A 56,682-nucleotide genomic window follows, 5' to 3' on the forward strand; every position below is an offset into this window, starting at 1 on the left:
GTCGGCGGTGTCGCCGTGCTGGCCAGCGTCGACCTGCCCGCCCCTACGCAGCCGGTGGAACGGGTGATCCCGAATGACCGCTTCAAGTAACCGCCACCGCCTGGGCGGGCTGACGGCACTGGCCCTGGTCCTGCTGGCACCGGCCGTTCTGGCCCAGCAGAGCCCCGCGCCCACCGGCGCGCCCCTGTCGCTGTTCCCGCCGCCGCAGGCCACGCAGCCCATGGCGGAACCGGCCCCCGATCAGCCGGTCGGGGAAGAGCTGGCGGCTCCGCCCGCCACCGGTGATGCCCGTTCCCCGCGCGGCGTGATGGTGGAGGAACTGAAGGCGCAGGACCCGGAACTGGCCGGCACGCTGGGCCCCGACAATGGCGGCCTGCCGGCCGACCTGTGGCACGGCCTGCCCCGCGCCGATGTGGAGGCGCTGGTCGCCGGCATTCCCGCCGGTCTGACCAGCCCCGCCCTGCGCGCGGCCGCCAGCAGCCTGCTGCTGACCTCCGCCGACGGATTGGGCAGCGGGGAAAAGACCCGCAATTTCGCCGCCCTGCGGGCAGAGGCGCTGCTGCGCATCGGCAATGCCGATGGGGCCGACGCCCTGCGCAATGTGGCGCCCGCCGTGCTGGAGGATGAGGGGGCGGCCCTGGCCTGGCTGGAGATGCAGTTCTTCGCCGGCAACCGCCAGGCGGCCTGTGATCAGGCGCCGGGCCTGCTGTCGCGGTTCCAGCATCCGGTCTGGCAGAAATGGCAGATCGTCTGCCAGGTCGCCAATGGCCAGACCGATGCCGTCTATCTCTCTCTCGACCTGATGCGCGAACAGGGCGACAAGGACGACCTGTTCGCCCGGCTGGCCGAAGGGGTGGTGGCCGGCAACAAGACGCCGGTCAAGGGCGTGCTGGAACCGACCGCCACGCAACTGGCCCTGATCCTGGTCTCCGGCCGGCCCTTCCCGCCGGAAACCAAGCTGGCAGGTCCGGGCCCGCTGGCCGCGCTGGCGCGGCTGACCAGCCTGCCGCTGCCGCAGCGTCTGGCCGCTGCCGAGCGTGCCCTGGCGCTGGGTGGGCTGGACGGGGCCGGGCTGCTGTCCATCTATGAAAGCGTGCCTGACGCGGATGCCAAGCTGCTGACCGTGGCGACCGCCAAGAAGCCGACAGCGCTGCTGCGCGCCCAGGTGTTGAAGGCGCTGCGGGCGGAGCCGACGCCAGCGGCCAAGGCCGGCCTGTTCAAGGTCGCCATGCTGGCCAGTTCCACCGAACAGCAGGCAGGCGCCTATGGCGCCCTGCTGCTGGAGGAGGCGCGGCAATTCCGCCTGACAGTGGGCTTTGCCTCCATCGCCCCGCTGGTCGCCCGCCTGCATCTGCTGCAGGGGGAAAAGACAGCGGCCCTGCCCTGGATCAATTTGGCCCGCGACGATTTCAACGCTTCCAAGGATGAGGGTGCTTTTGCCCGGCTGTGGCCCCTGGCAGCCGCCCATGATCTGGTTCGGGAAACGGATTTCGACCGCGCCCGCTGGATCAGGGATCTGGGGGGCGAGAGCGCCCGCGACACGGCCGATGGGGTGCTGATCCTGCTGACCGCCCTGCATGGCGGCAAGGATGCGCCCCTGCCGCCGCTGGCTGACGGGTCGGCCCCGGCGGGGCAGGTGAAGGGGGCGGTGCTGCTGGATGCCGTCAATGCCATGGGCAAGGATGGACCCATCGGCACGCCGGCCCTGGATCTGTCTGAAATCCTGATCAATCTCAGCCGTGCCGGCCTGCCCGAGCAGGCCCGCCGCATCGGCGCGGAGGCGATTGCCGGCCTGTTGCGGCCGGGGGCGTAAACCATGGCGGATGCGGGCACAAAACCGGCAAAGGCGCGGCCCGGGCGGCCGCGCAAGGCCGCGGCCCCACCGCCGCCCTGGGTCGATGCCTTCCTGGACATGATGGTGGCGGAACGGGCCGCCTCGCCCAATACGCGCGATGCCTATCGCCGAGATCTGGTGGATGCGGCCCATTTCCTGGCCCAGGCCGGGCTGTCCCCGCTGGACCGGGCGTCCAGCGATGATCTGCGCGCCTACCTGGCGCATCTGTCGGCCGACCGGATCAAGGAGAAATCGGCCGTCAAGACGGTGGCCCGCCGCCTGTCCTCCCTGCGCCAATATTACAAGTTCCTGGTATCGGAAGGACAAAGGGCGGAGGACCCGGCCAGCGTGCTGGACACGCCCAAGCAGGGCCGGTCGCTGCCCAAGATCCTGACGGAGGCGGATGTGGCCGCCCTGCTGGCAGCGGCGGCCCGGCTGGGCGCGCCGGAAGGGCGGCGGCTGAACGCCCTGCTGGAGGTGCTGTACGCCACGGGTCTGCGCGTATCGGAACTGGTGGGCCTGCCCATGAACGCGCTGGGCCGCGACGGACGCGCCCTGATCGTGCGCGGCAAGGGCGGCAAGGAACGGCTGGTGCCGCTCTCCGCCCCCGCCCGCGACGCCATCGCCGCCTATCTGCCCGACCGGCCGTTCTTCATGACCAAGGGGCGGGAGGCCAAACAGCAGGTCTTCCTGTTCCCGTCCCGCGCCACCTCCGGCGCGCTCACACGGCAACGGTTCGGGCAGTTGCTGAAGGATCTGGCCATCATGGCGGGCCTGGACCCGGCCAAGGTCAGCCCGCACGTCCTGCGCCACTGCTTCGCCACCCATCTACTGGACCATGGCGCCGATCTGCGGTCGGTGCAGAAGATGCTGGGCCATGCCGATATCGGCACCACCCAGATCTATACCCATGTGGTCAGCGAACGCCTGCGCCAGACCGTGGAACAGCATCATCCGCTGTCCGCGGCCAAGCGGCGCTGATCCGTCCTATCCCCGCCCCTCGCGCCGCCAGGCCAGGACCAGCATGCCCAGGGCCAGCAGCAGCACGGGCAAGCCGGGCAGCAGCGGGGTCTGCGTCACGCCCGTGACCACATGGTCGCCATTGCCGCGCAGGCCCAGCCAGCCGGAACCGGCGGCATCGCGGTCGGGACGCACGCGGCGGATGCCGGGCACCTGTGATCCGTCACCTCCCAGCCAGTAGAAGCCGCCACCCGTGGCCTTCAGCGCCGGGGTCAGCGGTTCGGGGGTGGAGCGCACATCGGCCAGTTCCGGCGGGTTCACGGCCCCCACAACAGCAACGGCCGATTTCTCCCCATCCGTGACGCGCCAGATGCCGGGTTCGGACGCGATCAGCGTGCCCACGGCCTGACCATTGCCCCCGTCGCGCATCTCCACCTGCTGGGCCAGATCGGCGGGAGAGGTGACGGTGAGGGGCCTTGTATCGGGTTCCAGCGACCGGCGGGTGATGGTGATGCGGCTGCCATCCACGGCGGTGCGCAGGTCGTTTTCCTCCAGCTCCGGTTCCTTCATCAGCCAGTGGGCCAGACGGCGCAGCAGTTCCGCCTGCGGTCCCCCGCCCTCAAACCCACGCGACCAGAGCCAGAAATGGTCCGACGCCAGTTGCGCCACCCGCCCCTGGCCCACCCGGTCCAGGATCAGCAGCGGGCGGCCTTCGGCACCGGACATGACCACGCTGCCCTTGTCCGCCGTCACGTCGATCTGCCGCATCCAGCGGCCCCAGGGGCCCACCCCGTCGGCGGCATCGGTCAGGCCCGCCGTCACGGGATGGCGTTTGCCCAGATCGGTCACGGTGGGCTTGAACGGTTCCTCCATCACCCGCCCCGTGGGCTCGGCCGGCAGGACAGTGCCGATGGGGGAACGGTAGAGCGACATCGGCGTGGCGAAGGTGGGGCCGCTGGCCTCCAGAAAGGCGCCGCCCTTCTCCACATACTCGGCGATATTGGCCAGGTACATGTTGTTGATGACGCCGCGTTTTTTATAGCGGTCGAAGATGATCAGGTCGAATTCCGACAGCTTCATCTCGAACAGTTCGCGGATCGGGAAGGCGATCAGCGACAGCTCACGGATGGGGGTGCCATCATTCTTTTCCGGCGGTCGCAGGATGGTGAAATGCACCAGATCGACGGCGGGATCGGCCTTCAGCAGGTTGCGCCAGGTGCGCTCACCCGCATGCGGCTCGCCCGAGACCAGCAGCACGCGCAGCCGGTCGCGCACGCCATTGACCACCACGGCAGCCCGGTTGTTGGCCAGCGTCAGCTCGCGCCGTCCCGCCTCGGCCGTCAGTTCCACGATGTTCAGACCGCCATGGGACAGCGGCAGGGTGATCGGCACCTCCTGCCCCACAGGCACCGACATCATCATCGGGTCCTGCCCGTCCTGGCGCAGGGTGACACCGGCCAGATCATCACCTCCGCCGCCGGGCAGATCATCGACGCGGATGGTGAAGGTGATGTCCTTGCCCACGATGCCGAAGCTGGGCGCCTGCACGATGGTCAGGCGGCGGTCACCCTCATCCTTCTCCCCCGTCAGCAGGGCGTGGACGGGGCCGAAATCAGCCAGTGACGGCAGGGACGCCGCCACATCATGCACCTGCCCGTCGGTGATCAGGATGGCCCCGGCCAGGCGCCCGCGCGGCACGTCGGAAACGGCGCGGGTCATGGCCTCCATCAGGCGGGTTTCCTCCACCTCCGTGCCATCCGCGCCGCCACCGGCACGCACCACCCGCACATCCAGGTCGGAAAAGCGGGACAGTTTTTCGCGCACAGCGGATGCTGCCTTTTCGGTGCGGGCGGTACGGTCGCCGATCTTCTGACTGGGTGACTGGTCGATGACGACGACCGCCACATCCTTGATCGGCTCCCGCTTCTCCGTCACCAGCGACGGATTGGACAGGGCCAGCAGCAGGACCGTCAGCCCGGCCAGCCGCCACCAGCCGCCCCGCGCCCGGCGGTACAGCCCGTATCCCGCGATCAGCGCCGCCAGCACCGCCAGCGGCAGCAGCGCCGAAAGCGGGATCAGCGGAGCAAAGGCGATATCCTGGCCGATCATTGGCCCAGCCTTTCCAGGATGGCGGGCACATGCACCTGATCGGCCTTGTAGTTACCCGTCAGGGCATACATGACAATATTGATACCGACACGATAGGCAATTTCCCTCTGCCGTTCCGGACCCGGAACGACGGGATAGAGGGGGCGGCCGCGTTCATCCATGGCCCAGGCGGCGGCCCAGTCGTTCGATCCGATCAGGACGGAGGACACACCGTCATTGGACGCATTATCCTCCCGCGCCTCGGCCCACAATTCCCCCCCGCTGTAGCGGCCGGGAAAGTCGCCCAGCAGGTAGAAGGCCTTGGTCAGCACATGTTCGGCCCCGACCGGGGCCAGCGGCGGGATGTCCAGCCCGCGCAGCAGCGCCTCCAGCGCCGGGCCGCCCGGCCCGTCGCCGGCGGACGGGGTGCGCGTGTCGATCAGCACCATGCCGCCCTGGCGCATATAGGCGTTCAGGTGGGTACGCGCCGCCTCCGACAGGCTGGTCTGCCCCTCCGTCACCGGCCAGTAGATCAGGGGGAAGAAGGACAGGTCGTCATTCTCCAGATCCACGGGCATGGCGCCCGCCATGTCCACGGCCGTGCGGTCGGCCAGCACCCGGCCCAGCCCTTCCAACCCCGCCTTGCTGACATTGTCCACCGCCCCGTCGCCGGTGCGCACATAGGCCAGCCAGTTCTGGGCCGTCGCCTCGATCGCGCGGGCATCGTCGGCGTGCGCATCGCCAAAGCAGAGGCCCGCCGCCAGCAGCAGCGCCAGACCGGCAGCCGTCCCCCGGCCCAGGCCTGGCAGGCGCGGCAGCAGCCCGCGCAGCGACAGCGCGATCAGCAGATCGATCAGGCCCAGGATCAGCGCCATGGTCAGCAAGGTCGGCTTCAACTCGGTTTCGGTGCCGCCAGCGTACAACCCCTTGGGCACGCCCGCCAGCAGCGCATCGGGCGTGGTCATGGCGGGAACCGAAGGGGACAAGTTCAGGGCGCGGGGCGATTCGGCCGGCCCGTAATAGCCCGGCGGGTGGCGCGGCCCCACGGCCCCGCCCAGATCGCCTGCGGCCAGCGGAAAGGCGGTGCCCGGCGGGTCGGTCAGGTGGCCATAGCCGTCCAGGATGGCGCGCGGGGCCAGCACGCCCGCGGCCTCCCCCCCCTCCACCCCGGCGGAAAGGGCGACGACCCGGCGCAGCATGTCGACATAAAGGCCCGACAGGGCCAGATTGGACCAGTCTGGCCCGGCACTGGTATGGACCAGCACCAGGGCGCCGCGCCCCCGCCGTTCGGCGGTGACCAGCGGCGTGCCATCGGCCAGCCTTGCCCAGGTGCGGGGCGCAAGGTCGATGCCGGGTTCGGCCAGCACCTGCCGCTTCACCGTCACATCGGCAGGAACCGTCAGGCCGTGGAAGGGGCTGTCATCGGCAAAGGGTGCCAGTCCGGCCGGATTGTCCCAGGACAGCGCCCCGCCCAGTGCCCGCCCGCCAGCCCGCAGGGGCACGGGGATCAGGGCATCGGCATTCTGGGCCAGACGCGGCCCGGCAAAGCGCAGCAGCACCCCGCCGCCATCAATCCAGGTCTGAAGCCGCGCGATTTCCACATCGGCCAGCGACCCGACATCGGCCAGGATCAGGACCGACAGGCTGCGGTCCAGCAACTCCCCGATCTCCCCCTTGCGCAGTTCGGCATAGGGGGCGAGCGCGCGTTCCAGGTAATAAAGGTCGGACAGAAGCGGCTGTTCACCATTGGCCCGGCCCGACACCAGGCCCACGGGCCGGCGGCGCCAGCGTTCATCGGTCAGCAGGACGCTGCCCGCGGTATCCTGGCCTTCCAGCCGCAGGGTCGCCAACTCGTTGCGCAATTCGGTGGGAAGGTCCAGCGCCACCTCAACCCGCCCCTCTCCCGCCGCCAGCGTGGCGGTGGCGGCCCCCAGCAGGCGGCCGTCGGCCCCCTGGGCCCGCAAGGTCACGGGCAGCGGCAGACCGGTATCGGACCGTTCGACCGGCACACGCAGGCCGGTGCCTTCCAGCACGGGTTGCCGGATCAGCAGGGCCGGACGCTCCGCCCCGTCGCCCCGCACCTCCATGGCGCCCAGGCGGCGCAGAAGGGTGACCATCTCCGCCGCCGCCGGATCGGCGATGCCGGTCGGACCGGCCGTCACGACCCCATCGGTCAGCCAGACGATGTAGGGAGAGCCTTCCGGTTTGAAACTTTGCAGCGCCCTGACGGCCCCGGCCCGGTCCACGGCCCAGGGCAGCGGCGCCAGGGTCTGGGCCACCCGTTTGGCGGCACTGGCCGGCATCGGCCCCGTCAGGGCGGGCGCGTCGCCATTGGCCGATGGCGCGGTGGCCAGCAGGCTGACATGGCGCCCCTGCCGGTCGGCCTGATCAATCAGATTGTCCATGGCGGCCAGCCGCGCCGGCCAGTCCCGCGCCGCCGCCCAGCCATTATCGACGACCAGCAGCAGCGGCCCGCCACCGGGCAAGGTGGCCGCCGGGTTCAGCAACGGGCGCGACAAGGCCAGGATGACCAGCGCCGCCAGCAGGATACGCAGGATCAATATCCAGAGCGGCGTTCGGTTGGGCGTCTCCTCCCGCTGCACCAGATCGGCCAGCAGGCGGATGGCGGGGAAACTGACGGTGCGCGGATTGGGTGGCGTGACCTTCAGCAGCCAGTAGAGCAGCGGCAGCGCCACCAGCCCCAGCAGCAGCCAGGGGGCGGCAAAGGCGATGGGACCCAGGTTCAGCATGGCCTCACCCCTCACCCGACAGGGTGGCCCACAGCGACAGCAGCGCTGTCTGCGGCGGCTTGTCGGTGCGGTGCAGGGTCAGGGTCCAGCCGGCGGCGCGCGCAATGGCGGCCAGCCCGTCACGCTGAGCGGCCAGCCGGTCCAGATAGGCATCGCGCACGCCATCCACACGCGGGACCAGCAGCGATCCCTCCCCCTCCAGCCCCTTGAAGCGCACGCGCCCCGCATAGGGCAAGGTCTCCTCACCCGGGTCCAGCACCTGCACCAGATGGCCGCGCGCACCGCGTGCCGACAGGGCCGCCACCGAGGCCTGGATATCGTCCAGCGGCGACAGCAGATCACCGATCAGCACGGCCTGCGCATGGCGGGGCAGTTGCACAGTGGTGGGCGGCAGGCCCGGCCCGTCATGATTGTATATCTGCCCCGTCAGCCAGTCGGCCAGACGCGGCAGGATGGAGCGGGCCGAGGACGGGGGCACATCGCTGCCCGCCAGATGCACCCGCTCCCCCCCGCGCAGCAGCAGCGCGGACAGGGCCAGGGCCAGCAGATCGGCGCGGTCACGCTTGGTGGCCAGATCGCGGCCCGACCGCCAGTTCATGGACGGGCTGTCATCACGCCAGATCCAGACGGTCTGCGCCGCCTCCCACTCATTCTCCCGCACAAAGACATGGGAAGACTTGCCCGTCTGACGCCAGTCGATGCGGTTATGGGCGTCGCCCTGCTGATAGCGGCGGAACTGCCAGAAGGTCTCACCCGTGCCCACGCGGCGCCGTCCATGCGCACCCTGCGCCACCGTCGCGGCGATACGCTCCGCCGCCACCAGCAGCGGCGGCAGCCGGCGGGCCAGATCCTCCGCCCGGTGCTGGGCGCGAAGGGCGGCGGGCGCGTGACGTGTGTCCATCGCGATCAGGCCAGCGGGGCGCAAAGCTGGTCGATCAGAACGTCCAGCGTAATGCCATCGGCCCGCGCCGCAAAATTCAGGGCCATGCGGTGGCGCAGCACGGGCTTGGCCAGAGCCACGACATCATCCAGCGACGGGGTCAGGCGGCCATCCAGCAAGGCCCGGGCGCGGGCGGCCAGCATCAAAGCCTGGGACGCGCGGGGGCCGGGACCCCAGGCGACGTGACGGCGCACAATGTCCAGCGGGCTGCTGTCCGGCCGCGCGTTGCGTACAAGGTCCAGAATACCATCGACGACAAGGTCGCCCACCGGCACGCGGCGGACCAGGGCCTGGGCCGCCATCAGGTCCTGCGGCGTCAGCACCGCCGTCACGGTCCCGGCATCGGCCCCGGTGGTGGCGATCATCATGCGGCGTTCGCTGTCGCGGTCGGGATAATCCACATCCACCTGCAGCAGGAACCGGTCCAGCTGCGCCTCGGGCAGCGGATAGGTGCCTTCCTGTTCCAGCGGGTTCTGGGTGGCCAGCACATGGAAGGGCCGGGGCAGCGGGTGGTAATGGCCGGCCACCGACACCCGGCCTTCCTGCATGGCCTGTAAAAGCGCCGACTGGGTGCGGGGGCTGGCGCGGTTGATCTCGTCCGCCATCAGAAGCTGGGCGAAGACGGGGCCAGGGATGAAGCGGAAGGCGCGGCGGCCATCCTCACGCTCCTCCAGCACCTCCGACCCCAGGATATCGGCAGGCATCAGGTCGGGCGTACACTGGACCCGGCGGTCATCCAGGCCCATGACGGTGCCCAGCGTTTCCACCAGCCGCGTCTTGGCCAGACCGGGCACCCCGATCAGCAGCAGATGCCCGCCCGCCAGCAGGGTGACCAGCGACAGGTCGATCACCTCCTGCTGGCCAAAGATGACGCGGCCGATGGCCTGACGCGCGGCGGTCAGCTTGGTCCCCAGCGCCTCCACCTCGCGCAGCAGGGCCTGCGGGTCGCCGCCACGAACGGCATCCGATGAATTCAGCACCATCATCTTCCCTTCAACTGGGTGTCATCCGCTCAACGGTGACACGCCCTGGGTACCAGAAGCTAAGCACGACGACTATGTTATCAATGCGGCATCCCGACCGCGACCGACAGAGCTGGATGGTTCCTGCCACGATGATGGAAAGCAAGCAGAATGGGCATACCAATGCGCCGCAGGCCGATGGGGCCACCGGCGCCGATGCCGCATTGAAGGCCCTGGCCGGCAGCGGCCCCCGCGCGCCCAGTGCCGAGGACGAGGCCTATCCGATCACCATCCGCACCGATGGCACCTGGACCTATCACGGCAGCCCCATCGGCCGGCTGCCGATGGTGAAGCTGTTTTCCACGGTGCTGCGCCGGGATGAGGGCGGCGATTACTGGCTGATCACCCCGGCGGAACGCGGCCGCATCCATGTGGAGGACGCGCCCTTCGTGGCCGTCGGCCTGTCGGTGACGGGGGAAGGGCGCGACCAGGCCCTGAGCTTCACCACCAATCTGGAGGCCGAGGTGACGGCCGGACCGGATCACCCGATCCGTGTGGTCACCGATCCCGCCACGGGCGAGCCACGCCCCTATATCCGCGTCAAAGGGCCCGCCGAGACACCATTGGAAGCGCGGATAAACCGTGCGATCTTTTATGATCTTGTCGAACGGGCGGAACCGGGGGATGCCGGGGAGATCGGCGTCTGGAGCCGGGGGGTGTTCTTCCCCCTGGGCCGGGTGGATGGGGATTGAGTGACGGTGTCTGACACTGAGGTGATGGCGGCCAGCCCCCTGATGCAGGGCATCCGGGACCTGTTCGGGCGGATGGAACCGCCGGTGGGGCGGCGCGGCGACCTGGACGGCAATCCGGGGCTGGAGATGGCGCCTGTCCTGCGCGATGCAGCCGTGCTGGTCCCCCTGATCGACCGGGTGGAGGGGCCGACCCTGTTGCTGACCCAGCGCACGGCGCATCTGGCCGCCCATGCCGGACAGGTCAGCTTTCCCGGCGGCGGGGTGGAACCGCACGATACCGACGCCATCGCCACCGCCCTGCGTGAGACGGAGGAGGAAATCGGCCTGTCACGGTCGCAGATCGACGTGCTGGGCCGGCTGGACACCTATATCACCCGCACCGGGTTCCGGGTGGTGCCCGTGGTGGCGCGGGTGCGCCCGCCCTTCATCCTGACCCCCGATCCTTACGAGGTGGATGCCGTTTTCGAGGTGCCGCTGTCCTTCATCCTGAACCCCGCCAGCCGGGTGCGGGAGGCGCGGGACTATAATGGCGCGCTGCGCCATTTCTGGGCTTTCCCGTATGGCGACCGCTATATCTGGGGCGCCACGGCCGGCATGCTGGTCAATCTGTGCGACGTGCTGGGGGACCTGGGATGACATTGCGCGCAGCGCTGACCGCCTTGCTGCTGCTGACGGCCCTGCCGGCCGTGGCGCAGGAAATCATCCTGGTCCGCCATGCCGAGAAGGGCAGCGAGCCCGATCCCGGCCTGACAGCGGACGGACAGGCCCGCGCCCAGGCCCTGGCCGATCTGCTGAAATCCACCCCGCCGGTGATGGTCCTGACCAGCCCGGCCCGACGCGCCCAGGAAACGGCCGCCCCGGTGGCGGCACAGGCGGGTGTTGCGGCGGAGGTGGTGCCCATCCCGCCCGGCGATATCGCGGCCCATGTGCGGCTGGTGGCCGACAGGCTGCGGACATTGAAGGCTGGTCAGGTGGCCCTGGTCGTGGGCCATGGCAACACGGTCCCCGCCATCATCCGCGAATTGGGTGGCCCCCTGGTGCCCGACCTGCCCGACTGCGCCTATGACCATCTGTTCCGTTGGGACGCGGCGGAAAAGACGCTGCGGGAGGAATGGTATGGGGAGGAAAGTGCGTGTGATTGACGCGACGGCTTCCGGCGGAAGGGGGAATGTCCCCCTTTCCGCCGGAATGACCGACCGCGTCAGGCGACCACGGCCTCGGCCACGTCGAACGCCGCTTCCGTCTTCGACTTGATCTCCTCCAGCGTGACGCCGGGGGCCAGTTCGATCAGGGTCAGCGGGGCGCTGCCATGCTTATCCACCTGGAACACGCCCAGGTCGGTGACCACCAGATCGACGACGCGGGTGCCGGTCAGCGGCAGGGAGCAGGCGTTCAGCAGCTTGGGTTCGATGGCGCCCGTCTTCTTGTCGACGGCGCAATGTTCCATCACCACCACGACCTTCTTGACGCCGGCGACAAGGTCCATGGCCCCGCCCATGCCCTTGACCATCTTGCCGGGGATCATCCAGTTGGCCAGATCGCCATTGGCGGCCACCTGCATGGCACCCAGCACCGACAGGTCGATATGCCCGCCACGGATCATGGCGAAGCTGTCGGCGCTGCTGAAATAGCTGCTATAGGGCAGTTCGGTGATGGTCTGCTTGCCGGCATTGATCAGGTCGGCATCCTCTTCCCCCTCGAACGGGAAGGGGCCCATGCCCAGCATGCCATTTTCCGACTGCAAGGTGACATGCATCCCCTCGGGGATGAAGTTTGCCACCAGGGTCGGGATGCCGATGCCCAGGTTCACATAGAAGCCGTCGCGCAACTCCTTGGCGGCGCGGGCGGCCATTTCCTCACGGGTCCAAGCCATATTGTTGGTCTCCCAAATGTTTCGTGCCCCCTCAAGCGCCGGGCGCCGCCATCCGGCGGCTTGGCTTACGGCACCACCGGGTGCCGGGCCGCCGGTCGGCGGCCTACCCGCCGCTCGCGGGAGCGAGCGGCGGGTTAATCGCGCTTACGGGTAGTGCGCTGTTCGATGCGCTTTTCATGCTCGCCCATGATGATGCGCTGCACGAAAATGCCCGGCGTGTGGACATGATCGGGGTCGATCGTGCCGACATTCACCAGTTGCTCCACCTCCGCGACGGTGACCCTGCCGGCCATGGCCATCATCGGGTTGAAGTTGCGCGCCGTCTTCCGATAGATCAGGTTGCCTTCCGTGTCGCCCTTCCAGGCCTTCACGATGGCCAGATCGGCGCGCAGGCCCCGCTCCATGACATAGGTTTCGCCGTCGAACTCGCGCAGTTCCTTGCCCTCGGCCACCAGCGTGCCCACGCCCGTCTTCGTGAAGAAGGCCGGGATGCCGGCGCCGCCGGCGCGGATACGCTCGGCCAGGGTGCCCTGCGGGTTGAATTCAAGCTCCAGCTCACCGGACAGGAACTGCTGCGCGAACAGCTTGTTCTCACCCACATAGGAGCTGATCATCTTCTTGATCTGCTTGGTCTCCAGAAGCTGGCCCAGGCCGAAGCCATCCACGCCCGCATTGTTGGAGATGACCGTCAGGCCCTTCACGCCCGACAGCTTGATCGCAGCGATCAGATTTTCGGGAATGCCGCAAAGACCGAACCCGCCGGCCATCACGGTCATGTCATCGCGCAGCAGCCCTGCCAGGGCCGATACGGCGTCGGTATAGACTTTCTTGCTCATGAGCGTGCCCGCGGCCTCCTCCATTATGTGGGCTTTTCCCCAGAGGTGTACGGCGGTGCAGCATGGGAGTCAATGCGCCACCCCACACAATATGAAACATGATTCAATTTTCATATTGATTATATCCACCTGATGACAGGTGGCGGCGGCGGCGCACGCCATGTTGCTATTGTTACGCCTGTGGCGGCCGGGCGCGGGCTGCGGCATGATCGGTGGCGATGGGTTGGTTAACGGGCCTGGGGGCAGGCCCCGTCATCGAAGGTTTCCGAAAAAATCATGCGCATGTCTTCTATCATCCGGCGGGCCGCGCGTCCTGCACTGATATCCTGCGTCCTGCTGTGCGCGACGGGGGTGGCCATGGCCCAGGACAAGGTGGCACGCGGCGCCTATCTGGTCGGCATCCTGGGCTGTGGTGACTGCCATACGGCGGGCGCGATGGCGGGCAAACCCGACATGACGCGCCGGCTGGGCGGCAGTGATGTCGGCTGGCAGGTACCGGGCCTGGGCGTCTTTGTCGGGTCCAACCTGACACCCGACCGGCAGACGGGCCTGGGCGGCTGGACCGACACCGAAATCGTCACGGCCCTGCGCACCGGTGTGCGCCCCGACGGGCGGCAGCTTGCCCCCGTGATGCCATATATGGGTTATAGCCAGATGAATGACGCGGATGCCGCCGCCATCGTCGCCTATCTGCGTTCGCTGACGCCTGTGTCGGCCGGTGTCCCCGGCCCGTTCGGCCCGGGCGAGAAGCCGACCCTGCCCTATTTCGCCCTGACAATGCCGGGCACGTGACGGAGAGAAAAGGTGCGCATCGCCCATGTCGCCCTGTGGACCACCGATCTGGACGAAGCCGCACGCTTCTGGGTGACGCATTTCGGGGCGGAGGTCGGTGATCTTTATGAAAGCCGCCGCCGCCCCGGCTTCACCTCCCGCTTTGTGCGCCTGAAGGAAGGGGCCGTCATCGAATTGATGAGCGCGCCCTGGCTGTCGGGTGAAGGCGAACAGGGCTGGGAACGCTGTGGCTGGGCACATATCGCCCTGTCGCTGGGCTCCCAGGCGGCCGTCAACGACCTGGCCGCCCGACTGTCGGCCCTGGACCTGCTGGACAGCGGCCCGCGCTGGACCGGCGACGGCTATTACGAGGCAGTGGTGAAGGACCCGGATGGCAACCTGATCGAGATTACGGTTTAAAACCGACAGTCAGAATTCATGACCGTCGGTAAGGCGTAGGCCAAGGACGCGCCCGACCGGCGCCTGAGGCAGCGCGAATGCGCCCGCCATGGCAGCCTTGCCGGCCCGGCATTTTACTGTAACCGTCGGTTGGGGTAGAGGATGTCCATTCCCGACATCCCCTGTTCCCGCCCGGTGGCCGTGATGACCGACCTGGTCCTTTCCACTTTTATCGCCTTTTTCGTGACCATCGATCCCATCGGCCTTGGCCCCATGTTCGCAGGGCTGACGGCCGGCATGGATGCGCGCCATCGCCGCCGCACCGCCGTGAAGGGCGTGGTGATCGGCACCGGCCTGCTGTTCGGCTTCGCCTTCATCGGTGAATTGCTGCTGACCTCGCTGGGCATCGGGGTCGGGGCCTTCCGCATCGCCGGCGGCATCCTGTTGCTGCTGGTCGCCATCGACATGGTGTTTGCCCGCGAAAGCGGCCTGCGCACCGCCACGGCGGAGGAGAAGGAGGAGGCGACGCACAAGGCCGACATCTCCGTCTTCCCGCTGGCCATACCCCTGATCGCGGGACCGGGCGCCATGACCTCCGTCGTGCTGCTGATGGGCCGCGCCGATGGCGACCTGCTGATGCAGGCCACCGTCCTGGCGGTTCTGTCGGGCGTGCTGCTGGCCACCCTGTTCGTGCTGGTCTTCGCGGGCGAGGTGTCGAAGTTGCTGGGCGTCACCGGCATCAATGTGATCAACCGTGTGCTGGGCATCCTGCTGACGGCGCTGGCCTGTCAGTTCATCATCGACGGCGTCATCGAAAGCGGCATTCTGGGGCATTAAATGCCCACCCTCAATCGCCGGCGGTCGCCGCCGTACCGACAGTCAGGCTTGCTGGCCGTCGGTTTGATAACCCCTCACTCCCCCGCCAGCCGCGCGCCTTCCCAGGCCAGCAGGGTGCGTTTCTGCACCGGGCCCCAGCGGTAATTGTCCAGCACGCCCGTGCCCCGGATGACGCGGTGGCAGGGGATCAGCCAGGCGAGCTTGTTGGCGCCCACGGCATTGCCCACGGCGCGGGCCGCACCGGGCTGGCCGATGCGGTCGGCGATGCCGGCATAGGTGGTGACCCCGCCATAGGGAATGTCCAGCAGGGCGCGCCAGACCCGCATCTGGAAGTTCGTGCCCTTCAGATGCAGCGTCACCGGCCCCTGCCCCTGGGCCGCCGGGTCCAGGGAGGATGCGGCCGACCGCGTGGGTTCGGGGTCTTCCACGAATGTCGCCTGCGGCCAGTCGCGCTGCAATTCCTGCATCTGCCCCGCCGGATCACCATCGGCCCCGATGAAACCGAACCAGCACACGCCCCGGTCGGTGGCGGCCAGCAAGGCGGCGCCCAATGCGGTCTGATGCACGGCCCAGCGGATGACCATGCCCTTGCCGGCGGCCTTGTATTCGCCGGGCGTCACGCCTTCGGCCACCACGAAAAGGTCATGCAGCCGCGACGGGCCGGACAGGCCCAGATCCAGGCTGGCGCCCAGCAGGTCGTTGCCGCCCTCCCCGCGCAACAGGGCACGCGCATGCCCCAGCGTGGCGAACTGCGCGAAGCGTTTCGGGCTGATCCCGGCCCAGCGCTTGAACAGGCGCTGGAAATGCCACTGGGTCAGCCCCGCCTCTGCTGCCAGTTGCTCCAGCGCGGGCGGTTCCTGCCAGTCGCGCGCCAGCCGGTGAAGCGCCCCCGCCACCAGCCGCGCCCCGCCATCGGCCAGCACGGGATCGCGGGGGTCGTCGGGCAGGGGGCCGGTCTGGTCATTCATGACGGTCAGGGCGCGCAACGGGGTGAAGGGGGGCCGGGTCGCGGTCAGCATGATGGGTCCTTTCCTCTGATCTGACCAGAGGATGGCGCAGCCCCATGCCCCGCCCCACCCGATTGTTGCTGTGACCCGCCGGACGCGCCGTCTTCATGGGTGTTGTGCGAAGGAAGGGGGGGCGGCTGCCTTGCGAAGGCTGGACGAGCGGGTTATGGATAGCCCGCTCCGGCACCGGAGCCTTTGCGAAAATTACCCTGACCCTTGATGGAATGGCGTTATGGCGCGGCTTGTCCTGAAATTCGGTGGCACCTCGGTCGGCGATATCGAGCGGATCAAGAATGTCGCTAAAAAGGTGAAACAGGAGGTCGATGCCGGGCATGAGGTGGCCGTCGTCGTCTCCGCCATGTCGGGCGTGACCAACCAGTTGGTCGATTACTGCCGCCAAATCGCGAAGGTCCATGATCAGGCCGAATATGACGCCGTCGTCGCCTCGGGCGAGCAGGTGACGTCCGGTCTGCTGGCCATCGCGCTGCAGGAAATCGGCATTCCCGCCCGCTCCTGGCAGGGCTGGCAGATCCCGCTGATCGCGGACGAGACGCATGGCAAGTCGCGGATCGAGCGGATCGACACCACCAAGCTGTCGGAAAACATGTCCCAGGGCGTGGTCGGCGTCGTCGCCGGCTTCCAGGGCGTGACCGAGAAGGGCCGCATCGCGACCCTGGGTCGTGGCGGTTCCGACACCTCGGCGGTGGCGCTGGCTGCGGCCTTGAAAGCCGACCGCTGCGACATTTATACGGATGTCGACGGCGTCTATACGACCGACCCCCGCATCGTGAAGTCGGCGCGCAAGCTGCACCGCGTCACGTATGAGGAAATGCTGGAAATGGCGTCGCTGGGCGCCAAGGTCCTGCAGACGCGGTCGGTCGAGATGGCCATGAAGCACCATGTGCGGGTGCAGGTTTTGTCAACTTTTGAACAGGCGGCTGGCTCGGATCTGCCCGGCACCCTGGTCGTGGACGAGGATGAGATCGTGGAACAGGAACTGGTCAGCGGCATCGCCTATAGCCGGGACGAGGCGAAGATCACCCTGATTGGCGTGGAAGACCAGCCGGGCGTGGCCGCCCGTATCTTCGGGCCTCTGACGGATGCCGCCATCAATGTCGACATGATCGTGCAGAACGTGTCCGAAGATGGCCGCACCACCGACATGACCTTCACCGTGGGCAAGGCCGATCTGGACCGCGCGGTCCAGGTGCTGGAAAAGTCCAAGGACACGCTGAACTATCGCCGCCTCGTCTCCGACGCCAATGTCGTGAAGGTGTCGGTGATCGGTGTCGGCATGCGTTCCCATGCCGGTGTCGCTCAGCGCATGTTCAAGGCCCTGGCCGATCGCGGCATCAATATCCAGGTCATCAGCACCAGTGAGATCAAGGTCTCCGTCCTGATCGCCGAGGAATATACCGAGCTGGCGCTCCGCTCCCTGCACACGGCCTACGGCCTGGACAAGGCGTGATTTTCTGCTTCCCCCACCCGTCCGTTACGGGCACGGGTGGGGGTATTGCGGCTGCCCGTTGACGGCAGCGCCGATGCGGCCTGAAACCGGCCCCTCCGCCATCCGCCATAGGCCCGTACAGACGGGCCTATCCTTTCGCCTAGTTTCCCGAACTGTGCCTTACAGGTCACTATCGTTGCGAAATGGCCATGGGCCATCGCGGCAGGACCTATAGTGGGCAGGTGGGCGATGCCGACGCGGAAAAGGGGCGGATGTGGAAGCCATCAATGAGATGATCTTCCTGGCGGGGCTGCTGCTGTTGCTGGCCATTCTGGCCGGCCGCATCTCCTCACGCCTGGGCGCCCCGCTGCTGCTGGTCTTTCTGGGCCTGGGCATGCTGGCGGGGGAGGACGGGCCCGGCCGCATCCATTTCAGCGACTTCAAGCTGGCCTATCTGATGGGCTCCACGGCGCTGGCTGTCATCCTGTTCGATGGCGGGTTGCGCACCCATGCCGATACGTTCCGTCTGGCCCGCTGGCCGGCGCTCAGCCTGGCGACGGCAGGTGTGCTGATCACCGCCGTGGTCACGGGGGCAATGGTCTGCCTGGTGATGGATGTCGGCTGGATGGAAGGGTTCCTGGTCGGATCGATCATCGCATCGACCGACGCGGCGGCCGTATTTTTCCTGTTGAACCTGCGTGGTCTGGCGCTGCGCGGCCGCATCTCCGCCACGCTGGAGGTGGAATCGGGCCTGAACGACCCGATGGCCGTGTTGCTGACCCTGCTGGCCGTCACCACCCTGACCACAGCCGGCAGCGTCGAACCGCTGCATCTGCTGCTGGAACTGCTACAGCAACTGCTGGGCGGCGTGGTGTTCGGCGTCGCCGCCGGCTATTCACTGGTCTGGCTGGTCAACCGGCTGGATCTGGCCGACGGGCTGTACCCGATCCTGGCCCTGTCCTTCTCCCTGTTCGTCTTCGGCGGGGCGCAGGCGGCGGGGGCATCGGGATTCATGGCCGTCTATCTGGCCGGTCTGATCCTGGGCAACCGCCCGCACAAGGCCGACCGCCTGATCCGCCGCTTCCATGACGGGCTGGCCTGGTTGGCGCAGATCGGGCTGTTCGTGATGCTGGGTCTGCTGGTCACGCCCTCGACCCTGGGTCCCTATCTGCTGTCCGGCACGCTGGTGGCGCTGGGCCTGATGCTGGTGGCGCGTCCGCTGGCCGTCTTCGCCTGCCTGCTGCCCTTCCGCTTCACCCTGACCGAACTGACCTATATCTCCTGGGTGGGGCTGCGCGGGGCCGTGCCCATCGTGCTGGCCGCCATGCCGGTGCTGGCCGGCGTGCCCAATGCCCAGGCCTATTTCGCCGTGGCCTTCGTCGTCGTGCTGCTGTCGCTGCTGATCCAGGGCTGGACCGTGGGGCCGTCGGCGCGGCTGCTGGGCCTGCTGGCCCCGCCACAGCCGGAGCCGCCAAGCCGCGCCGATGTCGACCTGCCGGATGGGTCGGGGCAACTGGCCGTGTTCACCGTCGCCCGCGACAGCGAGGCTGCGCGGCGGGGGCGCGGCAAGCTGATCATCCCCGAGTCGGTGCAGCTTCTGGCCCTGATCCAGAATGGCCGGCCGGTGCGGCCGGAGGATGCCAACCGTCTGCAGCCCGGCGATACCGTGTTGGCCATGGGCGACGGATCGGCGCTGGCCGTCATGGACCGGCTGTTCGGTCGCAAGATCGAAGCCTTTGACGAGGACCGGCCCGCCGGCGACTTCCAGATCCAGGGCGACATGCCCGCCATGGCCGTGGGCGGCCTCTACGGGTTTGACGCGGGCGACGACCCGACCCAGACCCTGTCCGGCCTGATCCGCCGCCGCCTGGGCCACGACCCCTCGCTGGGCGACCGGGTGCGGGTGGGGGAGATGGAACTGATCGTGGTCAGCCTGAACGGCAGCGCGGTGGAGGTGGTGGGTATCGACCTGACCCCGCCCGCCACGGGCTGGGCCGGATTTCGCGACCAGTTGCGGGCCTATGGCGCCCGCATCCGCCGCCGCCTGTCCCTCCCCCTGCGCCGGCAGGCCGCGGGCAGCGATTGATCATCACGGCGACGTCATCGGTGGCGGAAAGACCTTAAACCGCGCCGACGCTGACATAGCTGGACACGCCCCTTATATGTTCGTCCACGGCCAACCGGTGCGACAGGGGCGGGAAGGCACGCTGGGTACAGTCCAGGCGCGGGCAGATGCGGCAATTCACGCCGATGGGCGTAGCCGCCTCCACATTCGCCAGGTCCAGGCCGTCGGCATAGACCAATTGTCCCGCATGGGCCAGATCGCAGCCGATGGCCACCGCGAACTGCCGCGCCGGCTGTTTCCAGCCGCCCCCCGGCTTTGCCACGGTCCGCACGATGGAGAAGAAGGTGGTGCCATCGGGCATGCGGGCCAATTGTGTCTGGATCTCGCCCGGACGGCGGAAGGCGTCATGCACATGCCAGCGCGGGCAGGCCCCGCCAAAGCGGGCGAAATGGAAACCGGGGGCGGCGCTGAACCGTTTCGACATGTTGCCGGCCGGATCGACACGGGCAAAGAAGAAGGGCACACCCTTCGCCCCCGGCCGTTGCAGCGCCGTCAGCCGGTGGCAGACCTGTTCGTAACTGGCCACGAAGCGGCGCGACAGGATTTCGATATCGTAGCGCACCTCCTTCGCCGCCGTCAGGAACCGGCCATAGGGCATCATGATGCAAGAGGCGAAATAATTGGCCAGCCCCACCCGCGCCAGCCGGCGCGATTCCTCATGGCTGAAGGACCCGCGCGTCACGGCGGCATCCAGCAGCGCCGCCTGACCCAGCAGGGCCGCCTGGCTGGCCAGTTGGAAGGTGCGGCCCGCCGGGTCCAGCATTTCGGAGATCAGCACCCGCTTGGAATGCCGGTCATAGCGGCAGATGGCGCCGCCCATGACATCGGTCGGCATCAGCCGCACCCGCACCCCGTGCTTTTTCAGAAGATGCGCCGCCAGAGTCCCGTAAAGATTGCCACTGTCCAGATCGCCATCGATCCACAGCGTCTCCGCCGCGATCTCCAGATCGGGGAAATGGTTCTGTTCGGCCTGGAAAAACTCCGACACCTCCTCCTGCGGGAAGGCATGGGCGCCCATGACCTGCAATTTGTCGCGGTCGGCCACCTTTTCGGCCAACCCCCCCAGATCCTCCCGCGCCTCACGATAGGCACGGTACATGGAGACGATGGCATGGCCCAGATTGGGGGCGGCGGCGGCCACCTCCTTCATGTCCTGGGCCTTGATGTCGCCCGCCTCGAACAGCGGATCGGCAAACACCTCACGCAAGGACGCCACCAGCCTCGTCTCGTCATCCTCGGCGAAACTGGCCATGTCGATGCCATAGACCGACGCGATCTTCAGCAGCAGCGGGACGGTCAGCGGGCGCTGGTTGGCCTCGATCAGGTTCAGGTAGCTGGGGGAGACGCCGATCTCCTCCGCCATCTGTGCCTGGGTCATCTTCAGGTCACGGCGCAGGCGGCGGACCTTGTGGCCCAGCATGGCCTTCTTTTCCGACATGGATCAGCCTTCCTTGCGCGCTCAGGGTCTGGGCCTGCCATCGGGCCTGATGGTGCCGCGCGACCGCGATGCAAGCTGCCCTGGCATGGCGCGGACTCTCACGAATTTCAAGCACTTAAGTTGCTATGCACCATAGCAATCGCTCCAGGCCGGCGCAAGCCGACCACCAGACGCCTGCCGCCAGGCAATTCCCCGCTCTCCATCGGGATCAGGGTCCCGCACAGTCTCCTTGTTGGTACCATTATGCAATTTTGGGAACGCACGTTCCGGTACTCGTTGTTTCCTATATTTTCTGCGGTTTATAGACAGAAAATTTTACCGACAACGTCACTTGCATTCCAATCATTAACTTGTATAATCATACTCACAAATAACAAATACAGGGAGGGAACGATGCATACCCGGCTTTTGGGCGGGAGCGCGCTGGCTGTCTGCATGCTGATGCAGGGGACCCCGGCACTGGCACAGAACTCCACCGGTATCGACACGCTGGAAGAGATCATCGTCACAGCACAGAAGCGCAAGCAGGGGCTGGCGGAAGTGCCCATCTCCATCAGCGTTGTCGGCGGGGAGGAGCTGGAGCGGGTCGGCGTCAACAAGGTTGAAGATCTCTACGCCATCGCGCCGTCGCTCTCCTTCTCACCGGCCCAGTCTTCGTCCGGGGCCGGCCTGCGTATCCGTGGCGTCGGCAGTGCCGCCTTCGGGTCGGCGACGGAGCCCAGCGTTTCCACCATCGTCGACGGTATTGTGTCGGGCCCCGGCGGTTCCGCCCTGGTGGATTTTTTCGATGTGGAACGGATTGAAGTGCTGCGTGGCCCGCAAGGCACGCTGTTCGGCAAGAACGCCTCCGCCGGTGCGGTCAATATCGTCAGCCGTACACCGACCGATGAATTTTCCGGTTACATGAACCTGCGCTACGGCGACACGCTGGAGGCAACCCGCATCGAAGGCGCGGTCAGCGGTCCCGTCGCCGACGGGGTGAAGGCCCGGCTGTCCGGCTATCGCCTGGATCAGGGCAAGGGGCAGGTCTACAACCCCGTGCGGAAAACGGACGAGAACAAGCGCGAGCGCTGGGGTCTGCGGCTGCGCACCGATTACGAGGTGGAGGCGACCAGCATCCAACTGATCGCGCAATATGAGGAGCAGGACAATGCCTGCTGCCGCACCAGCTTCTACGGGCTGGACCCGCGCGCCTACGGCACGCTGACACGGCTTTACCTGCTGCCCCGTCAGGCGGCCAACGGTGTCGTGCCCGGCCCGGATAACCGCCTGTCCATCGCCGACGGTCCCTTGCGGGAAGAAACGGAGACGATGCAACTGACCGCCACGGTCAGCCACGAATTCGACAGCGGCGTCACCCTGCGCTCCATCACCGGCTATCGCACCTGGGATGAGTTGGACACGATCGATGTCGATGGCGTTGATGTGAATGTCGGCAATGATCCGCGCCAGCAGCGTGACCTGAACCTGTTCAGCGAAGAATTGCAGTTGCTGTCACCCGATGAGGGCGCCTTCCGCTGGGTTCTGGGCGCCTATTATTACCAGCATGTGCTGAAGGGCAACACGATCACGGCGGGCGGCCGGGGCACCATCCTGGGCCAGACCTCCACCACCGGCATCGGCAAGACCACGACCCACAATTACGCCCTGTTCGCCGACGGCACCTATGATCTGGCCGAACAGTGGCAGGCCTTTGCCGGCATCCGGGGGCTTTACGAGGATCTGAGCGTCCGCTCCTACCGCAGCGGTAACTACTTCGCCTTCACGCCCGGCACGTTCCAGGGCGCCATCAAGACCGATGATACAAACTGGGTCGGCCGCGCCGGCATCCGCTTCACCCCGGAGACGCGACAGAGCTATTACCTGTCGGTGTCGCGCGGCTACAAGGGCCGGGCCATCGACAATAATACCGGCAACGTGTTTTTCCTGAACCCGGATCGGGCCGTCCTGGACCCCGAAACGGTGGTGTCCTACGAACTGGGCGCGCGCACCACCTGGCTGGATAACCGGGTGCAGTTGAATATCACCCTGTTCTACAGCGATTTCAGCGATTATCAGGCGTCCTCGTTCGATAATGTCACCTCGTCACAGATCCTCCGCAATGCCGGCAAGCTGCGCAGCAAGGGGTTCGAGGCGGATTTCGCCGTCAAGCCCTGGCAAGGCGCGACCCTGTCGGGCGGTGGGGCCTATGTCGATGCCGTGTTTGTCGACTACAAGGGCGCGCCCTGCACATCCGTCCAGACGGCGCTACGCACCTGCCCCGTCGGCGGGCAGGACCTGTCGGGCCAGGATCTCAGCAATAATCCGCGCTGGCAGTTCAGCGTCCGTGGCCAGCAGGATTTCGACCTGACAGCCGATGCCGGCGCCTATGTCCGGGCCGAATATAACTGGCGAGACGCCGTGACCTATGGCGGTGACCTGAACCCGGCAACCCGCCAGCCCGCCTTCGGTGTGACCAATTTCCGGGCCGGTGTCAGTTTTGCGGAAGGGCAATATGAACTGTCCGCGTTTGTCGAGAATGCCTTCGACAAAAGTTATGCCCTGCGCATCTACGATTCGCCGGGCTTCACCGGTTCCTATTCGGCCTTCTTCGGTCCGTCACGGACCTGGGGCGCCGAACTGCGGGCCCGGTTCTGAGAAAGGGGACGGACGATGAACGCGAAAGGCACGATCATGACACGCCGCACCATGCTGGGCACCGCCACCGCCGCCGGCCTGTCCGCCTTGGCACCGGCCGCAATCGCCGGCGAACGGCCCATCCGGATACGGCACTATGTGCTGGCCACCCATGACATGAATTTTGTCTGCGACCAGATTTATGAAGTGCTGGGCCTGCCCGCAACGCCGAAGAAGGAGGGGCCCGGGGTCACCGAACAATATGGCTTCTACAGCACCATGATGCGGGTCGGCACGACCATGATCGAGGTGGTGCAACCTATCAAGCCTGACCACCTGCTGAACCGCTGGTTCGAGGAGCGCGGCGGCGATGGCGGCTTCATGGTGGTCATGCAGACCTTCGATGCCGATGCCCTGAAGGCGCGGGCGGCGGCCGAAAACCTGAAGCTGACCCGCGACATGATGTTCAAGGGCCAGCATATGCTGCAATTCGACTACAAACATTTCGGCACGCATTTCGAACTCTACAAATACACGCCGGAGGAGGATTGGTGGGGCAATCCCCGCACCGGCCCCTATAGCGACGCCCGCGTCGCCTCCGATGTGGTGGGGGGCGAGGTGGCGGTGGAGAATCCGGAAGCCATCGCGGCCCAGACGGCGCGCCTGTTCCAGGCCCGACAGGATGGCACCAAGGTGCATTTCGAGGATCGGACCCTCAGCTTCGTGGAGGCAAAGGGCCAGTGGCGGGGTCTGGTCGCCCTGAACCTGAAGGCGCGGGAGCCCGCGCGTGTCGGCGATTGGGCCCGCATCTGTGGCGTCAAATTCCGGTTCGTGTAAGGGAGCGCCGACGATGAGCGAGCAGAAACCCCACCTGATCCGCCACTTTGTGCTGGCCAGCCCCGACATTGATGCCATATCGGCGCGTATCCAGTCGTTTCTGAAGGTGCCGCAGGGTCACCGCCACGACATGGGCGCCATTCTGGGCTTCCGCAATGAAATGATGATGATCGGCGAGACCATGTTCGAACTGGTCCAGCCGGTGAAGCCGGACCACCGCCTGCATCGCTGGTTCCAGGAACAGGGCGGCGAAGGCGGTTACATGATCGTCTTCCAGACCTTTGATGCCGATGCCTTCCGCGACCGCGCGGCGGCGGAGAAGCTGCGCCTGACCCGTGACATGCTGTTCCGGGGCCAGGACATGATCCAGTTCGATCCCAAACGTTTCGGAACCCATCTGGAGACCTATCGCTATACGCTGCCCAATGGCTGGTGGGGTGACCCGGTGGGCCGCAAATATGGGCGCAGCGAAGCAGCGTCGGAGATCGTGGCGGCCGATGTCGCCGTGAACGCCGCCCCGCCGGCGGAAATCGCCGCGCAGGTGGGGCGCCTGTTCCTGTCGCCCGTGGAAGGCGACCGGGTTCGGTTCCCCGGCAAGCAGGTACGTTTCGTACCTGCCGCCGGTCGGGCCGGGCTGGTGGCCCTGGATTTCAAGGCCACCGATCCCTCCGCCGTTGGTCGGGTGGAGCGTATCTGCAACATGGAGTTCCGGCTGGTCTGACCGTGTCCAGCCATCCCTTGATCACCTGGCCCCACCGGCACCACCGGTGGGGCCATTTTTATCAGCCCTGCTTGCGCGTGATCTTCGGCACTTCGTCGCGGTAGCGGAAGCGCAGGGCCGACCAGTCATCATCCAGCGCGATCTGGGTCACAGGGATCAGCCCCTCCCGCGTCAGCCCTTCCCATCCCGCATCGCGGGAAAGATCGCTTTTGATCGTGCCGCTTTTCTTGGGATGTGCAACCCACAAGGCCCCACCGCGTTTGTAAATCGGCAGCATGCGGTCGGCGAGCCCTGCCAGGGCGGCGACATCTATCGCGAAGCCCAGCAGCAGGTCGATATCACCGATAGGCCGTTCGACCGGTAAGTCGATGATTTTCCACATATTTTCTGGGGAATCCAACATCCAGGCCTGCTTGCCCGGCTTAAAACCCAGCTTGTCCGTGATGGTCTTCATAGCAAGATTCCCCGCTGTTCCGCCCGTCGATTTACAAACTTTACAACATGACAGCTTTTGACATTACAGACTGTGACAGCAATACTATTTTACGATAACAACCGTATTGATCATTTTATGTCTCGGGTCCATGTTCATCTCAACGGCGCTGCACTGCACACCAAACGGTGCAGAAACAAGAAGCGGCCCGCACGAGACACCAGAGAGCCCCACCAGGCCAGGAGTTGAGAGATGTCCCCGTTGGACCAGACCCAGAGCATCGACCTCGCCGCCATCCACGCCAAGCGCTTTGACGGCATCAAGCGCGATTTCACGGCCGAGGATGTGCGCCGTCTGTCCGGGTCGGTGAAGATCGAGTACACGCTGGCCGAAATGGGCGCGCGCCGCCTGTGGGAACTGCTGCACACCCGGCCCTATGTCCACACGCTGGGCGCCTTCACCGGCAATCAGGCCCTGCAGCACGTCAAGGCCGGCCTGGAAGCCATCTACCTGTCGGGCTGGCAGGTCGCGGCTGACGCCAATCTGGCCGGTCAGATGTATCCCGACCAGTCGCTGTATCCCGCCAACTCCGTCCCGGCCGTCGTGAAGCGCATCAACAATGCCTTCCAGCGCGCCGACCAGATCCAGACGGCCGAAGGCAAAGGCGACACCTACTGGTTCGCGCCGATCATCGCCGACGCCGAGGCCGGCTTCGGTGGCCCGCTGAACGCCTTCGAACTGATGAAGGGCATGATCGAGGCCGGTGCCGCCGCCGTTCACTTCGAAGACCAGCTGGCCTCTGAAAAGAAGTGCGGCCATCTGGGCGGCAAGGTGCTGATCCCGATCCAGCAGTTCATCCGCACCCTGAACGCTGGCCGTCTGGCCGCCGATGTCTGCGGCACCTCCACCCTGGTGGTCGCCCGTACCGACGCCGAGTCGGCGCAGCTGATCACCAGCGACGTGGATGAGCGCGACCATCCGTTCATCGACCGCAATGACCGCACGCCGGAAGGCTTCTTCCGCATCAAGAAGGGTGTCGGCGTCGATTACTGCATCGCCCGTGCCCTGGAATATGCCCCCTATTCCGACCTGATGTGGTGGGAAACCTCCAAGCCGAACCTGGACGATGCCCGCCGCTTCGCCGAGGCCGTGCATAAGAAGTTCCCGGGCAAGATGCTGGCCTATAACTGCTCGCCCTCCTTCAACTGGAAGGCCAACCTGGACGACGCGACCATCGCCAAGTACCAGGCCGAGCTGGGCGCCATGGGCTACAAGTATCAGTTCGTGACCCTGGCGGGCTTCCACAGCCTGAACCTGGCGACCTTCGAACTGGCCAAGGGCTACAAGGAACGCGGCATGGCCGCCTATTCCGAGATGCAGCAGCGTGAATTCGCCGCCGCCGATCAGGGCTTCACCGCCGTGAAGCACCAGCGCGAAGTGGGTACCGGTTATTTCGACGCGGTGGCCGTGGCCATCTCTGGCGGTACGTCCTCGACGACGGCCATGAAGGACAGCACCGAGACCGATCAGTTCCATTGATCGACATCTCAGTTACCTCAGCTTCGATCCGCCCTTCTTCCTGAACGGAAGGGCGGGTCCGCCGGGGGAAGGGGCTGCATCCTTTCCCCGGCTCTTGGCCCCCCAGGCTGGGACCTTTCCGCCTCCCTCCGCGCTGGATGGGAGGGGGCGGCGGAAAGCCGGCGGACGGCGCGATGGATCGCCGACACCACCGGATCGTACCGGCCACGGGGCCCTTTCAGAACCAGATGATGGCGGGCGCTCTCCGCCATCGTCTCCGGGGTCCGGCCCGCAACCGGGCCCCGGTCTCCGATCCCAGGATGATGATCGCACCGTCTGCCCGGCGACAAGGGTGGGCGGTGCGTCTTCATGTCCCGCCCCCTTTAAAAAGGTTCCGTGACCCGCCACGTCCCGATCTTCCACCCTGAACCCCGACCGGAGGAGAATAGCAGATGGATGGTTTTACACCCCTTGCCCTGGAAGAGGATCAGATGCTGACGGCGGTTCCGCCGTCGCTGGTGGAGGCCGGTGAATGGGTCGCGGTGCGCGCCGGTGACAGCGCGATGATGATCTGGTTCCCCACGGGGGATTGACCCTCTCCCGTTCCCCTCCCCTCCATCCCTGTTGGCAAACGCCCTGGCGCCCCGTCGCCGGGGCGTTGTCGTTTTGGCGGCTGCGTCGCCCTGGTTTATTCCAGCTCACGCCTCTTCTTGTATCTGAGGCTTACAAGTATATGACATATACAATGTTAACGAGTAAATGATTTGCCGGTCATACGACCTATCGTTAGTCTTCCGTCATTCAGCAGGAACGGGGGCGCCCCAGCGAACCGCCGCCGGTCGCCTGCCACAGGGGAGGCAAGGGAATGACCGACATACTGGATATTGCGATCGTGGGCGGTGGCGTGACCGGCACCTATTGCGCCTGGCGCCTGACGGGCGAACAGGGGATCACGGGCGCCAAGGTCGCGGTTTTCGAATATAGCGACCGTATCGGTGGCCGGCTTTACACCAAGACCATTCCGGGCATGCCCAATATCGCCGCCGAATTGGGCGGCATGCGCTATATCCCGCCCAGCGAAGGGGACGACGCCTCCAACCAGCCCATGGTCAGCAACCTGATCGATGCCCTGGACCTGCCCTCGCACATCTTCCTGATGGGCAATCCCAAGCCGGGGCCGGACGGACAGCCCATCGGGGAAAAGGACAACATCTTCTACCTGCGCGGCAAGCATCTGAAGATGAAGGAACAGTCCGACCCGGACAAGGTGCCCTACAACCTGTCCTGGAACGAACGCGGCAAGACGGTCAACGACCTGCAGGTCTTCGCCTTCGATCTGCTGGTACCGAAGAACCGGCGCAACTCGCTGAACGCACTGATGGAAACCACGGTGTTCGGGCACCCGCTCTATACCTATGGTTTCTGGAACCTGATGAGTCAGACCCTGTCGTCGGAGGCCTATCAGTTCATGAAGGATGCCGGCGGCTATGACGCCAATGTCGCCAACGCCAATGCCGTGGCCCAGTTGCCCGCCACCGAATATGCCAATACCAGCGGCTTCAAGGCCATCACCGGCGGGTATCAGCGCCTGCCCCTGACGCTGGCCGAACAGGCGGCCGCGCAGGGCGCCGACATCCGCATGAACCGCCGCATCTCCCGGATCGAACGCGACCAGGACGGTCTTTATCTGCTGACGGTCGTGGAAACGGAAACCCAGCTTGTCTATGCCGACCTGGGCGGCCTGCGCGAGGTGACTCGGGACAAGGAAGGGGTGGAACCCAGCATCGTGAAGGCGAGGGACATCATCCTGGCCCTGCCGCGCCGGTCGCTGGAACTGATCGAATGGGTGGAATGGAAAAAGCCCGACGTGAAGGCCATGGTCGATTCGGTGCTGATCCAGGACGCGTTCAAGCTGCTGCTGGCCTATGATTATCCGTGGTGGGAGGCACAAGGCCTGGTGGCCGGCCGCTCCATCACCGATCTGCCGGTCCGTCAGATCTATTATTTCGGGACGGAGGAGGATCAGCCGCATGGGGAGAAGGGCAATACCCGTTCCCTGCTGATGGCCTCCTACAATGACATCACCACCGTCCCCTTCTGGAAGGGTCTGGAAAAGGGTGCGCCCTTCCTGGGCCGTCTGCCTGAAGGGGTGAAGAGTGTGGCCAGGGAGCGGTCGGGGTCCGGTCAGGAAGGCACGCCCGTGCCGCTGGCCGAATGCATCGCCACCGACGCCATGGTGGCCAGCGCGCATTCCCAGATCCTGGCCGTCCACGGTCTGGTCGATGTCGATCAGCCCTATTCCGCCATCTATCACGACTGGTCGGGCGACCCGTATGGCGGCGGCTGGCACGAATGGAAGGCGGGTTTCCGCTACGACAAGCTGATGCCCGCCATCCGCCAGCCGGTGCCCGACGAACGTGTCTTCATCTGTGGCGAGGCCTATTCCAACAATCAGGGCTGGGTCGAGGGCTGCCTGCAGACCGCCGAGCATGTGCTGCTGGAGAAGTTCGACCTGCCCTGGCCCGCCTATCTGGCGCACCTGAAGGACAACCAGGCCGAGGTGCTGGGGCCGTAAGCCGCCCCAGCCCACGCCCGCCCCCATCCTTCACCTGCAATCCTACGGGAGATGGCGTCCATGAAGCCGCTTGAGCCGTTTTTCACCGTTTCCGACTATCTGATCCAGCGCCTGCATGAAGCGGGCCTGCGCGACGTCTTCACGGTGCCGGGCGATTATGTCGCCCGCTGGTTCGACTATATCGACGATAAGGACCGCAATGACGGCTACCAGTTGACCCGGCTGGGTTGCCGGTCGGAGCTGGAGGCCGGCTATGCCGCCGATGCCTATGGCCGCATCAACGGCATTTCCTGTGCCGCCGTCACCTATGGCGTCGGCGCCTTCTCATTGCTGAACCCGGTGGCCGGGTCCTATGTGGAACGTGTGCCGACGGTGGCCATTTCCGGCAGCCCGGGGACCAGCGACACCGACCGGCCCTTTGCCCGGACCTACAAGATCCTGCTGCACCATGCGACCGGCAATTACGAGGCCGACCGCAACGCCTATGAGGATATCACGGCCGAGGCCATCATCATCAGCGACGCCAGGCAGGCGCCCGCCATGATCGATGGTGCCCTGGGCGCCGCCCTGTCGCAAAAGCGCCCTGTCTATATCGAGCTCTGGCGCCAGCTCTGGGATGCCGAATGCGCCCGGCCGGTCGGGGCGTTGACGATCCCCGCCCTGCCCGTGGATCAGGACGCCGTGAAGGCCGCCGCCGCGCATGTGGCCGGGCTGATCAAGACCGCCGCCAACCCCCTGTTCTGGGGCGGGATCGAGGTTCAGCGTTATGGTCTGCAAAGCGCCTTCGCCGGCCTGGTGGACCAGACGGGCATCCCCTATGTCACCAGCCTGCTGGCCAAAAGCGTGCTGGCCGAAACCCATCCGGGCTTCATCGGCACCTATACGGGACCGTCGTCGGATTATTCCACCTACACTACCGTGGAAAATGCCGACATGGTGGTGGTCACGGGCGACCTGCTGACCGACGATTACGAAGGGTTCGTGTCCAAGGATTTCAGCCAGATGGTTGTGGCCTATGACGGCACGGTCCGGGTGGGGGAAGCCTATTATTTCCAGGTGCCGCTGGCCGCCTTCATCAGCGCCCTGTCGGACGCGCTGCAAGGTACGGGCAAGCGGGAACCCTGGGCCGTGAAAGGTCCGGCCGTGATCGACCCGGATTTTAAGCCCTTCCCGCCCGATGCCATCACCTATGCCCGGTTCTTCCAGCGCATGCTGACCTGGGTCGATGCCGACATGACCCTGGTGCCCGATGAAAGCAGCAGCATGTATGTAAGCTGCAACATCCCCGTGAACCGGGCCAATGGCTTTGTTTCCGAGGCGGCCTGGGGCAGCATCGGCTATGCCTCGGCCGCGGCGCTGGGCCTGTCGGTGGCGGCACCGGATGCGCGGCCGGTCGTGTTTGCCGGCGATGGCGGGTTCCAGATGGTGGCGCAGACGGTCAGCACCATGGCGCTGTACCGGCGCAACCCCATCATCTTTGTCATGGTCAACACCATCTATGGCATCGAACAGGCCCTGACCAATGACAAGGCCTATACCGAGGGCCAGCCCTTCAACGCGTTCAACGTCATTCCCTATTGGGACTATGCCGGACTGGCCGTGGCGCTGGGCGCCAAGGGGGTACGGGTGACGACCCTGACGGAGTTGGAGAATGCCCTGACGACGGTGAAGGCCGATCTGGATTCCGTCTGGCTGGTGCAGGTCAACCTGCCGGCCGACGACATCCCGCAGGAAATCCTGCGTCTGGCCACCAACGAACCGCCGTCGCCGCCGGCGGTGGGGTAAGCGGCCGGGGGCGGGCGCGAAACGCCCGCCCCACCCTTTCTCACACAAACAGCATCTGATCGCCGGGCCGCACCTGGCCCAGCAGGGTGACCATGCCCGTCGTCTCCACCTTCAGGTCGGGACGCAGCGCCGGTTCACGGATGCCCAGCGCGCGCCAGCCCATTTCGCAGGCCAGGAAGGTCACATCCAATTCGGCACAAGCCGTCAGCAGCTCATCGAACCTGCCCACGCCGCGCAGGGCCAGGGTGGCGTCGCGCGCTTCCGGGCTGGTGCCATCGTCGGAGAAATCCAGACGTTTCCAGCCTTCCCCGCTCAACAGGGCGGGCAAGGCCCGGCCCGTGAAGAACAGGGTCACAGGCCGGCCCGTGGCCACGGCCGCGGCGGCCGTGACCAGGGCGTAATGCACCCGGTCATAACCGCCGGACTGCACCACCAGCACCAGCCCCCATTTACCGTCGGACATTGTATGCTCCAAGCGTCGTTAAAACGGGTGGTGGGACAAATCCACATAGGTCGGATGGGGGCCGCAGACGGGGCATTCCGGATCGCGGCGGATTTTCACCGTCCGGAAGCCCGTCTCCAGCGCCGAATACATCAGCAGCCGGCCCGACAGGCTGTCGCCGATCCCCAACAGTTCCTTCAACACTTCAACGGCCTGAAGGCTCCCCATGCTGCCCGCCAGCGCCCCCAGAACCCCGCCTTCCGAACAGGACGGGATCATGCCGGGCGGCGGCGGTTCCCGGAAAATACAGCGGTAACAGGGGTGCGGGTCGCCCAGATGCGCCTTGAAGGTGGAAAGCTGTCCGTCAAAGCGCAGCATGGCAGCACTGACCAGCGTCTTGGCCGACAGATAACAGGCATCGTTCAGCAGGAACCGGGTCGCGAAATTGTCCGTCCCGTCGGCCACCACGTCATAATTGCCGATGATGTCCAGCACGTTGGACCGGTTCAGGCGGGTCTTGTGAACCTCCACCTTCACGTCGGGATTGATGGCGGCGATTCGGGCCGCGGCACTGTCCACCTTCGGCACACCAATGCCGGCCGTATCATGGATCACCTGCCGCTGCAGGTTCGACAGATCGACGACATCATCATCGACAATGCCAATGCGCCCCACCCCGGCGGCCGCGAGATACAGCAACATCGGTGCCCCCAGCCCACCGGCCCCCACGATCAGCGCGGAGGAGGAGAGCAGCTTCGACTGTCCCTCCCCCCCCACCTCGCGCAGCATGATATGGCGGGCGTAACGGTCGATCTGGCTGTCGGTGAGGTCGAGCATCAGGGGTCCTCATACAATTTCCAGTGATCTTGACGGTCACTGGACTTCTCGCGCCGGCGCCGCCATCCGGCGGTCTGGCTCACGGCGCCATCTGGGGCGCGGCGGCGAACAGGTCGCGGAGCAGAAGATATAGGGGGTGGTCAGGCTGCGCCACCAGTCGGATAGTCATACCCAGACAGACGATCACCAGCAGCGGCCGTACCAGTTTCGCCCCGAACCGCAGGGCGGCATGACTGCCGACCCAGGCACCGATCACCTGCGCCACCGCCATGATCAGGCCCGCCTTCCACACGATCTGTCCGCCCAGAGCGAACACGCCCAGGCTGACGACATTGCTGGTGAAGTTCAGCAGCTTGGTATTGGCCGTGGCACGCCGCATGTTCATGCCCAGCAGCGCCACGCAGCCCAGCGCGAAGAAACTGCCCGTGCCCGGCCCGAAGAATCCGTCATAGAAACCGACGGCGAACCCCACTGTCAGGCTGAAGGCCGGCAGCGTCATGCGCGCCTTCGCCTCCACATCGCCCACACGCGGGCTGAGCAGGAAATAGACGGCGATGGCGACCAGCAGCACGGGGATCACCGCCATCATGAAGCCGGTGCCCGTCATGCGCACCGCCATGGTGCCCGCGGCCGACCCGGCAAAGACGCAGGCCACCGTGAAGGCCATGGCGCGCAGTTCGATCTGTCCTGCCCGCCAGAAGGTGAAGGTGGCCATGGCGGTGCCGAAACTGCCCTGCAACTTGTTGGTGGCCAGCGCCGCCGCCGGCGGGATGCCCGTGGACAACAGGGCCGGAATGGTGATCAGCCCGCCCCCGCCTGCGATGGCATCAATGAAGCCGGCCAGCAAGGCGGCAATGGCCAGGAAGACCAGAAGGTCGGTGGACAGGAGTTCGGTCAAGATCGGCCTGCGGCGGTGTGGGGACGCGCCGATACTGATAAGGGGTTGAACGGCCGGGGGGAAGGGCGAAGGGGAAACGGGACCTCAGGCAGCAGCCCCCGCCTGGACATGGATATCAAGGCCAATGGCGGTGGCCATGGTCAGCAAATCCTTAAAACTGAAACCATCGATCTGTCCGCGTTGGAACGCGCTCCACCGATCCGGGCTGATACCCAGGCGCTCAGTTTGAGGCCGGCCCGCATCGCAGGATCATCCTCAATCGCGTCCCAGACGCTGGCAAATACCCTGTCGGTCATGACGCCCCCCTGGTCAGTGCGCGAAAGCGGCGGGTGGCGATGTCGATATCCGCCTGCGCCGTCTTCTGGCTCTTCTTCTCGAAACAATGCAACCCATGCTCACCACATCCACCCACCGATTACCCTCGCTCCCCGCTCCCGCGTTTGCTAAGAAGGTTGTTCCAGTCGAACTCGGGTGGGATGGCCGGAATGCCGGAACATGGTGCGGACGGGCGGCGGGGCGTTGCCCGTCCTGGTTACTGATCCCCGTTGTTGGTGATCATGGCCCAGATACATGCAAGCTGTGTCGCGGTTGATGGTCTGGCCCTGCTGCTGCGGGGACCATCGGGGGCGGGCAAATCCGATCTGGCACTGCGCCTTGTCGATGAAGGGGCGCGTCTGGTGGCCGATGATCGTGTCGATCTGCTTTCCGACGGACAGGGCGGCCTGATGGCCCGCTGTCCGCAGGCGATATCCGGATTGATGGAGGTGCGGGGCCTGGGCGTGCTGCCCGTCCCGTCGGTCGACACCGCCCCCGTTGCCCTGATCGTCGATCTGGAAACCGACGACGAAAGATTGCCGCAACCGGGGCTGGAGATGCTGGCCGGTGTCGCCCTGCCTCGCATCCGCGTGAACCCGTTCCATGCCAGCACGCCGGCCAAGCTGCGGCTGGCCATGGCGGCCCTGTCGCGCGGCTGGCCGCTGGTTCCGGGGGAAGGCGCGTGGCGCCGGATGGTCGCCATCGCCGCCGGGGGGCAGGCATGAGCGGGTCCGCCGGCCTGGGCCCCGATGGCCGCCTGCCCGTCGTCGTCGCCACCGGCATGTCCGGCAGCGGCCTGTCGACCGCCATGAAATGCCTGGAGGATCTGGGATACGAGGCGGTGGACAATCTGCGCCTGTCGCTGCTGCAGCCCCTGGTCAGCCAGCCGCATGACCGGCCGCTGGTCATCGGCATCGACAGCCGGACCCGCGATTTCAACACCCAGACCCTGCTGGCCCAGATCTCCCTGCTGCGCGACCGGCCCGACCTGCGCGTGCGGCTGCTGTTCATGGATGCCCATGCCGACGCGTTGCAGCGTCGCTATACCGAAACCCGGCGCCCCCACCCGCTGGCTGCCGACCGCCCCGTGCTGGACGGGATCGCCACCGAACGGGTGTTGATGCAGCCTTTGCGCGACGCGGCGGACGAGGTGGTGGATACCACCAACTTCTCCGTCCATGACACGCGACGGCACCTGACGGGGCTGTTCCGGTTGGATGGCGGGCCGGTCCTGTCGATCTTCGTGACCAGCTTCGCCTATCGCCATGGCGTCCCGCGGGAGGCCGATCTGGTCTTCGATGTGCGCTTCCTGGACAATCCGCACTGGGACAAGGCCCTGCGCCCCCTGACGGGGCTGGACCAGCCCGTGGCCGATTACATCACCCGCGACCCGGACTATGCCGAATTTTTCGGCAACCTGACGCGGCTGCTGGAACCCTTGCTGCCCCGCTATGTGCGGGAGGGCAAGCATTACCTGACCATCGCGGTCGGCTGCACGGGCGGCCGGCACCGGTCGGTGTTCATCACCCGCAACCTGGCCCGGTGGCTGGCGGAGCGGGGATACAAGGTGGGCGAGGCGCACCGCGACCTCGACCGCAAGGAGCAGGCGCCGCCACCCGTTCCCGAAGACCGGGCGGCGGCCGGCACGAACCTGAGGGAAAGCGCATGATTGGCTTGGTCCTGGTCACCCACGGCAATCTTGCCGTGGAGTTCATCGCCGCCATGGAGCATGTGGTGGGCCCGCAGAAACAGGTCTGCGCGGTCTGTATCGGACCCGAGGACGATATGGAGCAGCGCCGCAACGACATCCTGGCCGACGTCGCCAAGTGCGATACCGGCGATGGCGTCGTGGTCCTGACCGACATGTTCGGCGGCACCCCGTCCAACCTGGCCATTTCGATCATGGACCGCGCCAAGGTGGAGGTGATCGCCGGCATGAACCTGCCCATGCTGATCAAGCTGGCGTCCGTGCGCAAGACGGGGGCCGACCTGAAGGCCGCCGTGGCCGCCGCCCAGGAGGCGGGCCGCAAATATATCAATGTCGCCTCCGCCCTGCTGTCGGACGGCTGATCCCCCCTCTTTCCACCCCCTGTTTGCGGTCCCTTGAATGAGCGAAAGCATCCTGCCCCCCGGCGCCCTGTCGCGCACGGTCACCATCCGCAACCGGCGCGGCCTGCATGCCCGCGCGGCGGCGAAGTTCGTGAAGCTGGCCGGCGACTACGACGCACAGGTGGAGGTGGAACGCGCCGACAATATCGTGTCGGGCGTATCGATCATGGGATTGATGATGCTGGCCGCCAGCATCGATACGACAATCGACATCAGGGCGGCCGGCCCCCAGGCCCGCGAGGCGCTGGACGCCCTGACCAGGCTGGTCGACGAGAAGTTCGGCGAAGACTAAGAACAGTTCCGGGAGTGCCCGCCCATGACCACGCGACAGCACCCGCCCCGCCACGGCGCGGGAGACGCCGCCACGGCTGAACGCCTGTTGCGCGGCCTGGGCGTGTCGCCGGGCATCGCCATCGGCCCCGCCCATGTGATGGAAGCCGGCGCCATCCAGGTGCCCGAATATTGCGTGGCCGAAAATGCCGTGGATGAGGAGGTGGCGCGCTTCCATGGGGCCGTGGAAAAGGCACGGCGCCAGCTTGGCAAGCTGAAATCCAAGGCCGGCACCCTGCCCGCCGATGCCGCCGCCGACGTCGCCACCCTGCTGGAGGCGCATCAGGCCATGCTGTCGGGATCGCGCCTGATCCGCGGCGTGGAAAAGCGCATCCGCAGTGAATTCCTGAATGCCGAATCGGCGGTGCAGCAGGAAATCACAGTCCTGGCGCAGAGTTTTGCCGCCATGGACGATGCCTATCTGGCCGCCCGCGTGGCCGATGTGCGCGAGGTCGGGCGCCGGCTGGTCCGCAACCTGATGGAAACGCCCTATCAGGCCTTCTCCCGCCTGCCCGACGGCGCCATCATCCTGGCCGAGGAACTGTCCCCCGCCGACACCGCCCTGCTGGACCCCCGCCGCATCGGCGGTTTTGCCACCGTGCTGGGCGGGGCGGAGGGGCACACGGCCATCATGGCCCGGTCGCTGGGTCTGCCCGCCGTTCTGGGTGCCGCCGGCCTGTTGCAGGGGGTGGAGACGGGCGACCTTGTGGTCGTGGACGGGCGCGCGGGCCGCGTCCTGATCAACCCGTCCGAGGATGTGCTGGCCGATTACCGCCAGCGCCAGACCCTGTGGCGGGCGGAACGGGAGCAGTTGAAGGCCCTGGCCGGCCTGCCCGCCATCACCCGCGACGGCACCGACGTCACCTTGAATGCCAACCTGGAACTGCCGCGCGAACTGGACGGGGCGCGCGATGGCGGCGCGGCCGGCGTCGGCCTGCTGCGCACGGAATTCATGTATATGAACCGTGACGACCTTCCGGGGGAGGAGGAGCAGTATCAGGTCCTGCGCGATCTGGTTGTCGCCATGGACGGAAAGCCGGTCACGGCCCGCACCCTGGATGTCGGGGGTGAAAAGCTGGCCGGCGCGCTGGCCGACCGATTCGCCACGCCGGCCAATCCCGCCCTGGGCCTGCGCGCCATCCGCCTGGGCCTGAAGGAGCCGAAGCTGCTGGAAACGCAGCTTGCCGCCATGCTGCGCGCCGGTGCGCACGGGCCGATCCGCATCCTGGTCCCGATGATCAGCAACCCGTCGGAAATGCGCAAGGTGCGGGAACTGATGCGCGCCGTGGCCCGCCGCCTGCTGCGCCGGGGCCATGCCATCGCCGATCCGCTGCCCCCCCTGGGCGCCATGATCGAGATACCGGGCGCCGCCCTGGCCGCCGACAGCCTGTCATCCGTTTCCGATTTCTTCGCCATCGGCACCAACGACCTGATCCAGTACACGCTGGCCATCGATCGTGGCGACGAACAGGTGGCCTATCTCTACGATCCGCTGCACCCCGCCGTGCTGCGGCTGGTGCAGTTCACCGTGGAGGCGGCGGCCCGGGCCCGCATTCCCGTGTCCATCTGCGGTGAAATGGCGGGCGATCCGCGCTATGCCGCGCTGCTGCTGGGCATGGGCGTGCGCGAACTGTCCATGGCGCCGGCCAACCTGCCGCTGGTGAAGCGCCGGGTGCGCGGCATGGATCTGCGGGAAGCCACCCGCCGCGCCGGCATGATCATGGGTCAGACCGATGGCGGGCGCATCGCCGCGCTGCTGGATGATTTCAACGAAGCGTTGGGGTAATCTCGTCATGCGCCATCCGCAGGAGGCCCCGATGAGTTGGCATCGCACCCTTTTTGCCCTGTCCGCCCTGTTGCTGGCGGCACCCGTGGCATCCGCCCTGTCACCGCCGGAGCCGGAAAGCCTGCGCGAGGAACAGCGCCTGACCGTGAATGGGCGGGAAGAGGTATGGCAACTGGTCTGGGTCGGTCCCGTCCGCGATTATTGCGAGGCGGTGAGCCCGGAAGTGGCCATCACCGCCCCCTGCGCCGGCTTCGCCTATGGGCAGACCGGGCGGCTGTCGCTGCGCCGGCTGCGCGACGGACAGGTGGTCGACCGGTTCGACCCCGGCACCGCCTTTGCCGACGCGTCGGAACTGCTGCCCGGGCGGGAGGCCGGCTGGTCCGTGCTGCCCCGCCACGCCATGCAGGATGATGATTATGGCCGCTGGCTGGAGGATGAGGGCAGGTTCCTGCAGGCCGTGGAGCAGCGCCCCACCATCACCGTGATGCGCTTTGCCGATTATGACCGCGACGGGCGCGGCAGCGAATTCCTGCTGCAGACCGATGTCGAACCCGGCGGCAAGCCGCTTTACGCCGCCATCGGCCTGCCGGCGGGGCGGGAGAAGCTGGATTTTCTCCGGTCCACCGGGCGTCCCGATCAGGCCCTGGTCCTAACCTCCCGCGCCTGGGCCGCCCTGCGTGACCAGACGGGAACGGCCATCGTGTCGCACTGGATCTGCGGCGACCATGGGGCGGAAACGAAGTCGGACTATCTGCTGTCGGCCGATGCCGGCCGGATCAGCGTCAGGCTGCGCGAAAGCGCCTGCCCCAACGGGCCGGTGATCGACGAAACCGACTGGTAAACCGGTCAGGACACGGGCGGCGTCACACCCTTGGGCAGCAGCAGCCAGTAACGCCCGCTGCTTTTCATCAGACCGGCGCGCTGCTCCGCCTCCGCCCCATGGCCCCAGAACACATCGCCGCGCACGGGCCCCCGGATGGCGCCGCCCGTGTCCTGCGCCACCAGCAGGCGGCGGACGCGGGTCTTGGCCTGCACCGGGTCCTCGGCATCCAGCCAGACGGGCACGCCATAGGCGATGAAGGTGCGGTCCACGGCCAGCGACCGGCCCGGCGTCAGGGCCACCCCCTGCGCGCCCAGCGGCCCCTCCCCCTCCAGCCGGCGGAAGAACACGAAGGACGGGTTGGTGTTCATCACGTCGGTCGCCTTGGACGGGTTGGCTTCCAGCCAGGCGCGGATCGACTGCATCGACACGTCTTCCTTGGCCAGCGCCCCGCGCGCCACCAGTTCCCGCCCGATGGCGAAATAGGGCTGGCCATTCTGCCCGTCATAGCCGACGCGGATCTGGCTGCCATCGGGCAGGGTGACGCGACCCGATCCCTGTATCTGCAGGAAGAAGGCATCGACCGGATCGTCGACATAGAGCAGTTCCAGGCCCTTGCCGTTAAGCGCGCCGGCTTCGATGGAGCGGCGGTCGGCATAGGGTTTCAACTGCCCGTCCACCACCCGGCCGGCAATGCGCTCGCCCTTCAGGTTGGGGCGGAACTCCCCCAGATCGACCATCACCAGATCGGACGGGCGCTTATAGAGCGGGGTCTGGTACTTGCCCTGGCGCTTCGGCGACCCGCGCAAGGCGCTTTCGTAATAGCCGGTGAACAGCCCTTCCTCATTGCCATTGTCGCCGGCGGCCCAGGGCTGGAACAGTTCCTCCACCGCGCGGCGCAGGGCGACATGGTCACCAGCGGGCAGCTTGGCGATGACGGCACAGGGGCCGGTCCAGTCGCCGATGCGCCCCATCGTACCGTTGGGGCCCAGCGCCCGGTCGGCCGGTTGCTTCACCAGCCGGTCACAGCTTTTCAGCAGCGCCGGCAGCGCGTCGGCCGTGCGATCCACCGACCAGCCCGGCAGGTCGGCGAAGCGGACGGGGCGAAGGGTCAGGCGGGCCGCGGGTTTTTCCGCCTCCACGGGGGGCACTGACGGGACCGGCGGCTTCGCGGGCTGCTGGGCACAGCCGGCCAGCAGGCCAAGGGCGAACAGGGCGGCAAGGGGGCTAATGCGCATCGGATGATCCATGGAGCAGACATGGAAAGGGCGCCCGGCAAGGGGCGCCCCGTAAGCATGGGCGGCAGGGCGGCATCAGCCGCTGCGCGTTTCGGACAGGTGCCAGTTGGGATCGCTGGCGCGGGTATTGCGGCTGAAGGTCCAGATATCGACCACTTCCTCCGGCCGTCCCTCATCCCCGTCCAGGATATTGCCCTGGGCATCACGGGTGACATGGGTCTGACGCGTCGTGAAGGTGATGGTGCAATGCGCGGTGCGCCCATCCAGACGGGCAGCCGTCAGATCGACCCCTTCGAAAGCGTGGATACGGCTTTCCAGCGTCTCTCCCGCCGCCTGACGTTCCCGGATGGCGGCGGCGAAACGGTCATAGACGTCATCGGCCAGCAGCGGGCGCAGGGTCGGGGTGTCGCCCTCGGCAAAGGCCTTCACGATCATCTCGAACGCGGCCTTGGCGCCCTGCAGGAAGGTACGCTCGTTGAAATTGGGGTCGGCGGCGCGGATCAGGCGCAGGCCGTCTTCCAGGGAGACGGGGCCGGACGGATCGGGCAGGTCCGGCAACTCACCGGCGGGGCCGCGCGGCGGAAGCTGGATGACATTGTCGCTATCGACCGTGGGTCCGGTGGCACCGGCATTGTCACGCGGGGCGAAGGGGTTCGGACGCTCCCGTTCCTCCCCGTGCTTGCGGCCGAGGACGTTGCGCAGGCGGTAGATGAAGAACGCCGCCACCATCGCGAAAATCAGGATTTCCAGCCAGACGGAGCCGCCGCCCATCGCATCACCCATTTCTGCCCTTGCACCCGGCCGTGTATAGACACCATCTGATGCGAATGGCCATCCTCGCCATCCGCCCGCCGGGGCGTTAATTTATGAAAGCCTATTCGTTAGATAGGCCCTCGATACGTAAAGAGCAAGGACAGCCATGCGTTTCCTTCTTCCGTTGCTGCTTCTGCCCCTTTTGGAGATCGCCGGATTCGCCTGGGTTGGATCGCAGATCGGGGCGCTGAACACCGTGCTGCTGGTGCTGCTGTCGGGCGTCGTGGGCGTGCTGTTGTTGCAGCGCACCGGCCTGGAAAGCGTGCGTCGCGCGCAGGTGGGCCTGCGCACGGGCGAGACGGAGCCCATGCGGCAGATGTTCAACGGGCTGTGTACCGCCTTTTCGGCCATCCTGTTCCTGATACCGGGCTTTATCACCGATATCCTGGCCCTGATCCTGTTTCTGCCGCCGGTGCGCGCGGCCCTGCTGTCCCGCATGACCATCTTCATGCAGGTGAACGGCCAGACCGTGCGGTCCCGGCCCGGCCCCACGGGCCGCCCGCCGGTGATCGATGTGGAATATCAGGACGTGTCCCGCCCCGGCAGCGGCGATCAGGCCGGCGACCTGCCCCCGCCCGACAGCAAATGGCGCCCGCCCGCCGACAATTCCTGACCGGGTAGACAGCCGAGACCGGCCAGCGTCTCGGCCACAGCCCGGTCCAGGTCGGTATGCGGGACATCCCCCAGAAAGGCGGACAGCCTCTCCCCCGGCATGCGCAGCGGCTGTTGCCACAGATACCGCATGCCGGCGATTTCCCGCATCATCGGCATAACCAGCCCGGCCAGCCGGACCAGCGGCCAGTTCAACCGCTTCACCGGCAGGTCGGGCCGCCCCGTCACGCGGCGGATGGCCTCGGCCATGCCCATGCCATCCGCATCCCAATGGCCGGCGAAATGGAACCGGGCGAAGGAAGGAAGGTCGGCTTCACGGTCCAGCAGGGCCATCATGGTTTCGGCCAGATCGGGCAGATAGGCCCATTGATGGCCGATGCCGGGACGGCCCGGCAGGGTGATGGCACGGATCGGCCATTCCGCCTGGACCATGCCTTGCGCGAACCAGCTATTGCCGGCGCGCGGCCCGAAAAAATCACCGGCGCGCAGGATCAGTGCCCGGCCGCCCCCATCGGCCAGAAGCCGGATACGGTCCTCCAGCGCCACGCGGATGCGCCCCTTCTCCGTCACCGGGTTCTGTGGCGCCTCCTCCATCAGCATCGTGCCGGCATCCGGCCCGAAATTATAGATGGTGCCGGGCAGTACCAGCCGCGCGCCCGTCGCCCGTGCCGCCGCAACCGACGCGTCGATCATCGGCAGCACCAGTTCGGCCCAGCGCCGGTAACCGGGCGGGTTCACCCCATGCAGAATGACATCCACCCCGTCCGCAGCGGACAGCACGCTGCCGGCATCCAGGGCGTCGCCCCGGCGCCAGTCCAGGCCCTGCAGGGTGGACGCCACCTTTTCCGGATGGCGGTGCAGCGCCCGCACCCGCCAGCCGCGCGCCAGCATCAGCCGCGCCGCCTCCCCGCCGATGCCGCCCGTGGCCCCCAGAACCAGGGCCGTTGCACTACCGCTCATCACCGCCTCCATCCTCTTGATGGACGGGACAGTAGGGCTGCCGCCATGCTAAACGGAATTCGACAAATAAGTCGTGATGGCATACGGAAATAGATGAATACCGGACCCGATCCCGAATGGGACCTGTATCGCAGTTTTGCGTCCGTGCTGCGCGAAGGGTCGCTGTCGGCGGCGGCGCGGGCACTGGGCCTGACGCAGCCCACCCTGACCCGCCATATCGACGCGCTGGAACGGGGCCTGGGCCTGACCCTGTTCACCCGGTCGCAGCGCGGGTTGCTGCCCACGTCGGCGGCGCTGGAACTGGCACCCTATGCCGATCATATCGCGGCGACGGTGGCGGCATTGCGCCGGGCCGCCGGCGGACAGGGCGGGGCCGTGCGCGGCACGGTGCGCGTAACCGCCAGCGAGGCGGTGGGGGCGGAGGTGCTGCCGCCCATCCTGGCCGACCTGCGACAGCGGCACCCCGATCTGGTGGTGGAGCTGCAATTGTCCAACCGGGTGCAGGACCTGTTGCGCCGCGACGCCGATATCGCGGTGCGCATGGTGGAACCGGGGCAGGACAGTCTGCTGGTCCGCCGGCTGGGCTTCATCCGCCTGGGCCTGTTCGCCCATCGCCGCTATACCAACCGTTGCGGCATCCCGGCGGATGTGGCAGCGCTTCACGGTCATGCTTTGATCGGTCCTGACCAGGAAGCGCCCTTCGTGCGGGTGGTGAAACAGGCGCTGCCCTTCCTGACGGAGCTTCGCTTCACCTTGAAGACCGACAGCGATCTGGCGGCCCTGGCCGCGATCCGCGCGGGCTATGGCATCGGCATCTGTCAGACCGGCATCGCGGCCCGCGATCCGGACCTGATACCGGTCCTGCCCGGCGTGCTGGACCCGCTGCCCCTGCCGGTCTTCGTCGTGATGCATGAGGATCTGAAGGCCACACCCCGCTGCCGCGCGGCCTTCGACCTGCTGGCATCGGGGCTGGCGGACTATATCAGGACCTGCTGATCACTTGGTCCCGAACAGCCGGTCGCCCGCATCGCCCAGGCCCGGCACGATATAGGCGTTTTCATTCAGGTGGCTGTCCAGTGCGGCCGTATAGACCGGCACATCGGGATGGGCGGCGTGGAAGGTGCGCACCCCTTCCGGTGCCGAAACCAGGGCCATGAAACGGATCTGGCTGTCATCCACGCCATGGCGGTTCAGCACATCGACCGCATGGATCGCGGAATGGCCCGTGGCCAGCATCGGGTCGACCAGGATGAAGACGCGGCCCGCCGCGTCCGGCAGCTTCACCAGATATTCCACCGGCCGCTTGGTGTCATGATCGCGGTAAAGGCCGATATGCCCCTCGCGCGCGGCGGGCACCAGTTCCAGCAGCCCTTCCGCCATCACCAGCCCGGCACGCAGGATGGGCACCACGGCCAGCTTCTTGCCCTCGATCACCGGGGCATCCATGGGGCAGAGCGGGGTTTCGATCCGTTCCACGGTCAATGGCAGATCGCGGGTCAGTTCATACCCCATCAGCAGCGCGATCTCCCGCAGAAGCTGCCGGAACCCCATGGTCGACCGGTTCTTGTCGCGCATGCAGGACAGCTTGTGCTGGATCAGGGGATGGTCGAGGACGAAAAGATTGGGAAAGTCGCTGGTCATGACCCGGTTCCGGCAGGATAGGATATGGACGCCACCATAGCGGCATCGGGCCCGTCCAGGCCAGTCCCGCCGATCCTGGCAGTTTTCACCCCCTTGCCTTCCACCCGATCAGGCCAACTTTTATCTCATGGTCACCCAGCCCTCATCCTTTCCGGCCACGGCCCTGCGCCGATCGGTCGTCGCCCATCTGGCGGCGGCCCTGCCGCTGCTGGTCGCGGCGGGGTGGATGCTGGGCCGGGGGCTGGATCTTCCCGCGACCTATCCCTTGTCCGTTCTGGCGGCCTTCCTGCCCGTTCTCTGGTTCGCGCTGACCCGGCTGGGTGCCCATAACGGGCCGGGCTGGGGGGATGCCAACCGTGTCACCCTGCTGCGCTCCGGTCTTTTGGCCCTGGTGGGGGGAACCCTTCCCTTCGCCCATGTGTTGGACACAAACCAGACCTGGACCGTGGCGGTGATCGCCATCACGGCGCTGGCGCTGGACGGCGCCGATGGTTGGCTGGCGCGGCGTCAGGGATTGTCCAGCCCCTACGGCGCCCGCTTCGACATGGAGATGGACACGCTCTCCATCCTTTACCTCTGCCTGCTGCTGTGGTTGTCGGGGGAGGTCGGGATGTGGGTGCTGCTGTCGGCCCTGCTGCGGCCGCTATTCGTGGCGGGGGGCATGCTGCGGCCCTGGTTGAACCGGCCCCTGCCCTATAGCAGGCGTCGGCGGGCCGTCTGCATGGTTCAGGTGGGGGTGTTGGCCTGTGCCGTCACGCCCATCCTGGGGCCGCCGCTGACCGGGTTTGCGGTGGGCGCAGCCCTTGCGCTTTTGCTTTTCTCTTTCAGCGCCGATACGGTTTGGCTGATCAGCCACCGCAGCGACGCCGGTGGAACAAAAAATGGATAGCATGGTTCTGGAATACGCCTCTGCCGATCACGCCACCCCGCCGGACCATGCGGCCCAGCGCGCGGTGGACCGTGCCTTGTCCGACCTGCGTCGGGGAGAGGTGGTGGTGATCACGGCCGAGGATGGCAGCGCCCTTCTGGCCATGGCGGCCGAGGCGGTGACCACCCAGGCCCTGAACCATCTGGCACAGCTTGCCGGCAGCGCCCCCACCCTGGTGGTGACCGGGCAACGGGGCCGTTCCCTGGGCCTGGACGTGCCCATCGACCGGCCCGTGCGCATCGCCCCGCCCGCCGGCCTGACCGCCGATCTGGTCCGCGACCTGTCCGACCCCACCCGCCCGGCCCGCGCCGGACAGGGGACCGGCGCCACCTCCCTGCCCGGCGGGGCGGAGGGGGCGGCCACCATCCTGGCCAAGATCGCCCGTCTGTTGCCCGCCGCCATCGTGGCGCCGCTGCCGGTGGCGCGCGGCGGTCTGGTGGATGGCAGCGGCTTTGCCCGCCGGCATGATCTTCTGTGCGTGCGCGCCGCCGATATCGTCGATTATCGCCGCCGGTCGGCCCGCAGCCTGGCCCGCGTGGCAGAGGCGTCGGTCCCGCTGGAGGATGCGGAACGTACCCGCATCGTGGCCTTCCGGCCCAGCGATGGCGGGCCGGAACATCTGGCCATCGTCGTGGGCGATCCCCCGCCGGGACAGCCGGTGTTGACGCGGCTGCATTCGGAATGTTTCACCGGCGACCTGCTGGGGTCCCTGCGCTGCGATTGTGGCCCGCAACTGCGCGGCGCCATCAAGGAGATCGCGACGGCCGGTGCCGGCATCGTCCTGTATCTGGCCCAGGAAGGGCGCGGCATCGGCCTGATGAACAAGCTGCGCGCCTACCGGCTGCAGGATGGCGGGCTGGATACGGTGGATGCCAACACGGTGCTGGGCTTCGACGCGGACGAACGCGTCTATCTGCCGGCAGCCAGCATGCTGCGCCAGATGGGCTATGCCCAGGTCCGGCTGATGACCAACAATCCCGACAAGATGGCCCAACTGGCCGCGTCGGGGGTGGAGGTGGTGGAACGTGTCCCCCACATCTTCCCCGCCAATGGCCATAACGAAGCCTATCTGCGCACCAAGGCGGAAAAGTCGGGCCATCTGTTCTGACCACCGCCTGGGGGCGACACCCGGCAGAATCCGCCGCCCCGGACTTGGCACGCGACCTGCATTGATCTTCCCGAACCGGGAGGAACGCCATGCCGCCAAGCGCCATCCATATGGACCATGTCCGTGCCAAGACCCTGCAGGTCCCCGCCGCCTCGCTGGAGCGCCCGGCGGGTGCCGAGCCTGCCAAGGTCGAGACGGCCGCCAAGGGTGACAAGAGCGACAAGGCCGAAAAGGGCGAGGGCATGTCCTTCTGGGACGTGCTGGACGTGGTGAACCCCCTGCAGCACATTCCCGGCGTCAACAAGATCTATCAGGCCATCACCGGCGACACGATCCGCACCCCGGCCAAGGTTGCCGGCGCCGCCCTGTTCTTCGGCCCCATCGGCATGGCCGTGGCCAGCGCCGACGCCATCCTGGAAAATGAGACGGGCAAGGATGCGATGGACCATGTGGCCAGCGCCCTGGGCCTGGAAAAAGACAGCCCCGCCGCCCCGGCGGAGGATGATCCGTTCACCGTGACGGCCCCCCGTCCGCAACTGGCCGCCGATATAGCGGCGGAGCCGGCCCCCGCCACCCCGGCAACGGTGATCGCCACGGCGGGGCAGCCCGGTCAGCCGGTCGAACTCTCCGCCGGGCAGGCCGCCCTGCTGGAAAGCCTGATGGGTGGTGGGCAAGCTTTGCCCAGTGCCGCCCCCACCACGGCAGCCCTTGCCGCCCCGAAGCCCGTCGCCGCCACGCCCGGCATGGCTGCCACCACCACCTCCACCTCCATCAGCGCCCGTGCGCCGGCCGCGGGCGGCATCGCCACCGCGCAGCAACTGAAGGAACTGGAGACCACGCCCGGTGCGTCCGCCGCCCTGACCGCCGCGCGCGGCATGGGTCAGGCCGCCATCGTGGCCAGCCTGCCGGCCCCCGGTGCCGCCGGGGCCGGCGACAACCTGCTGGCCGCCATGGAGCAGGACCAGCAGCGCATGAAGGCCCCCAACGCCGGCAAGGGTCTGGCTGAATACCGTGCCGCCGCCATTTCCAGCGGGTCGATGCAGGTGAAGCCGGTCGTCGCGTCGCGTGCCAACCAGATGGTGCGGGCCGCCGGCGCCAATATGCCGGGCGCGGCCATTCCCACCCATTCCGTGAACACCGCCCGCACGGTCCAGCCGCAGACCAATGTCACCGCCCCGGCGCCGGCGACAGCGATACCCGTGGTTCCGGCACCCGCCACCGCAACGCCGGCCAGCAACCAGACGCAGCAGCAGCCCGAGGCTTGGCCGCCGGGTGGGGCCACGCCCCTGCCCAAGGAACTGATCGCCGACATGATGACCCGCGCCATGGACAAGTATCAGGCGCAGGGGCGGACCGGCACCAGCGGCGGCAGCACCGTCCACTGACCCTTTGGGTCAACCGCATGACGGTGGCGGACAGTGACGGGACCGGGCCGCCCGGACCCGTGCGGCACATGCAGCCCCCGTGATACTGACAGGCCCGATCGATCTTCCTTTCTCGATGAGGAATATTGAGAAATCGAACACGTCAATGGCACATATCGACATAACGAACGGATATTATCCCCACCTACAAGACAATTTATAAAAATATTTAAAAGAAAAAATCCTAAATAGTTCCATAAATCACAAGGTTTCGTTTTGGGCATTCAACCCGCCTGCCATCCCGCCCCGCCATGACATGGCCCGCGGCAGATGGATTTCCGCCACGCAACCCCGACATCTTCGGCTTTCAGGGGGGCGTGCACCATGGCTACGCTGACGGTAAAATCCGGCTCGACCGACGACATTCCCCCGTGTGCAATGGCACCAGATAGGCTATGATTGTTGTCAATCACACACCCCTTGGGATGCACCGCCGGTGGCCGCTCGCCTGTCGCGTCGTATGCTGTTGACGGCCGCCCTGACCGGGTTGGCGCCGATGCCACGTGTGGTGGCAGGTCACGCCCGCCTGCGCGTCGGTTTCGTCAATCCCGGCCGGGCTGGTGACCGGTTCTGGCAGATGGTCCACCAGGCTCTGCTGACGGCCGCCAGCCATTTCAACATCGAAATAATCACCGAATTCGCAGAACGAGATCGGCACCGGATCATTTCCGCTGGTCGGGATATCCTGACCCAGCGGCCCGATTACATGCTGATCGTGAACGAACATCGCACGGCCGTGCCCCTGATGACCGCAGCCCTGGAAGCCAGTGTGCCCTGCATGCTGGTGTTGAGCGGCCTGACGGCGGAGGACATAGCCGTGCTGGGCCGCCCCCGCGAACGGTCGCCGCTGTTCCTGGGCAGTTTGCTGGCCGACAATTTCGGGGCTGGAGCCTTCATGGCCCGCGCGCTGCTGGCCGATTGCCGGCACCGGCATGGAACAGAAAGCCCCGTTCCGCTGCTGGCACTGGGTGGGGTGGCGGCAACACCGGCGGGACGGGAACGGCTGGACGGGCTGCAACAGGTAGTGGCCATGGATGGCGCGGCACATTTGCTGGACAGCGTCACCTTGAACTGGAGCCGGGATGAGGCACGCGACCGCGCGGCGTCGCTGCTGCGCCGGCAGCCGCAGACACGCGGCATCTGGTGCGCCAACGACGACATGGCGCTGGGCGCGCTGGATGCCTTGACGTCCCTGGGCATGGAACCGGGGCGCGACGTTTCGGTCGTGGGCCTGAACTGGCAGGAGGAGGCGCTGCACGAGGTGGCGGCCGGCCGTGTCGTCCTGTCCATGGGCGGGCATTTCCTGCTGGGGGCCTGGGCGCTGGCCATGGTGCGCGATCTGGCCGACGGCAAGGATTTCGCGGAGGCCGGGGGCACGGAGCAGTATCTGAGCCTGTCCCCCCTGCGCCGGGAACAGGTCGGCCCCTATCTGGCCCGGTTCGGCGGTGACGGCTGGTCACGCATCGATTTCAACCGGCTGCGGCAGCACAAGGGACGGTACGATCTGTCGGTCGGTTCGGTGCTGACGGTTTGACCGCCACGGGATAGGCTGCACGCCCTTTCCCATCACCAAGGTCCGTTGCCCGTGCGCCCCGTGTCCGCCATTCTGATCCTGTTCCTGGCCCTGCTGGTGGCCGCGCCGGCACAGGCCGCTCCCGGCAAGGGGGACGACGTCCAGCGGCTGGAAAAGGCCCGTATCCTGATGGAATTGTCGGGCAGCCAGGCGCTGGCCGACCAGACCCTGCTGGCCGTCACCCGCCAGGCAGAGGAACTGATGGCCCATGAGAATCCGGGACGGGAGGCGGAGGTGACGGCCCTGGTGCGCGACCATTTCCTGCCCAAGGCGCGCGCCGCCCTGCCGGACCTGTCGCGCGGCATCACGGGCCTTTACGCCGCCCATTTCACGGCCGCCGAACTGGACCAGATGATCGGCTTCTACCGGTCGCCGGCGGGGCGGAAGCTGGTGGCCCTGTCCCCCATCATCATTGAACAGAGCATGTCGCTGGGTCAGGCCTGGGCCGAGGGGGTTGCCGACCGGGCCTGGGACAGTTTCACCAGGGCCGCGCGTGACCGCGGCCTGGCGATCCCAAAACAGCTTTGAGCCTAATACCATGTGTGGACGGCCCGTTGGGAACAAGGGGTAGGCGAGATGATTTGTTCGGGTCGAATGCGTTCATGTGTCCGGCCTTTTTGAGCGGCCCATGACCGCTGGCCCAGATGGGTTCCGCCAAGCGACTTCCAAACAACGGTCAAGAATTTTGACCGTTAGTATTACCCCTTCACCGCCCTTACCGGCGGCATGGCGTTGCAGACATCGGTGTGGCCAGACGCGCGGATGAAGAAATCATCCTGGCGGAAACGGCGGGCGTCGCGCCATTGGGTATAGGTCGCACTCTGTCCGGACAGGACCTCGATCTTCTCCCGCTCCGCCTCCGGCACATCGGCGGCCAGACGTACGGATGTGATGGGCACGCGCTGTTCCACCTTCTCATAGAAGCCCAGCGTGCCCGTGCCGCGCGGCAGCGCCGTCAGCAGTTCCATACCCTTCAGCACGCGGCCCACCAGGGTGATGATCCGGTCCAGCGGGCGCGGCGAATGGCCGATCACCGTGTACAGTTCGGCCCCGCTGCCACTATCCAGGGCCAAGCCGCGCCCGACGCCGACAATGCCATAGCAATGTGTCATCCAGGCCTCCCCCGTCTTGGGATCACGGGCGGCGGGGAAGATGTCGGAGATGCCAACCTCCGGCGCATAGGCATCGGGGTCGGGCAGCCTGGCAAAGGGCAGGGTCCTGGCCCCGTCCTTGACCGTGAATTCCGGGGCCAGCTTTTCCAGCGCCGTCTTCATCGGTTTGGGCGTTTCTTCGGGCATGCCCCATTGGGTGACGTAATTATCCTGCACGCGGACGATGAAGGTCCCCTCGTACCAGTTTTCCCGCGCCAGCTTGCGCATGTTCTCCACATGCACGGGGGCGAAAGCGGGGGCCAGTTCGATCACCACACGACCGCCGGGCAGGTCCATATAGAAAGTGTTCTCCGGCACCGGCGCCCGCCAATCGCCGGCGGGCGATGCCGCCAGCACCTCCGCCGGCGTCGGGCGCTTGGGCGCCTCCTGGGCGGCTGTAGGCAGGGACAGGGCCAGCAGGGCGGCCGTGGCAAGCAGGGTCAGGCGCATGGGGCTTCTTCTTTATGGATTGCCGAGGGCGGCAGCATCCCAGAAGCCCCCGGTCCCATCAAGGGGCGCTGACCACCTTGCCCGTGAACGGGTTCCAGCCCTGGGCCGCCAGCACCGCCCAGGCCGTGGCACCCAGATGCGGCTGCCGGTAATAGAAGAAGTCGGCTTCCCGGCTGTCGGGTCCGATGGCGAAACCAGTGGAAACCTTGTTGCCGCGCGTGGCCCAGAGATAGCCGCCGGGGCTGATATCATAGACCAGCGTGGCCAGAAGCCTTTCCGCCCGATCCTGGTCGCCAATGGCGGCCCAGGACAGGGCCGCCTGCGCCGTGCCCTCCACCCAGACCCCGTCACGGTCGCCGTTGAAATCATAGCCGCCGGCCACGGCATGCACCTTGTCGGCCCGGTCCAGTCCCCGGCCCCACTCACGCGGCGACTCGGGCAGCAGCAGCGGCCACAGCAAAGCGTCCAGACCGGAATTGCCGTCATTGACCGTCAGGCCATCGGGCAGGGTGCCGGTCGGGAAATAGCCGGCATCCGCCCGCCACATCGCCTTCAGAAAGCCCAGTGCCGTCGCCTTGCCGGCCGCCCAGTCGCCCCCCGGCACACCGGCCCGTTCCAGCCAACCGAACAGGGCAACAAGGTCGGTATTATGCTCCACCGATTTCCAGGTCAGGGCCTGTGCCCCCACCCCGTCGCCATGCACCCCACCCGTGAAGCCGCCCGGCCCCTTGTTGTCGCTTGTATTGGCCAGGACCCAGGCGCCCAGTTTCGCCGCCCCCGCGCGGTATTTCGGCTCGTTCAACGCATCGGCCAGCGTCAGCAGCGCCAGCCCCGCCCAGGCGACATTGCCGGTGGCGGTGCCGACCTGATAGGCATCCTCCTCCCAGCGCTGCGCCTTCTGGTTCCACCAGCCATTGGGCGGGATGGGGAATTCCTGCTGCGGCCCGGCGCGATAGGTGGTGCGCAGCCGACCCTGCGGCCCCGCCCGGTCGCTGTCGACCGCCGACAGCAGCGCGTCGCCGATACGCCTTGCCTTGCCCGCGCGGCGGCAGGCGACCAGGGCGATGGTGGCCAGCGCATTATCATAGGTGAAGGCGGCATTCTTCAGTGCATCGTCGGCGGGGGCCCCAGCCCCCGAGGGATGATCGAAACTGCGCAGAAAGGCCGGCCCCTTGCCCGGTAAGGCATCGATCGCCACCGTCAACGACCCGCACAGCCGGCTTTCCAGCAGGGCCGCCGGCTTCGGCGCCCCCTCCCCCGGTCCCGCCGCACAGGCGGGCAGGGTCAGGCAGGCAACCAGCAGGGAGGCGATGCACCGGCGTATCATTCGGCGCGCTTGGGCGGCAGAAGGGAATCGATCGGCAGGCGCAATGCCCCGGCAATGCGGGTAATGGCATCAAGGCTTCCTGTCTTGCGACCCGCCTCGATCTCACAGAGGTAAGAGGCTGAGACGCCAGCCGACTGCGCCAGGGCCTGCTGGGTCAAGCCCCGGTACTGCCGGAAGGCTCGGACCGGCTGCATGCCATCGATAATCTGTTCCACCAGCTCAATGGGGAATGCCTCTTCCTCTCCGCGTTGCAGGCGGGCCAGGGCTTCCCGGCTTTCCACGAGGTCCTGTGCGTCCTCCAACGCTTCCAGAAGTGCTTCATAGTCGGCTCGGTGAAGGGTCACCGTCTCCGCATCCTGATGCACCGGGTGCAATGTGAAGGCATTCATCGGTAAACCTCCCGACGGTTGCCGACCTGGGTGATCGTGACCGTCATGACACCATTGTCGATCGGGTACAGCGCGCGCCAATCCCCGTGCCGGATGCGGCCGGCACCATCGCCGAAGGACTTTGCCCAGGGATGCCGGGCATAAGGATCGGCGGCGAATAGGTACAGTTTCTCCAGCATCGCCTTCGCATCATGCTTGGGCATGCCCAGAAGGTCTTCTGCGCAGCGGACAGGATAATCAGCTTCATCCCCATCATCTTCGCCAATAGCGAAGATGATGGCAAGAGAGGATCCTATCCCCGGACCCTCAGCCCCGCCGCCAGTGTCTCCACCAGTTCGGCCATCATCAGTTCGGGGTCGGCGCTGCTGACCGGGGCCAGGTTGCCGGAGACGATACCTTCCACCAGGCCGTTCACGGCGGCCCAGGTGGTGGCGGCCGCCCGTTCCAGCCGGTCGGGGCTGGCATGGGGGATCAGGGGGGCCACCGCCATCTCGATCCCCCGCCGCAGCCGCACAATCCGTTCCAGCAGCCAGTCGGGCAGCGGTTCGGTCAGGACGGGCGGGCGGTTGTCGATCAGGGTCTGGAACAGGTTCAGGTTGGAGCGCGCGAAGGTCAGATAGGCATTGGCCAGCGCCAGCAACCGCGTTTCGACGGCGGCGTCGGGCGGAACGGCATCATCCGCCGCCGCCATCACCACCTGCAACCGGTCCAGCAGTTCGGCATTCAGGTGAAGGCGCACCGTATCCAGATTGGGATAAAGGTTGTAGAGTGTTCCAACGGAACAACCCACAGCCTGGGCCAAAGTCCTTGCTGTCAGGGCGGCCAATCCGTGGTCGGCGACGAGCTTGCGCGCCTCATGCAGGACGGCTTTGGCGAGTTCGGCACGCGGCTGACGGCTCATCGGCGATTTTTCCCTGACTTTCCCTGGATTTGGCCCCGGTCGACACTATGTTTAACACGGATGTCTTGTTTTCAATCGACCTTTGTCCGGATAGTCATGTTACCCGTGCTCACGGCAAAAGGCTGCCACGGCAGACCTGCATATTGATGACACCGATGCACTGACGTAAAACCGTCGCGGATTCTACAAGCCTTTGCACCCGGCCCCGGTGGGAAACACCGCGGCCTTTCCCACCGGAACCCCAAATGGCCCCCTACGATCAAGCCCCGAGCGAGCGCCTGTCCTTCCTCTTCGGCGCCAACGGCACCTTCATCGCGGAACTCTACGCCCGTTACCGGCAGGACCCGAATTCGGTCGATGCCAGTTGGCAGTCCTTCTTCGCCGAATTGGGCGATGACGGTCACGCCATCCTGGCCGAACTGAACGGTGCTTCCTGGGCGAAGACGACTGCCAAGGTGATCGGGGCCGCCGATCCGGACGCCCCGCCGCCGGCCAAGCCCGGCAAGGGTGACAAGGCAGCCCCGACCCCGGCCGCCGCCGCCCCGGTGGTTCAGGGCTTTACGCCCGAACAGGTGCGCGCCGCCCAGCTTGACAGCCTGCGCGCCCTGATGCTGATCCGTAACTACCGTGTCCGCGGCCATCTGCTGGCCAAGCTGGACCCGCTGGGCATGGACAAGCGGGCCGAGCATGCGGAGCTGGATTACCGCCATCACGGCTTCACCGACGCCGACCTGGACCGCCCGATCTTCATCAACAATGTGCTGGGGATGGAAACCGCCACCCTGCGCCAGATCGTGGACGCGGTGCAGCGCACCTATTGCGGCTCCATCGGTGTGGAGTTCATGCATATCCAGGACCCGGAGCAGAAGGCCTGGATCCAGGAGCGCATCGAAGGTATCCGCAATCAGACCGACTTCACCATCAATGGCAAGAAGGCCATCCTGCAGCGCCTGACGGCGGCGGAAGGGTTTGAGCGCTTCTGCCAGGTGAAGTGGACGGGCACCAAGCGTTTCGGCCTGGAAGGCGGCGAAGTGCTGGTGCCGGCCATCGAGCAGGTGATGAAGCGCGGCGGCCAGATGGGCCTGAAGGAGATCGTGCTGGGCATGGCCCATCGCGGCCGCCTGAACGTGCTGGCCAATGTCATGGGCAAGCCCTTCAAGGCCATCTTCAGCGAGTTCCAGGGCAACCCCGCGAACCCCGAGGACGTCCAGGGCTCCGGCGACGTGAAGTACCATATGGGTACCTCCAGCGACCGTGACTTCGACGGCAACACGATCCACCTGTCACTGTCGCCCAACCCGTCGCACCTGGAAGTCGTGAACCCGGTCGTCTGCGGCCGCGTGCGCGCCAAGCAGTGCCAGATCTCCGGTCAGGTGCCGCCGTCGGACGAAAGCCGTTCCAACGTGCTGGGTGTGCTGCTGCATGGCGACGCCGCCTTCGCGGGCCAGGGTCTGGTGCCGGAAACGCTGCTGCTGTCCGAACTGAAGGGTTACCGCACGGGCGGTATCATCCATTTCATCATCAACAACCAGATCGGTTTCACCACCGCCCCGCAATACAGCCGTTCCGGCCCGTATCCGACGGAAGTGGCCAAGTCGATCCAGGCCCCGATCTTCCATGTGAACGGCGACGATCCCGAAGCCGTCATCCATGTCAGCCGCATCGCCATCGAATTCCGTCAGAAGTTCCTGAAGGATGTCGTGGTCGATATCGTCTGCTATCGCCGCCAGGGCCACAATGAAGGCGACGAGCCGGCATTCACCCAGCCGCTGATGTACAAGACCATCGCCAAGCAGACCACCACCCGCGCGCTCTATGCGCAGCAGTTGGTGAATGAGGGCGTGATCAGCCAGGCCGAGGGCGACGCCTATGTCGCCGAATTCACTGCCCAGATGGAGCAGGAATTCCAGGCCGCCACCTCCTACAAGCCCAACAAGGCCGACTGGCTGGAAGGCAAGTGGTCGGGCCTGACCCCGGCCCCGGCCGATGTGGCGCGCGGCAGCACCGCCGTCGGACTGGATGTGTTGAAGGAAGTGGGTCTGGCGCTCTGCAAGACGCCCGCCGACTTCAACGTCAATTCCAAGGTTGCGCGTCAGTTGAAGGCCAAGCAGGACGCCATCCTGTCCGGCGAGGGTATTGATTGGGCCACGGCGGAAGCTCTGGCCTTCGGTACCCTGCTGATCGAAGGCAATCCGGTCCGTCTGTCGGGTCAGGATGTGGGCCGCGGCACCTTCTCGCACCGCCATTGCGTGCTGGTCGATCAGGTGAACGAGAACAAGTTCGTTCCCCTGAACTATATCCGCCCAGGCAGCCAGGCCAGCTTCGAGGTCCATGACAGCCCGCTGTCGGAAGCCGCCGTTCTGGGCTTCGAATACGGCTTCTCCCTGACGGAGCCGCATGCCCTGACCATCTGGGAAGCGCAGTTCGGCGACTTCGTGAATGGCGCCCAGGTCATCATCGACCAGTTCATCAGTTCCGCCGAATCGAAGTGGCTGCGCATGTCCGGTCTGGTCATGCTGCTGCCGCACGGCATGGAAGGCCAGGGTCCGGAGCACAGCTCCGCCCGTCTGGAGCGGTTCCTGCAGGGGTCCGCCGAGGATAACTGGCAGGTCTGCAACATCACGACGCCGGCCAACTATTTCCACGCGCTGCGCCGTCAGATCCGCCGCGAATTCCGCAAGCCGCTGATCGTCATGTCGCCGAAGTCGCTGCTGCGCCACAAGCTGGCCGTGTCGCCGCTGGACATGTTCTCCGCCGACCAGACGTTCCACCGCGTGCTGTATGAAACGGGCGTCGATCTGGTCGCCAATGACAAGATCCGCCGCGTCGTCATCTGCTCCGGCAAGGTCTATTACGACCTGTATCAGGAGCGGGAGAACCGGGGCGTCAAGGATATCGCCATCGTCCGTCTGGAACAGCTTTATCCGTTCCCCGGCGACGCGCTGGCCCTGGAACTGGCCAAGTACCCGAATGCCGATGTCGTCTGGTGTCAGGAGGAATCGGAGAATCAGGGTGGCTGGCTGTTCGTCGACCGCCGTATCGAAAAGGTGCTGACCAGCATCGGCCACAAGGCGGGCCGTCCGAAATATGCGGGCCGTCCGGATTCGGCCGCCCCCGCCACCGGCA

54 protein-coding genes (2 of these 54 running past the window's edge) are annotated in these 56,682 nt (G+C 66.5%); 32 read left to right on the top strand and 22 right to left on the bottom strand.

The genetic code is table 11. The annotated features are described in order from the left end of the window. The 3 genes in view from KBA48_RS04015 to KBA48_RS04025 are tightly spaced (at most 3 nt apart) and all read left to right on the top strand, a layout consistent with a single transcriptional unit that may run on beyond the window. Positions 1-90: the 3' portion of a hypothetical protein gene (locus KBA48_RS04015; RefSeq protein WP_292903705.1), read on the top strand. The gene continues 48 nt to the left of window position 1, outside the view; only the last 90 of its 138 coding nucleotides appear in the window; its start codon lies off the left edge, out of view; its stop codon occupies positions 88-90. Beyond that, positions 74-1,813, top strand: a complete 1,740-nt coding sequence (locus KBA48_RS04020; protein WP_292903706.1) for a hypothetical protein — start codon at positions 74-76, stop codon at positions 1,811-1,813. The genes KBA48_RS04015 and KBA48_RS04020 overlap by 17 nt, the downstream gene beginning before the upstream one ends. Before the next feature lie 3 nt (positions 1,814-1,816). Then, a complete protein-coding gene (locus KBA48_RS04025) occupies positions 1,817-2,815 on the top strand; it encodes a site-specific tyrosine recombinase XerD (protein ID WP_292903707.1) in 999 nt (332 codons plus the stop codon). A 6-nt stretch (positions 2,816-2,821) separates the two neighbouring features. Here the strand turns inward: KBA48_RS04025 and KBA48_RS04030 are convergent, their stop codons facing one another. From KBA48_RS04030 to KBA48_RS04045, 4 genes are read right to left on the bottom strand one after another with little or no spacing between them, the layout of a single operon-like run. Beyond that, positions 2,822-4,903, bottom strand: a complete 2,082-nt coding sequence (locus KBA48_RS04030; RefSeq protein WP_292903708.1) for a hypothetical protein — start codon at positions 4,901-4,903, stop codon at positions 2,822-2,824. Beyond that, positions 4,900-7,632, bottom strand: coding sequence for a DUF4159 domain-containing protein (locus KBA48_RS04035; protein WP_292903709.1), 2,733 nt, complete (start codon positions 7,630-7,632; stop codon positions 4,900-4,902). The genes KBA48_RS04030 and KBA48_RS04035 overlap by 4 nt, the downstream gene beginning before the upstream one ends. Positions 7,633-7,636: 4 nt before the next feature. After that, positions 7,637-8,533 (bottom strand): DUF58 domain-containing protein, encoded by an 897-nt coding sequence (locus KBA48_RS04040; protein ID WP_292903710.1) that lies wholly within the window; start codon positions 8,531-8,533, stop codon positions 7,637-7,639. A gap of 5 nt (positions 8,534-8,538) precedes the next feature. Continuing rightward, positions 8,539-9,555, bottom strand: a complete 1,017-nt coding sequence (locus KBA48_RS04045) for a MoxR family ATPase (RefSeq protein ID WP_292903761.1) — start codon at positions 9,553-9,555, stop codon at positions 8,539-8,541. Positions 9,556-9,686: 131 nt separating this feature from the next. On the opposite strand from KBA48_RS04045, the gene KBA48_RS04050 reads away from it, so the two are divergent. From KBA48_RS04050 to KBA48_RS04060, 3 genes are read left to right on the top strand one after another with little or no spacing between them, the layout of a single operon-like run. Then, entirely contained in the window at positions 9,687-10,286 is a 600-nt protein-coding gene (locus KBA48_RS04050; RefSeq protein WP_292903711.1) for a DUF1285 domain-containing protein, read from the top strand. Positions 10,287-10,292: 6 nt separating this feature from the next. Continuing rightward, complete coding sequence (locus KBA48_RS04055) at positions 10,293-10,922, top strand: CoA pyrophosphatase (RefSeq protein ID WP_292903712.1); 630 nt, start codon at positions 10,293-10,295, stop codon at positions 10,920-10,922. Then, positions 10,919-11,428: a histidine phosphatase family protein gene (locus KBA48_RS04060; RefSeq protein WP_292903713.1), complete on the top strand. Its 510-nt coding sequence runs from the start codon at positions 10,919-10,921 to the stop codon at positions 11,426-11,428. The genes KBA48_RS04055 and KBA48_RS04060 overlap by 4 nt, the downstream gene beginning before the upstream one ends. Positions 11,429-11,487: 59 nt before the next feature. Here the strand turns inward: KBA48_RS04060 and KBA48_RS04065 are convergent, their stop codons facing one another. Together KBA48_RS04065 and KBA48_RS04070 are read right to left on the bottom strand one after the other, a co-directional pair. Beyond that, entirely contained in the window at positions 11,488-12,159 is a 672-nt protein-coding gene (locus tag KBA48_RS04065) for a CoA transferase subunit B (RefSeq protein ID WP_292903714.1), read from the bottom strand. Positions 12,160-12,293: 134 nt separating this feature from the next. Beyond that, the gene (locus KBA48_RS04070) at positions 12,294-12,995 is read right to left on the bottom strand and encodes a CoA transferase subunit A (protein WP_292903715.1); all 702 of its coding nucleotides are present in this window, start codon (positions 12,993-12,995) and stop codon (positions 12,294-12,296) included. A 357-nt stretch (positions 12,996-13,352) separates the two neighbouring features. Between KBA48_RS04070 and KBA48_RS04075 the strand changes: the two genes are divergently transcribed. The 3 genes from KBA48_RS04075 to KBA48_RS04085 all read left to right on the top strand — a co-directional run bounded on the left by KBA48_RS04075 (position 13,353) and on the right by KBA48_RS04085 (position 15,002). After that, positions 13,353-13,787 (top strand): c-type cytochrome, encoded by a 435-nt coding sequence (locus tag KBA48_RS04075; protein ID WP_292903716.1) that lies wholly within the window; start codon positions 13,353-13,355, stop codon positions 13,785-13,787. Positions 13,788-13,799: 12 nt separating this feature from the next. Beyond that, the gene (locus KBA48_RS04080) at positions 13,800-14,186 is read left to right on the top strand and encodes a VOC family protein (RefSeq protein ID WP_292903717.1); all 387 of its coding nucleotides are present in this window, start codon (positions 13,800-13,802) and stop codon (positions 14,184-14,186) included. 141 nt (positions 14,187-14,327) lie between these two features. Next, the gene (locus KBA48_RS04085) at positions 14,328-15,002 is read left to right on the top strand and encodes a MarC family protein (RefSeq protein ID WP_292903718.1); all 675 of its coding nucleotides are present in this window, start codon (positions 14,328-14,330) and stop codon (positions 15,000-15,002) included. Between the two features lie 74 nt (positions 15,003-15,076). On the opposite strand, the gene KBA48_RS04090 is transcribed toward KBA48_RS04085, so the two are convergent. Beyond that, entirely contained in the window at positions 15,077-16,021 is a 945-nt protein-coding gene (locus KBA48_RS04090; protein ID WP_292903719.1) for a methylated-DNA--[protein]-cysteine S-methyltransferase, read from the bottom strand. 220 nt (positions 16,022-16,241) lie between these two features. Here KBA48_RS04090 and KBA48_RS04095 point away from each other — a divergent pair, with 220 nt between their 5' ends. Further along, entirely contained in the window at positions 16,242-17,477 is a 1,236-nt protein-coding gene (locus tag KBA48_RS04095) for an aspartate kinase (RefSeq protein ID WP_292903720.1), read from the top strand. A 253-nt stretch (positions 17,478-17,730) separates the two neighbouring features. Then, positions 17,731-19,542 (top strand): potassium/proton antiporter, encoded by a 1,812-nt coding sequence (locus tag KBA48_RS04100; RefSeq protein ID WP_292903721.1) that lies wholly within the window; start codon positions 17,731-17,733, stop codon positions 19,540-19,542. A gap of 34 nt (positions 19,543-19,576) precedes the next feature. On the opposite strand, the gene KBA48_RS04105 is transcribed toward KBA48_RS04100, so the two are convergent. Continuing rightward, entirely contained in the window at positions 19,577-21,019 is a 1,443-nt protein-coding gene (locus tag KBA48_RS04105) for a short-chain fatty acyl-CoA regulator family protein (protein ID WP_292903722.1), read from the bottom strand. A 393-nt stretch (positions 21,020-21,412) separates the two neighbouring features. Here KBA48_RS04105 and KBA48_RS04110 point away from each other — a divergent pair, with 393 nt between their 5' ends. The 3 genes from KBA48_RS04110 to KBA48_RS04120 are packed head-to-tail and all read left to right on the top strand — an operon-like array spanning position 21,413 to position 25,193. Further along, positions 21,413-23,656: a TonB-dependent receptor gene (locus tag KBA48_RS04110; protein ID WP_292903723.1), complete on the top strand. Its 2,244-nt coding sequence runs from the start codon at positions 21,413-21,415 to the stop codon at positions 23,654-23,656. Between the two features lie 15 nt (positions 23,657-23,671). Further along, entirely contained in the window at positions 23,672-24,472 is an 801-nt protein-coding gene (locus KBA48_RS04115) for a VOC family protein (RefSeq protein ID WP_292903724.1), read from the top strand. 13 nt (positions 24,473-24,485) lie between these two features. Further along, complete coding sequence (locus KBA48_RS04120; protein ID WP_292903725.1) at positions 24,486-25,193, top strand: VOC family protein; 708 nt, start codon at positions 24,486-24,488, stop codon at positions 25,191-25,193. 61 nt (positions 25,194-25,254) lie between these two features. On the opposite strand, the gene KBA48_RS04125 is transcribed toward KBA48_RS04120, so the two are convergent. After that, positions 25,255-25,647 carry a hypothetical protein gene (locus tag KBA48_RS04125; protein ID WP_292903726.1) on the bottom strand — a complete coding sequence of 131 codons (393 nt, stop codon included), beginning with the start codon at positions 25,645-25,647 and terminating at the stop codon, positions 25,255-25,257. Between the two features lie 231 nt (positions 25,648-25,878). On the opposite strand from KBA48_RS04125, the gene aceA reads away from it, so the two are divergent. The 4 genes from aceA (at position 25,879) to KBA48_RS04145 (ending at position 31,504) form a co-directional block, all read left to right on the top strand. Beyond that, a complete protein-coding gene (gene aceA / locus KBA48_RS04130) occupies positions 25,879-27,165 on the top strand; it encodes an isocitrate lyase (protein WP_292903727.1) in 1,287 nt (428 codons plus the stop codon). A 431-nt stretch (positions 27,166-27,596) separates the two neighbouring features. Beyond that, entirely contained in the window at positions 27,597-27,737 is a 141-nt protein-coding gene (locus KBA48_RS04135) for a hypothetical protein (RefSeq protein WP_292903728.1), read from the top strand. 272 nt (positions 27,738-28,009) lie between these two features. After that, complete coding sequence (locus KBA48_RS04140; protein WP_292903729.1) at positions 28,010-29,719, top strand: FAD-dependent oxidoreductase; 1,710 nt, start codon at positions 28,010-28,012, stop codon at positions 29,717-29,719. Positions 29,720-29,779: 60 nt separating this feature from the next. Then, positions 29,780-31,504: a thiamine pyrophosphate-dependent enzyme gene (locus KBA48_RS04145; RefSeq protein WP_292903730.1), complete on the top strand. Its 1,725-nt coding sequence runs from the start codon at positions 29,780-29,782 to the stop codon at positions 31,502-31,504. Positions 31,505-31,544: 40 nt separating this feature from the next. Here KBA48_RS04145 and KBA48_RS04150 read toward each other — a convergent pair whose 3' ends face one another. The 4 genes from KBA48_RS04150 to KBA48_RS33000 form a co-directional block, all read right to left on the bottom strand. Next, positions 31,545-31,967, bottom strand: a complete 423-nt coding sequence (locus tag KBA48_RS04150; RefSeq protein ID WP_292903731.1) for a DsrE family protein — start codon at positions 31,965-31,967, stop codon at positions 31,545-31,547. 18 nt (positions 31,968-31,985) lie between these two features. Then, on the bottom strand, positions 31,986-32,783 hold the full coding sequence (locus KBA48_RS04155; protein WP_292903732.1) for a molybdopterin-synthase adenylyltransferase MoeB: 798 nt from the start codon (positions 32,781-32,783) through the stop codon (positions 31,986-31,988). 79 nt (positions 32,784-32,862) lie between these two features. Then, entirely contained in the window at positions 32,863-33,681 is an 819-nt protein-coding gene (locus tag KBA48_RS04160) for a TSUP family transporter (protein ID WP_292903733.1), read from the bottom strand. A 292-nt stretch (positions 33,682-33,973) separates the two neighbouring features. Further along, the gene (locus KBA48_RS33000) at positions 33,974-34,093 is read right to left on the bottom strand and encodes a type II toxin-antitoxin system RelE/ParE family toxin (protein WP_367273806.1); all 120 of its coding nucleotides are present in this window, start codon (positions 34,091-34,093) and stop codon (positions 33,974-33,976) included. 145 nt (positions 34,094-34,238) lie between these two features. Between KBA48_RS33000 and KBA48_RS04165 the strand changes: the two genes are divergently transcribed. The 6 genes from KBA48_RS04165 to KBA48_RS04190 are packed head-to-tail and all read left to right on the top strand — an operon-like array spanning position 34,239 to position 39,062. Next, positions 34,239-34,721: an aldolase gene (locus KBA48_RS04165; protein WP_292903734.1), complete on the top strand. Its 483-nt coding sequence runs from the start codon at positions 34,239-34,241 to the stop codon at positions 34,719-34,721. Further along, positions 34,718-35,665, top strand: coding sequence for an RNase adapter RapZ (gene rapZ, locus KBA48_RS04170; protein WP_292903735.1), 948 nt, complete (start codon positions 34,718-34,720; stop codon positions 35,663-35,665). Before KBA48_RS04165 ends, rapZ begins: the two co-directional genes overlap by 4 nt. Beyond that, complete coding sequence (locus tag KBA48_RS04175) at positions 35,662-36,066, top strand: PTS sugar transporter subunit IIA (RefSeq protein WP_292903736.1); 405 nt, start codon at positions 35,662-35,664, stop codon at positions 36,064-36,066. Before rapZ ends, KBA48_RS04175 begins: the two co-directional genes overlap by 4 nt. A gap of 37 nt (positions 36,067-36,103) precedes the next feature. Next, positions 36,104-36,397, top strand: coding sequence for an HPr family phosphocarrier protein (locus tag KBA48_RS04180; RefSeq protein ID WP_292903737.1), 294 nt, complete (start codon positions 36,104-36,106; stop codon positions 36,395-36,397). A 24-nt stretch (positions 36,398-36,421) separates the two neighbouring features. Then, the gene (gene ptsP / locus KBA48_RS04185) at positions 36,422-38,221 is read left to right on the top strand and encodes a phosphoenolpyruvate--protein phosphotransferase (protein WP_292903738.1); all 1,800 of its coding nucleotides are present in this window, start codon (positions 36,422-36,424) and stop codon (positions 38,219-38,221) included. Between the two features lie 31 nt (positions 38,222-38,252). Beyond that, complete coding sequence (locus KBA48_RS04190; protein WP_292903739.1) at positions 38,253-39,062, top strand: hypothetical protein; 810 nt, start codon at positions 38,253-38,255, stop codon at positions 39,060-39,062. A 5-nt stretch (positions 39,063-39,067) separates the two neighbouring features. Here the strand turns inward: KBA48_RS04190 and KBA48_RS04195 are convergent, their stop codons facing one another. Together KBA48_RS04195 and KBA48_RS04200 are read right to left on the bottom strand one after the other, a co-directional pair. Further along, complete coding sequence (locus tag KBA48_RS04195; protein WP_292903740.1) at positions 39,068-40,279, bottom strand: MltA domain-containing protein; 1,212 nt, start codon at positions 40,277-40,279, stop codon at positions 39,068-39,070. Positions 40,280-40,354: 75 nt separating this feature from the next. Next, on the bottom strand, positions 40,355-41,062 hold the full coding sequence (locus KBA48_RS04200; RefSeq protein ID WP_292903741.1) for a Tim44/TimA family putative adaptor protein: 708 nt from the start codon (positions 41,060-41,062) through the stop codon (positions 40,355-40,357). Positions 41,063-41,198: 136 nt separating this feature from the next. On the opposite strand from KBA48_RS04200, the gene KBA48_RS04205 reads away from it, so the two are divergent. Then, positions 41,199-41,705, top strand: coding sequence for an FxsA family protein (locus KBA48_RS04205; protein WP_292903742.1), 507 nt, complete (start codon positions 41,199-41,201; stop codon positions 41,703-41,705). Here KBA48_RS04205 and KBA48_RS04210 read toward each other — a convergent pair. Continuing rightward, entirely contained in the window at positions 41,645-42,664 is a 1,020-nt protein-coding gene (locus KBA48_RS04210; RefSeq protein ID WP_292903743.1) for an NAD(P)H-binding protein, read from the bottom strand. The two genes, KBA48_RS04205 and KBA48_RS04210, sit on opposite strands and share 61 nt — an antisense overlap. A 93-nt stretch (positions 42,665-42,757) precedes the next feature. Between KBA48_RS04210 and KBA48_RS04215 the strand changes: the two genes are divergently transcribed. Beyond that, positions 42,758-43,660, top strand: coding sequence for a LysR family transcriptional regulator (locus KBA48_RS04215; RefSeq protein WP_292903744.1), 903 nt, complete (start codon positions 42,758-42,760; stop codon positions 43,658-43,660). On the opposite strand, the gene upp is transcribed toward KBA48_RS04215, so the two are convergent. Continuing rightward, positions 43,661-44,305 carry a uracil phosphoribosyltransferase gene (gene upp, locus KBA48_RS04220; protein WP_292903745.1) on the bottom strand — a complete coding sequence of 215 codons (645 nt, stop codon included), beginning with the start codon at positions 44,303-44,305 and terminating at the stop codon, positions 43,661-43,663. It abuts the gene before it with no gap. A gap of 127 nt (positions 44,306-44,432) precedes the next feature. On the opposite strand from upp, the gene KBA48_RS04225 reads away from it, so the two are divergent. The 5 genes from KBA48_RS04225 (at position 44,433) to KBA48_RS04245 (ending at position 49,866) form a co-directional block, all read left to right on the top strand. Further along, entirely contained in the window at positions 44,433-45,194 is a 762-nt protein-coding gene (locus tag KBA48_RS04225) for a CDP-alcohol phosphatidyltransferase family protein (RefSeq protein WP_292903746.1), read from the top strand. A 1-nt stretch (position 45,195) separates the two neighbouring features. Further along, positions 45,196-46,341: a GTP cyclohydrolase II gene (gene ribA / locus KBA48_RS04230; RefSeq protein WP_292903762.1), complete on the top strand. Its 1,146-nt coding sequence runs from the start codon at positions 45,196-45,198 to the stop codon at positions 46,339-46,341. Between the two features lie 89 nt (positions 46,342-46,430). Next, a complete protein-coding gene (locus KBA48_RS04235) occupies positions 46,431-47,726 on the top strand; it encodes a hypothetical protein (RefSeq protein WP_292903747.1) in 1,296 nt (431 codons plus the stop codon). A gap of 475 nt (positions 47,727-48,201) precedes the next feature. Then, positions 48,202-49,299: an ABC transporter substrate-binding protein gene (locus tag KBA48_RS04240; RefSeq protein WP_292903748.1), complete on the top strand. Its 1,098-nt coding sequence runs from the start codon at positions 48,202-48,204 to the stop codon at positions 49,297-49,299. 51 nt (positions 49,300-49,350) lie between these two features. Beyond that, positions 49,351-49,866 (top strand): DUF2059 domain-containing protein, encoded by a 516-nt coding sequence (locus KBA48_RS04245; protein ID WP_292903749.1) that lies wholly within the window; start codon positions 49,351-49,353, stop codon positions 49,864-49,866. Positions 49,867-50,036: 170 nt separating this feature from the next. Here the strand turns inward: KBA48_RS04245 and KBA48_RS04250 are convergent, their stop codons facing one another. The 5 genes from KBA48_RS04250 to KBA48_RS04270 form a co-directional block, all read right to left on the bottom strand. Continuing rightward, complete coding sequence (locus KBA48_RS04250) at positions 50,037-50,939, bottom strand: peptidylprolyl isomerase (protein WP_292903750.1); 903 nt, start codon at positions 50,937-50,939, stop codon at positions 50,037-50,039. A gap of 58 nt (positions 50,940-50,997) precedes the next feature. Further along, on the bottom strand, positions 50,998-52,266 hold the full coding sequence (locus KBA48_RS04255) for a hypothetical protein (RefSeq protein WP_292903751.1): 1,269 nt from the start codon (positions 52,264-52,266) through the stop codon (positions 50,998-51,000). Next, complete coding sequence (locus KBA48_RS04260) at positions 52,263-52,655, bottom strand: helix-turn-helix transcriptional regulator (RefSeq protein WP_292903752.1); 393 nt, start codon at positions 52,653-52,655, stop codon at positions 52,263-52,265. The genes KBA48_RS04255 and KBA48_RS04260 overlap by 4 nt, the downstream gene beginning before the upstream one ends. After that, a complete protein-coding gene (locus KBA48_RS04265; RefSeq protein ID WP_292903753.1) occupies positions 52,652-52,858 on the bottom strand; it encodes a type II toxin-antitoxin system RelE/ParE family toxin in 207 nt (68 codons plus the stop codon). The genes KBA48_RS04260 and KBA48_RS04265 overlap by 4 nt, the downstream gene beginning before the upstream one ends. An 89-nt stretch (positions 52,859-52,947) precedes the next feature. After that, positions 52,948-53,556 carry a TetR/AcrR family transcriptional regulator gene (locus KBA48_RS04270; protein ID WP_292903754.1) on the bottom strand — a complete coding sequence of 203 codons (609 nt, stop codon included), beginning with the start codon at positions 53,554-53,556 and terminating at the stop codon, positions 52,948-52,950. A 245-nt stretch (positions 53,557-53,801) separates the two neighbouring features. Here KBA48_RS04270 and KBA48_RS04275 point away from each other — a divergent pair, with 245 nt between their 5' ends. Then, on the top strand, positions 53,802-56,682 hold the 5' portion of the coding sequence (locus KBA48_RS04275) for a 2-oxoglutarate dehydrogenase E1 component (protein ID WP_292903755.1). Its footprint extends 59 nt past the window's final position; the window shows 2,881 of its 2,940 coding nt (coding positions 1-2,881); the start codon lies at positions 53,802-53,804; its stop codon lies beyond the right edge, outside the window.

The organism is Niveispirillum sp. (genome assembly GCF_017996735.1).
GTDB lineage: Bacteria > Pseudomonadota > Alphaproteobacteria > Azospirillales > Azospirillaceae > Niveispirillum.

Coding starts and splice junctions, on each gene's coding strand:
- KBA48_RS04020 (WP_292903706.1), top strand. CDS start 74: ATGACCGCTTCAAGTAACCGCCACCGCCTGGGCGGGCTGACGGCACTG.
- KBA48_RS04025 (WP_292903707.1), top strand. CDS start 1,817: ATGGCGGATGCGGGCACAAAACCGGCAAAGGCGCGGCCCGGGCGGCCG.
- KBA48_RS04030 (WP_292903708.1), bottom strand. CDS start 4,903: ATGATCGGCCAGGATATCGCCTTTGCTCCGCTGATCCCGCTTTCGGCG.
- KBA48_RS04035 (WP_292903709.1), bottom strand. CDS start 7,632: ATGCTGAACCTGGGTCCCATCGCCTTTGCCGCCCCCTGGCTGCTGCTG.
- KBA48_RS04040 (WP_292903710.1), bottom strand. CDS start 8,533: ATGGACACACGTCACGCGCCCGCCGCCCTTCGCGCCCAGCACCGGGCG.
- KBA48_RS04045 (WP_292903761.1), bottom strand. CDS start 9,555: ATGGTGCTGAATTCATCGGATGCCGTTCGTGGCGGCGACCCGCAGGCC.
- KBA48_RS04050 (WP_292903711.1), top strand. CDS start 9,687: ATGATGGAAAGCAAGCAGAATGGGCATACCAATGCGCCGCAGGCCGAT.
- KBA48_RS04060 (WP_292903713.1), top strand. CDS start 10,919: ATGACATTGCGCGCAGCGCTGACCGCCTTGCTGCTGCTGACGGCCCTG.
- KBA48_RS04065 (WP_292903714.1), bottom strand. CDS start 12,159: ATGGCTTGGACCCGTGAGGAAATGGCCGCCCGCGCCGCCAAGGAGTTG.
- KBA48_RS04070 (WP_292903715.1), bottom strand. CDS start 12,995: ATGAGCAAGAAAGTCTATACCGACGCCGTATCGGCCCTGGCAGGGCTG.
- KBA48_RS04075 (WP_292903716.1), top strand. CDS start 13,353: ATGGCCCAGGACAAGGTGGCACGCGGCGCCTATCTGGTCGGCATCCTG.
- KBA48_RS04085 (WP_292903718.1), top strand. CDS start 14,328: ATGTCCATTCCCGACATCCCCTGTTCCCGCCCGGTGGCCGTGATGACC.
- KBA48_RS04090 (WP_292903719.1), bottom strand. CDS start 16,021: ATGCTGACCGCGACCCGGCCCCCCTTCACCCCGTTGCGCGCCCTGACC.
- KBA48_RS04095 (WP_292903720.1), top strand. CDS start 16,242: ATGGCGCGGCTTGTCCTGAAATTCGGTGGCACCTCGGTCGGCGATATC.
- KBA48_RS04105 (WP_292903722.1), bottom strand. CDS start 21,019: ATGTCGGAAAAGAAGGCCATGCTGGGCCACAAGGTCCGCCGCCTGCGC.
- KBA48_RS04110 (WP_292903723.1), top strand. CDS start 21,413: ATGCATACCCGGCTTTTGGGCGGGAGCGCGCTGGCTGTCTGCATGCTG.
- KBA48_RS04115 (WP_292903724.1), top strand. CDS start 23,672: ATGAACGCGAAAGGCACGATCATGACACGCCGCACCATGCTGGGCACC.
- KBA48_RS04120 (WP_292903725.1), top strand. CDS start 24,486: ATGAGCGAGCAGAAACCCCACCTGATCCGCCACTTTGTGCTGGCCAGC.
- KBA48_RS04125 (WP_292903726.1), bottom strand. CDS start 25,647: ATGAAGACCATCACGGACAAGCTGGGTTTTAAGCCGGGCAAGCAGGCC.
- aceA (WP_292903727.1), top strand. CDS start 25,879: ATGTCCCCGTTGGACCAGACCCAGAGCATCGACCTCGCCGCCATCCAC.
- KBA48_RS04135 (WP_292903728.1), top strand. CDS start 27,597: ATGGATGGTTTTACACCCCTTGCCCTGGAAGAGGATCAGATGCTGACG.
- KBA48_RS04140 (WP_292903729.1), top strand. CDS start 28,010: ATGACCGACATACTGGATATTGCGATCGTGGGCGGTGGCGTGACCGGC.
- KBA48_RS04145 (WP_292903730.1), top strand. CDS start 29,780: ATGAAGCCGCTTGAGCCGTTTTTCACCGTTTCCGACTATCTGATCCAG.
- KBA48_RS04150 (WP_292903731.1), bottom strand. CDS start 31,967: ATGTCCGACGGTAAATGGGGGCTGGTGCTGGTGGTGCAGTCCGGCGGT.
- KBA48_RS04155 (WP_292903732.1), bottom strand. CDS start 32,783: ATGCTCGACCTCACCGACAGCCAGATCGACCGTTACGCCCGCCATATC.
- KBA48_RS04165 (WP_292903734.1), top strand. CDS start 34,239: ATGGCCCAGATACATGCAAGCTGTGTCGCGGTTGATGGTCTGGCCCTG.
- rapZ (WP_292903735.1), top strand. CDS start 34,718: ATGAGCGGGTCCGCCGGCCTGGGCCCCGATGGCCGCCTGCCCGTCGTC.
- KBA48_RS04175 (WP_292903736.1), top strand. CDS start 35,662: ATGATTGGCTTGGTCCTGGTCACCCACGGCAATCTTGCCGTGGAGTTC.
- KBA48_RS04180 (WP_292903737.1), top strand. CDS start 36,104: ATGAGCGAAAGCATCCTGCCCCCCGGCGCCCTGTCGCGCACGGTCACC.
- ptsP (WP_292903738.1), top strand. CDS start 36,422: ATGACCACGCGACAGCACCCGCCCCGCCACGGCGCGGGAGACGCCGCC.
- KBA48_RS04190 (WP_292903739.1), top strand. CDS start 38,253: ATGAGTTGGCATCGCACCCTTTTTGCCCTGTCCGCCCTGTTGCTGGCG.
- KBA48_RS04195 (WP_292903740.1), bottom strand. CDS start 40,279: ATGCGCATTAGCCCCCTTGCCGCCCTGTTCGCCCTTGGCCTGCTGGCC.
- KBA48_RS04200 (WP_292903741.1), bottom strand. CDS start 41,062: ATGGGTGATGCGATGGGCGGCGGCTCCGTCTGGCTGGAAATCCTGATT.
- KBA48_RS04205 (WP_292903742.1), top strand. CDS start 41,199: ATGCGTTTCCTTCTTCCGTTGCTGCTTCTGCCCCTTTTGGAGATCGCC.
- KBA48_RS04210 (WP_292903743.1), bottom strand. CDS start 42,664: ATGAGCGGTAGTGCAACGGCCCTGGTTCTGGGGGCCACGGGCGGCATC.
- KBA48_RS04215 (WP_292903744.1), top strand. CDS start 42,758: ATGAATACCGGACCCGATCCCGAATGGGACCTGTATCGCAGTTTTGCG.
- upp (WP_292903745.1), bottom strand. CDS start 44,305: ATGACCAGCGACTTTCCCAATCTTTTCGTCCTCGACCATCCCCTGATC.
- KBA48_RS04225 (WP_292903746.1), top strand. CDS start 44,433: ATGGTCACCCAGCCCTCATCCTTTCCGGCCACGGCCCTGCGCCGATCG.
- ribA (WP_292903762.1), top strand. CDS start 45,196: ATGGTTCTGGAATACGCCTCTGCCGATCACGCCACCCCGCCGGACCAT.
- KBA48_RS04235 (WP_292903747.1), top strand. CDS start 46,431: ATGCCGCCAAGCGCCATCCATATGGACCATGTCCGTGCCAAGACCCTG.
- KBA48_RS04250 (WP_292903750.1), bottom strand. CDS start 50,939: ATGCGCCTGACCCTGCTTGCCACGGCCGCCCTGCTGGCCCTGTCCCTG.
- KBA48_RS04255 (WP_292903751.1), bottom strand. CDS start 52,266: ATGATACGCCGGTGCATCGCCTCCCTGCTGGTTGCCTGCCTGACCCTG.
- KBA48_RS04260 (WP_292903752.1), bottom strand. CDS start 52,655: ATGAATGCCTTCACATTGCACCCGGTGCATCAGGATGCGGAGACGGTG.
- KBA48_RS04265 (WP_292903753.1), bottom strand. CDS start 52,858: ATGCCCAAGCATGATGCGAAGGCGATGCTGGAGAAACTGTACCTATTC.
- KBA48_RS04270 (WP_292903754.1), bottom strand. CDS start 53,556: ATGAGCCGTCAGCCGCGTGCCGAACTCGCCAAAGCCGTCCTGCATGAG.